The organism is Thioclava sp. F36-7 (assembly GCF_002020075.1).
GTDB classification, from domain to species: Bacteria; Pseudomonadota; Alphaproteobacteria; order Rhodobacterales; family Rhodobacteraceae; genus Thioclava; species Thioclava sediminum.
On the sequence record NZ_MPZR01000011.1, the window covers coordinates 1 to 54,343 of the forward strand.

At 64.8% G+C, this 54,343-nt stretch carries 59 protein-coding genes and 2 tRNA genes (1 of these 61 cut by a window edge); 26 read left to right on the top strand and 35 right to left on the bottom strand.

Annotation, left to right across the window (positions count from 1 at the left end):
• The 3 genes from BMI89_RS17605 (at position 1) to BMI89_RS17615 (ending at position 1,682) form a co-directional block, all read left to right on the top strand.
• A tRNA-Asp gene (locus tag BMI89_RS17605) sits at positions 1 to 77 on the top strand.
• Between the two features lie 82 nt (positions 78 to 159).
• Complete coding sequence (locus tag BMI89_RS17610) at positions 160 to 420, top strand: RND transporter (protein WP_078541348.1); 261 nt, start codon at positions 160 to 162, stop codon at positions 418 to 420.
• Entirely contained in the window at positions 417 to 1,682 is a 1,266-nt protein-coding gene (locus BMI89_RS17615) for a glutamate-5-semialdehyde dehydrogenase (protein ID WP_078572155.1), read from the top strand. Before BMI89_RS17610 ends, BMI89_RS17615 begins: the two co-directional genes overlap by 4 nt.
• Positions 1,683 to 1,706: 24 nt before the next feature.
• Here the strand turns inward: BMI89_RS17615 and BMI89_RS17620 are convergent, their stop codons facing one another.
• Complete coding sequence (locus BMI89_RS17620; RefSeq protein ID WP_078572157.1) at positions 1,707 to 2,321, bottom strand: histidine phosphotransferase family protein; 615 nt, start codon at positions 2,319 to 2,321, stop codon at positions 1,707 to 1,709.
• A 25-nt stretch (positions 2,322 to 2,346) separates the two neighbouring features.
• Between BMI89_RS17620 and BMI89_RS17625 the strand changes: the two genes are divergently transcribed.
• The 3 genes from BMI89_RS17625 to BMI89_RS17635 all read left to right on the top strand — a co-directional run bounded on the left by BMI89_RS17625 (position 2,347) and on the right by BMI89_RS17635 (position 4,292).
• The gene (locus BMI89_RS17625; RefSeq protein ID WP_093477165.1) at positions 2,347 to 2,526 is read left to right on the top strand and encodes a DUF3553 domain-containing protein; all 180 of its coding nucleotides are present in this window, start codon (positions 2,347 to 2,349) and stop codon (positions 2,524 to 2,526) included.
• 165 nt (positions 2,527 to 2,691) lie between these two features.
• Positions 2,692 to 3,468 (top strand): GNAT family N-acyltransferase, encoded by a 777-nt coding sequence (locus tag BMI89_RS17630; protein ID WP_246832062.1) that lies wholly within the window; start codon positions 2,692 to 2,694, stop codon positions 3,466 to 3,468.
• Entirely contained in the window at positions 3,465 to 4,292 is an 828-nt protein-coding gene (locus BMI89_RS17635) for a lysophospholipid acyltransferase family protein (RefSeq protein WP_246832063.1), read from the top strand. The genes BMI89_RS17630 and BMI89_RS17635 overlap by 4 nt, the downstream gene beginning before the upstream one ends.
• Here the strand turns inward: BMI89_RS17635 and BMI89_RS17640 are convergent.
• The 3 genes from BMI89_RS17640 to tyrS form a co-directional block, all read right to left on the bottom strand.
• Positions 4,268 to 4,492 carry a ribbon-helix-helix domain-containing protein gene (locus tag BMI89_RS17640; RefSeq protein WP_078523132.1) on the bottom strand — a complete coding sequence of 75 codons (225 nt, stop codon included), beginning with the start codon at positions 4,490 to 4,492 and terminating at the stop codon, positions 4,268 to 4,270. The two genes, BMI89_RS17635 and BMI89_RS17640, sit on opposite strands and share 25 nt — an antisense overlap.
• Entirely contained in the window at positions 4,489 to 4,671 is a 183-nt protein-coding gene (locus BMI89_RS17645; protein ID WP_078572159.1) for a DUF4169 family protein, read from the bottom strand. Before BMI89_RS17645 ends, BMI89_RS17640 begins: the two co-directional genes overlap by 4 nt.
• Positions 4,672 to 4,745: 74 nt before the next feature.
• Positions 4,746 to 5,996, bottom strand: coding sequence for a tyrosine--tRNA ligase (tyrS, locus tag BMI89_RS17650; protein ID WP_078523134.1), 1,251 nt, complete (start codon positions 5,994 to 5,996; stop codon positions 4,746 to 4,748).
• 59 nt (positions 5,997 to 6,055) lie between these two features.
• Here tyrS and BMI89_RS17655 point away from each other — a divergent pair, with 59 nt between their 5' ends.
• The gene (locus tag BMI89_RS17655; protein ID WP_078572161.1) at positions 6,056 to 7,165 is read left to right on the top strand and encodes an anhydro-N-acetylmuramic acid kinase; all 1,110 of its coding nucleotides are present in this window, start codon (positions 6,056 to 6,058) and stop codon (positions 7,163 to 7,165) included.
• 78 nt (positions 7,166 to 7,243) lie between these two features.
• Entirely contained in the window at positions 7,244 to 7,690 is a 447-nt protein-coding gene (locus tag BMI89_RS17660; RefSeq protein ID WP_078572163.1) for a DUF4405 domain-containing protein, read from the top strand.
• Here BMI89_RS17660 and BMI89_RS17665 read toward each other — a convergent pair whose 3' ends face one another.
• From BMI89_RS17665 to BMI89_RS17695, 7 genes are all read right to left on the bottom strand, one after another.
• A complete protein-coding gene (locus BMI89_RS17665) occupies positions 7,691 to 8,119 on the bottom strand; it encodes a cupin domain-containing protein (RefSeq protein WP_078572165.1) in 429 nt (142 codons plus the stop codon).
• Positions 8,116 to 8,790 (bottom strand): haloacid dehalogenase type II, encoded by a 675-nt coding sequence (locus BMI89_RS17670; protein ID WP_078572167.1) that lies wholly within the window; start codon positions 8,788 to 8,790, stop codon positions 8,116 to 8,118. Before BMI89_RS17670 ends, BMI89_RS17665 begins: the two co-directional genes overlap by 4 nt.
• Before the next feature lie 140 nt (positions 8,791 to 8,930).
• Positions 8,931 to 10,205, bottom strand: a complete 1,275-nt coding sequence (gene eno / locus BMI89_RS17675; protein ID WP_078572169.1) for a phosphopyruvate hydratase — start codon at positions 10,203 to 10,205, stop codon at positions 8,931 to 8,933.
• Between the two features lie 103 nt (positions 10,206 to 10,308).
• Positions 10,309 to 11,205, bottom strand: coding sequence for a DMT family transporter (locus tag BMI89_RS17680; protein WP_078572171.1), 897 nt, complete (start codon positions 11,203 to 11,205; stop codon positions 10,309 to 10,311).
• 64 nt (positions 11,206 to 11,269) lie between these two features.
• Complete coding sequence (locus BMI89_RS17685; protein WP_078523140.1) at positions 11,270 to 11,989, bottom strand: endonuclease/exonuclease/phosphatase family protein; 720 nt, start codon at positions 11,987 to 11,989, stop codon at positions 11,270 to 11,272.
• A gap of 27 nt (positions 11,990 to 12,016) precedes the next feature.
• A complete protein-coding gene (locus BMI89_RS17690) occupies positions 12,017 to 13,447 on the bottom strand; it encodes a protein adenylyltransferase SelO (RefSeq protein WP_078572173.1) in 1,431 nt (476 codons plus the stop codon).
• A 68-nt stretch (positions 13,448 to 13,515) separates the two neighbouring features.
• On the bottom strand, positions 13,516 to 14,616 hold the full coding sequence (locus BMI89_RS17695; protein ID WP_078572276.1) for an AI-2E family transporter: 1,101 nt from the start codon (positions 14,614 to 14,616) through the stop codon (positions 13,516 to 13,518).
• Between the two features lie 179 nt (positions 14,617 to 14,795).
• Between BMI89_RS17695 and BMI89_RS17700 the strand changes: the two genes are divergently transcribed.
• A tRNA-Ser gene (locus BMI89_RS17700) sits at positions 14,796 to 14,885 on the top strand.
• A gap of 123 nt (positions 14,886 to 15,008) precedes the next feature.
• On the opposite strand, the gene BMI89_RS17705 is transcribed toward BMI89_RS17700, so the two are convergent.
• Complete coding sequence (locus tag BMI89_RS17705; protein ID WP_078572175.1) at positions 15,009 to 16,211, bottom strand: M24 family metallopeptidase; 1,203 nt, start codon at positions 16,209 to 16,211, stop codon at positions 15,009 to 15,011.
• 348 nt (positions 16,212 to 16,559) lie between these two features.
• Here BMI89_RS17705 and BMI89_RS17710 point away from each other — a divergent pair, with 348 nt between their 5' ends.
• From BMI89_RS17710 to BMI89_RS17725, 4 genes are all read left to right on the top strand, one after another.
• Positions 16,560 to 18,218, top strand: coding sequence for a BCCT family transporter (locus BMI89_RS17710; protein ID WP_078572177.1), 1,659 nt, complete (start codon positions 16,560 to 16,562; stop codon positions 18,216 to 18,218).
• A gap of 143 nt (positions 18,219 to 18,361) precedes the next feature.
• Positions 18,362 to 19,186 (top strand): glycosyltransferase family 2 protein, encoded by an 825-nt coding sequence (locus BMI89_RS17715; RefSeq protein WP_078572179.1) that lies wholly within the window; start codon positions 18,362 to 18,364, stop codon positions 19,184 to 19,186.
• A 64-nt stretch (positions 19,187 to 19,250) separates the two neighbouring features.
• The gene (gene aroQ, locus BMI89_RS17720) at positions 19,251 to 19,688 is read left to right on the top strand and encodes a type II 3-dehydroquinate dehydratase (protein ID WP_078541320.1); all 438 of its coding nucleotides are present in this window, start codon (positions 19,251 to 19,253) and stop codon (positions 19,686 to 19,688) included.
• A gap of 62 nt (positions 19,689 to 19,750) precedes the next feature.
• Positions 19,751 to 20,449: a DUF2927 domain-containing protein gene (locus BMI89_RS17725; RefSeq protein ID WP_078572180.1), complete on the top strand. Its 699-nt coding sequence runs from the start codon at positions 19,751 to 19,753 to the stop codon at positions 20,447 to 20,449.
• Here the strand turns inward: BMI89_RS17725 and BMI89_RS17730 are convergent, their stop codons facing one another.
• From BMI89_RS17730 to BMI89_RS17740, 3 genes are all read right to left on the bottom strand, one after another.
• Entirely contained in the window at positions 20,450 to 21,187 is a 738-nt protein-coding gene (locus tag BMI89_RS17730) for a sulfite exporter TauE/SafE family protein (RefSeq protein ID WP_078572181.1), read from the bottom strand.
• Between the two features lie 67 nt (positions 21,188 to 21,254).
• A complete protein-coding gene (locus tag BMI89_RS17735; protein ID WP_078572182.1) occupies positions 21,255 to 22,208 on the bottom strand; it encodes an aldo/keto reductase in 954 nt (317 codons plus the stop codon).
• A gap of 19 nt (positions 22,209 to 22,227) precedes the next feature.
• Positions 22,228 to 22,938: an SDR family oxidoreductase gene (locus BMI89_RS17740; protein ID WP_078572183.1), complete on the bottom strand. Its 711-nt coding sequence runs from the start codon at positions 22,936 to 22,938 to the stop codon at positions 22,228 to 22,230.
• A 227-nt stretch (positions 22,939 to 23,165) separates the two neighbouring features.
• Here BMI89_RS17740 and BMI89_RS17745 point away from each other — a divergent pair, with 227 nt between their 5' ends.
• Positions 23,166 to 23,756 (top strand): phosphoribosyltransferase family protein, encoded by a 591-nt coding sequence (locus BMI89_RS17745; RefSeq protein ID WP_078572184.1) that lies wholly within the window; start codon positions 23,166 to 23,168, stop codon positions 23,754 to 23,756.
• Positions 23,757 to 23,850: 94 nt separating this feature from the next.
• On the opposite strand, the gene BMI89_RS17750 is transcribed toward BMI89_RS17745, so the two are convergent.
• From BMI89_RS17750 to BMI89_RS17760, 3 genes are all read right to left on the bottom strand, one after another.
• Positions 23,851 to 24,276, bottom strand: a complete 426-nt coding sequence (locus BMI89_RS17750; RefSeq protein WP_078523151.1) for a DUF2267 domain-containing protein — start codon at positions 24,274 to 24,276, stop codon at positions 23,851 to 23,853.
• Positions 24,277 to 24,314: 38 nt separating this feature from the next.
• Complete coding sequence (locus tag BMI89_RS17755) at positions 24,315 to 24,737, bottom strand: cytochrome c (protein WP_078572185.1); 423 nt, start codon at positions 24,735 to 24,737, stop codon at positions 24,315 to 24,317.
• Positions 24,738 to 24,816: 79 nt separating this feature from the next.
• Positions 24,817 to 25,386 (bottom strand): Hsp20/alpha crystallin family protein, encoded by a 570-nt coding sequence (locus tag BMI89_RS17760; protein ID WP_078572186.1) that lies wholly within the window; start codon positions 25,384 to 25,386, stop codon positions 24,817 to 24,819.
• Between the two features lie 191 nt (positions 25,387 to 25,577).
• On the opposite strand from BMI89_RS17760, the gene BMI89_RS17765 reads away from it, so the two are divergent.
• The 9 genes from BMI89_RS17765 to BMI89_RS17805 all read left to right on the top strand — a co-directional run bounded on the left by BMI89_RS17765 (position 25,578) and on the right by BMI89_RS17805 (position 32,855).
• Complete coding sequence (locus BMI89_RS17765) at positions 25,578 to 26,417, top strand: universal stress protein (RefSeq protein WP_078572187.1); 840 nt, start codon at positions 25,578 to 25,580, stop codon at positions 26,415 to 26,417.
• Positions 26,418 to 26,425: 8 nt separating this feature from the next.
• The gene (locus BMI89_RS17770; RefSeq protein ID WP_078572188.1) at positions 26,426 to 26,860 is read left to right on the top strand and encodes a host attachment protein; all 435 of its coding nucleotides are present in this window, start codon (positions 26,426 to 26,428) and stop codon (positions 26,858 to 26,860) included.
• 108 nt (positions 26,861 to 26,968) lie between these two features.
• Complete coding sequence (locus tag BMI89_RS17775) at positions 26,969 to 27,334, top strand: hypothetical protein (RefSeq protein ID WP_078572189.1); 366 nt, start codon at positions 26,969 to 26,971, stop codon at positions 27,332 to 27,334.
• A 742-nt stretch (positions 27,335 to 28,076) separates the two neighbouring features.
• Positions 28,077 to 28,433 (top strand): hypothetical protein, encoded by a 357-nt coding sequence (locus tag BMI89_RS17780; protein ID WP_078541300.1) that lies wholly within the window; start codon positions 28,077 to 28,079, stop codon positions 28,431 to 28,433.
• Between the two features lie 93 nt (positions 28,434 to 28,526).
• Positions 28,527 to 28,940, top strand: coding sequence for a hypothetical protein (locus tag BMI89_RS17785; RefSeq protein ID WP_078572190.1), 414 nt, complete (start codon positions 28,527 to 28,529; stop codon positions 28,938 to 28,940).
• Between the two features lie 73 nt (positions 28,941 to 29,013).
• The gene (gene csgH, locus BMI89_RS17790) at positions 29,014 to 29,415 is read left to right on the top strand and encodes a curli-like amyloid fiber formation chaperone CsgH (protein ID WP_143593938.1); all 402 of its coding nucleotides are present in this window, start codon (positions 29,014 to 29,016) and stop codon (positions 29,413 to 29,415) included.
• Between the two features lie 238 nt (positions 29,416 to 29,653).
• Positions 29,654 to 30,691 (top strand): helix-turn-helix transcriptional regulator, encoded by a 1,038-nt coding sequence (locus BMI89_RS17795; RefSeq protein WP_143593939.1) that lies wholly within the window; start codon positions 29,654 to 29,656, stop codon positions 30,689 to 30,691.
• A complete protein-coding gene (locus BMI89_RS17800) occupies positions 30,678 to 32,024 on the top strand; it encodes a hypothetical protein (RefSeq protein WP_078572193.1) in 1,347 nt (448 codons plus the stop codon). The genes BMI89_RS17795 and BMI89_RS17800 overlap by 14 nt, the downstream gene beginning before the upstream one ends.
• A 132-nt stretch (positions 32,025 to 32,156) precedes the next feature.
• A complete protein-coding gene (locus tag BMI89_RS17805) occupies positions 32,157 to 32,855 on the top strand; it encodes a response regulator transcription factor (protein WP_078572194.1) in 699 nt (232 codons plus the stop codon).
• Here BMI89_RS17805 and BMI89_RS17810 read toward each other — a convergent pair.
• The 3 genes from BMI89_RS17810 to BMI89_RS17820 form a co-directional block, all read right to left on the bottom strand.
• Positions 32,845 to 34,803: an ATP-binding protein gene (locus BMI89_RS17810; protein ID WP_078572195.1), complete on the bottom strand. Its 1,959-nt coding sequence runs from the start codon at positions 34,801 to 34,803 to the stop codon at positions 32,845 to 32,847. The genes BMI89_RS17805 and BMI89_RS17810 overlap by 11 nt on opposite strands.
• A 159-nt stretch (positions 34,804 to 34,962) precedes the next feature.
• Positions 34,963 to 35,397 (bottom strand): hypothetical protein, encoded by a 435-nt coding sequence (locus BMI89_RS17815; RefSeq protein ID WP_078572196.1) that lies wholly within the window; start codon positions 35,395 to 35,397, stop codon positions 34,963 to 34,965.
• A 132-nt stretch (positions 35,398 to 35,529) separates the two neighbouring features.
• Positions 35,530 to 36,405, bottom strand: coding sequence for a Crp/Fnr family transcriptional regulator (locus BMI89_RS17820; protein ID WP_168176832.1), 876 nt, complete (start codon positions 36,403 to 36,405; stop codon positions 35,530 to 35,532).
• Between the two features lie 649 nt (positions 36,406 to 37,054).
• Here BMI89_RS17820 and BMI89_RS17825 point away from each other — a divergent pair.
• Positions 37,055 to 37,378 carry a hypothetical protein gene (locus tag BMI89_RS17825; protein ID WP_078572198.1) on the top strand — a complete coding sequence of 108 codons (324 nt, stop codon included), beginning with the start codon at positions 37,055 to 37,057 and terminating at the stop codon, positions 37,376 to 37,378.
• A 16-nt stretch (positions 37,379 to 37,394) separates the two neighbouring features.
• Here the strand turns inward: BMI89_RS17825 and speB are convergent, their stop codons facing one another.
• From speB to BMI89_RS17855, 6 genes are read right to left on the bottom strand one after another with little or no spacing between them, the layout of a single operon-like run.
• Positions 37,395 to 38,363 (bottom strand): agmatinase, encoded by a 969-nt coding sequence (speB, locus tag BMI89_RS17830; RefSeq protein ID WP_078572199.1) that lies wholly within the window; start codon positions 38,361 to 38,363, stop codon positions 37,395 to 37,397.
• A gap of 13 nt (positions 38,364 to 38,376) precedes the next feature.
• Positions 38,377 to 39,108, bottom strand: coding sequence for a 3-oxoacyl-ACP reductase family protein (locus BMI89_RS17835; protein ID WP_078572200.1), 732 nt, complete (start codon positions 39,106 to 39,108; stop codon positions 38,377 to 38,379).
• On the bottom strand, positions 39,105 to 39,872 hold the full coding sequence (locus BMI89_RS17840; protein ID WP_210402177.1) for an SDR family oxidoreductase: 768 nt from the start codon (positions 39,870 to 39,872) through the stop codon (positions 39,105 to 39,107). The genes BMI89_RS17835 and BMI89_RS17840 overlap by 4 nt, the downstream gene beginning before the upstream one ends.
• Entirely contained in the window at positions 39,869 to 40,663 is a 795-nt protein-coding gene (locus tag BMI89_RS17845; RefSeq protein ID WP_078572201.1) for an ABC transporter ATP-binding protein, read from the bottom strand. The genes BMI89_RS17840 and BMI89_RS17845 overlap by 4 nt, the downstream gene beginning before the upstream one ends.
• A gap of 2 nt (positions 40,664 to 40,665) precedes the next feature.
• Positions 40,666 to 41,466, bottom strand: coding sequence for an ABC transporter permease (locus tag BMI89_RS17850; protein ID WP_078572202.1), 801 nt, complete (start codon positions 41,464 to 41,466; stop codon positions 40,666 to 40,668).
• 58 nt (positions 41,467 to 41,524) lie between these two features.
• Complete coding sequence (locus BMI89_RS17855; protein ID WP_078572203.1) at positions 41,525 to 42,586, bottom strand: ABC transporter substrate-binding protein; 1,062 nt, start codon at positions 42,584 to 42,586, stop codon at positions 41,525 to 41,527.
• A 138-nt stretch (positions 42,587 to 42,724) separates the two neighbouring features.
• On the opposite strand from BMI89_RS17855, the gene BMI89_RS17860 reads away from it, so the two are divergent.
• Both BMI89_RS17860 and BMI89_RS17865 read left to right on the top strand, forming a co-directional pair.
• Positions 42,725 to 43,357: a TetR/AcrR family transcriptional regulator gene (locus BMI89_RS17860; RefSeq protein ID WP_078523171.1), complete on the top strand. Its 633-nt coding sequence runs from the start codon at positions 42,725 to 42,727 to the stop codon at positions 43,355 to 43,357.
• A 12-nt stretch (positions 43,358 to 43,369) separates the two neighbouring features.
• The gene (locus tag BMI89_RS17865) at positions 43,370 to 44,230 is read left to right on the top strand and encodes a polysaccharide deacetylase (protein ID WP_078572204.1); all 861 of its coding nucleotides are present in this window, start codon (positions 43,370 to 43,372) and stop codon (positions 44,228 to 44,230) included.
• 89 nt (positions 44,231 to 44,319) lie between these two features.
• Here BMI89_RS17865 and BMI89_RS17870 read toward each other — a convergent pair whose 3' ends face one another.
• The 8 genes from BMI89_RS17870 to BMI89_RS17905 all read right to left on the bottom strand — a co-directional run.
• Entirely contained in the window at positions 44,320 to 46,539 is a 2,220-nt protein-coding gene (locus BMI89_RS17870) for a choice-of-anchor F family protein (protein ID WP_078572205.1), read from the bottom strand.
• Between the two features lie 357 nt (positions 46,540 to 46,896).
• A complete protein-coding gene (locus BMI89_RS17875; protein WP_078572278.1) occupies positions 46,897 to 48,711 on the bottom strand; it encodes an ABC transporter ATP-binding protein in 1,815 nt (604 codons plus the stop codon).
• Between the two features lie 5 nt (positions 48,712 to 48,716).
• Entirely contained in the window at positions 48,717 to 49,676 is a 960-nt protein-coding gene (locus tag BMI89_RS17880; protein ID WP_078523181.1) for an acetamidase/formamidase family protein, read from the bottom strand.
• Positions 49,677 to 49,682: 6 nt separating this feature from the next.
• Complete coding sequence (locus tag BMI89_RS17885; protein ID WP_078550731.1) at positions 49,683 to 51,314, bottom strand: ABC transporter substrate-binding protein; 1,632 nt, start codon at positions 51,312 to 51,314, stop codon at positions 49,683 to 49,685.
• 81 nt (positions 51,315 to 51,395) lie between these two features.
• Entirely contained in the window at positions 51,396 to 52,316 is a 921-nt protein-coding gene (locus BMI89_RS17890; protein ID WP_078572206.1) for an ABC transporter permease, read from the bottom strand.
• Positions 52,316 to 53,203, bottom strand: a complete 888-nt coding sequence (locus BMI89_RS17895; RefSeq protein ID WP_078523183.1) for an ABC transporter permease — start codon at positions 53,201 to 53,203, stop codon at positions 52,316 to 52,318. The genes BMI89_RS17890 and BMI89_RS17895 overlap by 1 nt, the downstream gene beginning before the upstream one ends.
• Positions 53,181 to 53,789, bottom strand: coding sequence for an ANTAR domain-containing protein (locus BMI89_RS17900; RefSeq protein WP_078572207.1), 609 nt, complete (start codon positions 53,787 to 53,789; stop codon positions 53,181 to 53,183). Before BMI89_RS17900 ends, BMI89_RS17895 begins: the two co-directional genes overlap by 23 nt.
• Positions 53,786 to 54,343: the 3' portion of a transporter substrate-binding protein gene (locus BMI89_RS17905; protein ID WP_078572208.1), read on the bottom strand. It continues 546 nt past the right edge of the window; only the last 558 of its 1,104 coding nucleotides appear in the window; its start codon lies beyond the right edge, outside the window; its stop codon occupies positions 53,786 to 53,788. The genes BMI89_RS17900 and BMI89_RS17905 overlap by 4 nt, the downstream gene beginning before the upstream one ends.

Consider the following 54,343-nt stretch of genomic DNA (forward strand, 5'->3'; position numbering starts at 1 on the left):
GCGGTTGTAGCTCAGTTGGTTAGAGTACCGGCCTGTCACGCCGGGGGTCGCGGGTTCGAGCCCCGTCAACCGCGCCACTTTCCCCCCTTTTACGGTAAAGTTGCGTTTGTGAAACGCGCATCTGTCGCTTATATCCGGGCGAAGTTTCGGGAGGAGCGCATGCGCTGGATCAAACAGGTTTTCGACCACATCACCCTGCTGCAGGCGGTGCTTTTCGCAGCACTGCTCGGTCTCGCGCCATTCACCCCAGAGCCACATATCTGGGAAAAGCTGAAGATGTTGGTGGCGGGCACGCTGGTGCGTCCGATCGACTGGTTCGATCTGGTGATGCACGGGCTGCCGTGGATCGTGCTGGCGGTGAAGCTGGCGCAATGGGTGAAGACGGGACAGACCGGGAAATCCGGTAGAGGTGCGCAATGAAAGACGACATGGACGCCAAAGGGCTGATCGAGACGATGGGCGCGGCCGCGCGTGCGGCGGCGGCGGAGCTGGCCTTCGCCAGCGCTGAGGTGAAGAAAAAGGCGCTGGAAGCGGCCGCCGATGCGGTGCTCGCGCGCAAGGGCGAGATCATTACCGCCAATGGCGAGGATATGGCCTACGGCGCGGAGAAGGGGCTGAGCCCCGCGATGATGGACCGGCTGATGCTGGACGACGCGCGGATCGAGGCGATCGCCAAGGGTCTGCGGGCGGTGGCGGCTCAGCGCGATCCGGTGGGCGACACGATCGCGGAATGGGACATGCCCTCGGGGCTGCATATCAAGCGCGTGCGTACGCCGCTTGGCGTGATCGGCGTGATCTATGAATCGCGGCCCAATGTGACCGCGGATGCAGGCGCGCTGTGCCTGAAATCGGGCAATGCGGTGATCCTGCGCGGTGGCTCGGAGAGCTTCCATTCCAGCCGTGCGATCCATGCCTGCCTGCTCGAAGGTCTGCGCACCGCGGGCCTGCCCGAAGCGGCTGTCCAGCTTGTACCGACCCGAGACCGCGCCGCCGTGGCCGAGATGCTGCGCGCGACCGAATTCATCGACGTGATCGTGCCGCGCGGGGGCAAGGGGCTCGTCGGGTTGGTGCAGGCGGAGGCGCGCGTGCCGGTCTTCGCGCATCTCGAAGGCATCTGCCATATCTATGCCGACGGGGCTGCCGATCTGGAACAGGCGCGGGCGGTTGTGGTGAACGCCAAGACCCGGCGCACCGGAATTTGCGGTGCGATGGAATGTCTGCTGATCGACCGCGCCTTCTGGGAGAAGCATGGCGGCGTGCTGATCGAAGATTTGCTCAAGGCGGGCGTCGAGGTGCGCGGCACCGGCGATCTGCTGCAAATCGAGGGCGTCACCGAGGCGAGCGCGGAAGATTTCGGGCGCGAATTCCTCGATATGATCTGCGCGGCGAAGATCGTCGATGGCGTGGATGGCGCGATCGAACATATCCGACGCTACGGCAGCCAGCACACGGAATCGATCCTGACCGAGAATGACGCCGCCGCCGACCGCTTCTTCGAGCGGCTCGACAGCGCGATCCTGATGCGCAACGCCTCGACCCAGTTCGCCGATGGCGGCGAGTTCGGGATGGGCGCAGAGATCGGGATCGCGACCGGCAAGATGCATGCGCGTGGCCCGGTGGGCGCCGAGCAACTGACCTCGTTCAAATATCTTGTGACGGGGCATGGCACGGTGCGCCCTTAAGGCGCACCGAACACCCCTGAGACCTCAGAATGCGATCGTGCCGCCGTCGGCGTCTACCGACCAGTCGAGCCTGCGGCCCTGCCGCGCTGCCTCGCGCGGCAGCATCGCGAATTGCACCCGCGCGGGCGTCAGCTCCATCTGGGCGCCGTCGAGCACGGCGAAAACCTCCCGATTAGGCCGCGCTTTCTCGGACCGCGCGGTGATCATCCAGCCATCGCCGCAGGGCAGCGCGCGCAGCGTGCCGCCGAAGGGCAGCGCGGTCTCCAGGCAGAGCATCGCGAGAAACGCCAGCTTCACCTCGGCGCGCGGTGCATCGCCCGGCACTTTCCACTCGTAGTCCAGACGGCTCTGCGCCGATAATTCGCCCAACATTCCGGCGACTTCCGCCTCGCCAAGCTGCTGTTCCGCGCCGGCCCGCCCGAAGGCCACCCGGAAAAACTTGACGCGCGCATTCGCCGCCGCCACGCTTTGGGCGATCAACTCGACCTCGGGCCCGGGCGCATCGCTCGTCATGGTGAGCAATTCGACCCCATTGCCGATTGCCCCGATCGGGCTGATAAGGTCATGACACAGGCGCGAGCCCACAAGGGCGGTCAAATCATCGTCGTCCGTACCGGCATTGGCGGTCTCGAATGGCATTAAACTCTCCAATAGGTGAAATGTGATCTATGAAATTCTCGAACCCGGCATGCTGGTCAGAAACCCGGCCCAGCCCGACTGGGGCACCGGACAGGTTCAATCGCGTATCGGCGAAAAAGTGACGGTAAATTTCGAGCATCAAGGCAAGCTTGTCCTGGACGGGCGGCGGGTCGCGCTGGAATTGGTTTTCTCTGAACAAAGTTGACGAATGGTTAACAGCTTCGTGAGGTCGTGTGGGAAACCTTCAACCTTGGGATGTGGCGATTGAACCCTCCGTGATGCGCCGATGACACGGCGCGCACCGCGCGATATTGCCAATCCGGGCGCGGCTTTCTAAACCGGGCCAGCGAAGATCGGCAGGAGGACGCCCGTGATCGACAGCGCCGCATTCGAAATCAGGCTGGCCCGTGATGCCGCCGATCTCGTGGCGTCGCAGCGGCTCCGTTATCGCGTTTTCGTTGAAGAGCTCGGCGGCGGCGGTGAGACGGTCGATCACGAAAATCGTCTGGAAAGCGACCGGCTGGACCCCGTCTACGATCACCTGCTGCTGGTCGACCCGGCACGCGCGGAAGGCGAGCATGTGGTGGGGGCCTATCGGCTGCTGCCCTCGGATCGGCTGGAGCGCGCAGGGCAGTTTTATTGCGACAGCGAATATGACCTTTCGCCGCTGATCGGCACGGGGCGCAAACTCTTGGAGCTGGGCCGCTCCTGCGTCGATCCGGACTATCGCGGCGGGGCGGCGATGCTGCTTCTGTGGAACGCGCTCGCCGATTACGTGCTGGCCCATGACATCGAGATTCTCTTCGGCGTGGCCTCCTTCCACGGCACCGATGCCGAGATGCTGAAAGCGCCGCTCTCCTGGTTGCATCACCATCATCTTGCGCCCGAACATATGCGCCCGCGCGCACGGCCCGAAGCCTATCAGCCGATGGACCTCGTGCCCGAGGAGGCGCTGGATCGGCGCGCGGCTCTGGCTCAGATGCCCAATCTGATCAAGGCCTATCTGCGGCTTGGCGGCTTCGTGGGCGAGGGTGCCTTCATCGACCGTCCCTTCAACACGACCGATGTCCTTTTGCTGATGGATACCAAGGCGATGAGCGACAAGCATCGCAGCTTCTACACCCGTCGTTTCGAGGGTCGCGCGTGAGCTGGATCGAGGACGAACCCGATCCCAAACCGCTTGGCGCGCTCGACTGGACGCGGGCTGTGTTGCGCGGACTGATCTGGGGGCTGATGCTGCTGATCGGGCTGATCGTGCTGCTGCTGGTGCGGCTGGTGGAGCGCCCGGTTCACGGGCTGGCGCGGCCCTGGACGCCGTGGATCACGCAGGCGGTCTGCCGGATGAGCTTCCCGATCCTCGGGATCTCCTATCGCGTCACCGGACGTCCGATGACCAAGATCGGCGCGGTGGTCGCCAATCATGGGTCATGGCTCGATATCTTCGCGCTCAATGCCTGCCAGCGGGTCTATTTCGTCTCCAAGGCCGAGGTCGCCAAATGGCCCTTCGTCGGCTGGCTCGCACGGGCCACCGGCACCGTCTTCATCAAGCGCGATCCGCGCGAGGCCAAGACCCAGCAGGGGCTGTTCGAGGATCGCATCCGCGCGGGCCATCACCTGCTGTTCTTCCCCGAAGGCACCTCTACCGATGCGCGCCGGGTGCTGCCCTTCAAGCCGACGCTGTTTCAGGCCTTCTACAGCCACGGGCTGGAGCGCGTGATGCAGATCCAGCCGGTCACCGTCGTCTACACGCCCCCCGCGGGCGAGGACGTGCGGTTCTATGGCTGGTGGGGCGATATGGAATTCGGGTCGCATCTGATAAAAGTGCTGGCCCAGAGGCGGCAGGGCGCGGTTGAGGTGGTGTTCCACACGCCGCTCTCCGTCTCCGACTATCGCTCGCGCAAGGAGCTTGCTTGGGCGGCGGAAAGCGCCGTGCGCCGCGGCCTGCCTTACGAGATCGCGCGCGCCCGGTAATAGGCCAGAACGTAGAGGCGGATTGCCGTGGCAAGGCCCGTCTCGGTGCCGCGATCTACATCAATTTCGGCTGCCAACTCATTGAGCCCAAGGTTTTTTTCGGTCGCGATGTCGCGGAAGGCGCGCCAGAATTCATCCTCCAGCGTGACCGAGGTGCGATGCCCGCCCAGCGTCAGGGAGCGTTTCTTCGGTCGGCTCATTCGTCATGCTCGCGCTGATGCCCGTCGAGATCGCGCCGCTCTTTCGTGGCGCGTCTTTCCTGCAGCGTCTTTTCGGCCTTGCTACGTCCGAATTTCTCAGCGTTCACAGAGCCTTGCTCGCGTTTCTTCACGCGGGCCTGCTGTTTGCGAAACTGGTTGAGATTGGTGACCTTGCTCATAAGCAAAGAGTGCCACAGCCGATCGGATCGGGAAAGGGGCTTGGGCGCGCCCGCGTGAGGCGCGCCCGAAAGGTTTACTCGACTTCGACCAGCGCGTGGCGCTTCTTGCCCGCGCTCAGCTTCACCGGGGTCTCCAGATCGGCGGCGGTGAACATCCGGCCCGGATCGGCGCAGGTCTCGTCATCGACCTTGAGCGCGCCTTCCGCGATCAGCCGCTTGCCGTCCTTGCCCGATTTCGCAAGCCCCGAGCGCACCACGAGCTGCGCGAGGCTGATCCCGTCGCCGAGTTCCTCGACCGTCAGCGTGAGCGTCGGCAGGTCGTCGCCCACGCCACCTTTCTCGAAGACCTCGCGCGCGGTCGCCTCGGCGGCATGCGCCGCGTCCCAGCCGTGGCAGAGCGCTGTGACCTCGTTGGCCAGACGCACCTTCGCCGCGTTGATCTCGGAGCCTTCCAGCGCGCCCAGGCGCTCGCATTCTTCGACCGGAAGCTCGGTGTAAAGCTTCAGGAAACGGCCCACATCGGCATCGGTCGTGTTGCGCCAGAACTGCCAGAACTCGTAAGGGCTCAGCATGTCCGAGTTCAGCCAGATCGCGCCGCCCTGGCTCTTGCCCATCTTGCGGCCGTCCGAGGTGGTCAGAAGCGGCGAGGTCAACCCGTAGATCTCGTGATCGAGCACACGGCGCGTCAGGTCGATCCCGTTGACGATATTGCCCCACTGATCCGATCCGCCCATCTGCAGCAGGCAGCCGTAGCGGCGGTTCAGTTCGAGGAAGTCATAGGCCTGCAGGATCATGTAGTTGAATTCGAGGAAGGACAGCGATTGCTCGCGATCCAGCCGCGATTTCACACTCTCGAAGGACAGCATCCGGTTGACCGAGAAATGCCGCCCGATATCGCGTAGGAATTCGAGGTAGTTCAGCCCGTCGAGCCATTCCGCGTTGTTCAGCATGAGCGCATCGGTCGGTCCGTCGCCGTAATCGAGGTATTTCGCGAAGACCTGCTTCATCCCGGCGATGTTTTCGTCGATCGCTTCGGGCGTCAGCAGCGGGCGCTCATCGGAGCGGAACGACGGATCGCCGACCTTCGTGGTGCCGCCGCCCATCAGGGTAATCGGCTTGTGGCCGGTCTTTTGCAGCCAGCGCAGCATCATGATGTTCAGCAGGTGGCCGACATGCAACGACTTCGCCGTCGCATCATAGCCGATATAAGTCGGCACGACCCCCTTCGCCAAAGCCTCGTCCAGCCCCTGATAATCCGTGCAGTCGGCCAGAAAGCCCCGCTCGATCATCACGCGCATGAAGTCTGATTTCGGATGGTAGGTCATCGTGCTTGTTCCTTTCGTCTGAGCGTGCGTATATCGGGGCAGGCGACGAGAGGGAAGCCATGTTGAAATCCGGGCCGGTCTGGGCAGTTGGCGCCATGTCGGGCACGTCCTTGGACGGGGTGGACGCGGCGCTCGTTTTGACCGACGGAACCCGCATCCTCGATTTCGGCCGCAGCGACTACCGCCCCTATACCGAGGCCGAGCGTGCGACGCTCCACGCAGCTCTCGGGCATTGGCCCGGAGAGCCGGGGGTGGAAGACGCCTGCGAGGTGGTCGAGACCGCCCATGCCGAACTGCTCAGCGGATTGGGAGAGGCGCAGCTCGTGGGGTTTCACGGCCAGACGCTCGCCCATGATCCCTACGGGATGCAGGGGCCGCGCCGCACCCATCAGGCAGGCGACGGCTCGGTTCTGGCCGAGGTGCTGTCGCGCCCGGTGGTCTGGGATTTCCGCTCCACCGATGTGGAGATGGGCGGGCAGGGCGCGCCGCTCGCGCCGTTCTTCCATTTCGCCTGCGCGAAATATGCCAAGCTCGACGCGCCGGCGGTGTTTTTGAACCTCGGCGGCGTCGGCAATGTTACTTGGGTCGATCCGCGTCAGCCCTCGGCCGAGGTGCCGGGTGCGGTGCTGGCCTTCGACACCGGCCCCGCCAACGCGCCGATCAACGACCTGATGCGGCTGCGGCGCAAGGCCGAGTTCGATGCGGGGGGCGAATTGGCGTTGGCGGGCCGCGTTGACGAGGCCATGGTCGAGGCCTTCCTGACGCATCCCTATTTCCTGAAAATGCCGCCCAAATCGCTCGACCGGAACGATTTCCACGACATCCTGACCCGTGTCGCGGAGTTGGACGACGCGGATGCGGCAGCGACGCTGACGGCCTGTGCGGCAGCCTCGGTCGCGCGCGCGGGCGAGCATTACCCGACGCCGCCGAAAGCGATCTATGTCTGCGGCGGCGGGCGGCTCAACACCGCGCTGATGGTGGCGTTGCAGCGGCGCATGAACGTGCCGGTGCAGCCGGTCGAGGATATCGGGCTCGATGGCGACATGCTCGAGGCGCAGGCCTTCGCATATCTCGCGGTGCGGGTTGCGCGCGGGATGGCGACCTCGGGGCCGTCCACGACCGGGGTCTCGGCGCTGATCGGCGGCGGCAAGGTCTCGCGGCCCGGCTAAATTCACATCACTTGACGCCGATCATGCCGCGCCGCGGCGGACGGCGCTAGGATTGGCCTCAACGCAGAGGGTAATTCTATGTCTCAAACTCCAACCGATCCCTGTCCCACGCCGCAGGCGCGCAAGCAGGCCCCGTTCTCGAACCGGGCCGCCGCAGTCTTCCTTGCGGGGCTCAGCTTCGTCGTCATGGTCGCCTCCGGCCTCGTCGTCAGCATCGCGCCCTCGGGCCGGGTGGCGCGGGATATCGACTGGTCGCTCCTCGCGCTGAACCGCGCCGACTGGGAGCTTTTGCACCTCGCGATGGGGGTGCTCTTCATCTTCGCCGGGATCTGGCACATCAAGCTGCACTGGCCGGTGATCCGCAACCTGCTGTGGTCGGCGGCGGCGCAGACGCTGTGTCACCGGCGCGAACTGGCGCTGGCGGTCGGGCTGGTGGGTGCGGTGATCGTGCTGACGCTGCTCTGGTGGCCGCCGATCAGCTGGCTCGATCAGCTATCCCGCTGGGCGAGCATCGGGCTCTGGTGATCAGCGAGGGATGTCGAAGCCTCTCGGGGCCAGTTCGAAGCCCTCGAAGCGGAAGCCCGGCGAGACGGTGCAGCTGACAAGGCTCCACGCCCCGGTCGAGCGCGCCGATTGCCACTGGCCCGCGGGCACGATCCCCTGCGGTTGATCGCCGCCAAGCACGTCGGGGCCCACCAGCAATTCCAGCACCGGCCCCGCCTCCTGCGGCGCGATATCGAGCTGCACCGGCGCGCCTGCGTGGAAATGCCAGATCTCGGTCGCATCGACCCGGTGCCAATGGCTGCGCTCGCCCGCCTTGAGTAGGAAATAGATGCAGGTGCCCGAAGGGCGCGCGCCGTCTGCGGCCTCGGCTTCCCAGGTCTGGCGGTAATGCCCGCCCTCGGGATGGGGCGCGAGGCCGAGGGCTTCGATGATCGCGTCAGCCTCACTCATGCGAAAAGCTCCTTCGCCAGCGTCTCGAAATCGGGCGCGATCGCGTCCCAGTCCTCGCTCGGCACAAGGTCCTTGTCCTGAGCGGGCCCGTATTCGGTGGGACGCGGCACGAAAGCGGTCTGCAGTCCCAGCGCCCGCGCCGCTGCGAGGTCGTCGTTATGCGCGGCCACCATCATCACCTCTTCGGGCGGCAGGCGCAGCGCGGCGCATGAGGCCAGATAGACCTCGGGCTTGGGCTTGTAGTCGCGCGCAATATCCGCGCCGAGGATGCAATCCCACGGCAGCCCCGCATGGCGCGCAAGCCGCGTCATCAGCGCGATGGACCCGTTGGAGCAGGGCGCGATGATCGCATGGCGCTTGAGCGCGTGAAGGCCGCCGACCACATCGGGCCAAGGGCTGAGCCGCTCCCAGACATGCGAGAGGCTATCGGGCGCCGAGACCGCAAAGCGTTCGGCCACCCGGTGCAGGTTCTCGCGATGCAGATCGTCGAGCGCCACATAGCCGCGCCCCCCGTCGCGAATGCGCCGCATCGCAGGATCGTATTCGGCGCGCCACGCATCGGCGAAGGCAAGGGAATCGATCCCGGGAAAGGCGATTTCCACCTCATGCGCGACCGAGTTGCGCCAATCGACACAGGTGCCGAACACATCGAAAATCAGAGCCTTGATCATGGCCCGACAGTGACGCGGATTAGGGCGCGGCGCAATCGCCCCTTCGGCTTGGCTCAAATATCCTCGCCGAAGGCGAAACGAAAACCCCCGGCGAAGCGCGTGCTCCGCCGGGGGCTTGGGTGTCTCACGTCGAGGTACGCTTAGCGCAGGATCGAGCGACCCGCATATTCCGCGGTCTCGCCCAGCGATTCCTCGATACGGATCAGCTGGTTGTATTTCGCGAGCCGGTCCGAACGTGCCAGCGAGCCGGTCTTGATCTGACCGCAGTTGGTCGCGACCGCGAGATCGGCGATGGTCGCGTCCTCGGTCTCGCCCGAGCGGTGGCTCATCACGTTGGTGTAGCCCGCGCGATGCGCCATATCGACGGCCTGCAGCGTCTCGGTCAGGGTGCCGATCTGGTTGACCTTCACCAGCATCGAATTCGCGACGCCCTGCTTGATGCCATCGGCCAGACGGGTCGGGTTGGTCACGAAGAGATCATCGCCCACCAGCTGCACCTTGTCGCCCAGGCGCTCGGTCAGGAGCTTCCAGCCCTCCCAGTCGTCTTCGGCCATACCGTCTTCGATCGAGATGATCGGGTAGGCGCCCAGCAGCTTTTCGAGATAGTCGACATTCTCTTCCGAGGTCAGCGAGAGGCCTTCGCCCTTCATCTCGTATTTGCCGTTCTTGTAATATTCGGTCGAGGCGCAATCCATCGCGAGGTAGATGTCCTCGCCCGGCTTGTAGCCCGCTTTTTCGATCGATTTCAGGATGATGTCGAGCGCGGCGGTGGTCGAGCTGAGTTCCGGCGCGAAGCCGCCCTCATCGCCCAGACCCGTCGTCATGCCCGCCGCCGAGAGCTCTTTCTTCAGCGTGTGGAACACTTCCGAACCCATGCGCACCGCGTCGCGGATATTGCCCGCGGAGACCGGCATGATCATGAATTCCTGGATGTCGATCGGGTTGTCGGCATGTTCGCCGCCATTGATGATGTTCATCATCGGCACCGGCAGGATGCGGGCCGAGGTGCCGCCGACATAGCGATAAAGCGGCAGAGTCGAGAAATCGGCAGCCGCTTTCGCGCAGGCGAGCGAGACGCCGAGGATCGCGTTGGCGCCGAGGCGGCCCTTGTTCTCGGTGCCGTCGAGTTCGATCATCGCGCGGTCGATCTCGACCTGCTCGGTGACGTCCTCGCCGACAAGGTTTTCCGCAATTTCACCGTTCACGGCCATCACGGCTTCCAGAACGCCTTTGCCCATGTAGCGGGCCTTGTCGCCGTCGCGGCGCTCGACCGCCTCATGCGCGCCGGTGGAGGCGCCCGACGGCACGGCCGCACGGCCCATCGTGCCGTCTTCGAGGATCACGTCGACTTCGACGGTGGGGTTGCCACGGCTGTCGAGAATCTCGCGGGCGTGGATGTCGATGATGGTGCTCATGGGGCGCTCTCCTCGGGCTCCGGTTGATGCTTGGCTAGGTGCATACACCCGTGCTGCGCCTGCGAAAAGGCCGTAAGGGCGATTTCTGGAAGAAATGTTACCGCTAACGGCGGCCTTCACGACGCAATTTGGCCTGACGCCACAGCGCGTAGAGGCCAGAGCCCACGATCACCGCCCCGCCGATGAGCGTCCAGCGATCCGGCGGCTCGGCGAAAACGACGGTGGAAATCACGACGGCGAAGGCGAGGCGCGAATAGCGAAACGGCATGATGACAGCGATCTCGCCCAGCCGCACCGAGGCGATCAGCGCGTAGTAACCGACCGGCCCGATCGCGAGCGCACCAGCGAGGTAGAGCCAATCCATCGGCTCGGGCGTAACGATCGGCTCGGGTAGGACCGCCAGCAGCACCAACCCCAGCGGCAGCACGCAGAAGAAGCCCAGCGTCGCCACCTGCAGCGAGGTCACATCGCGCGGCACGCGCCGCGTGGTGACGTCGCGCATCGATAGGCCGATGACCGCGCCGACCGCGAGAAGCGAGAGCATCGAGAATTCCTCGGTGCCGGGGCGGATCACGACCAGCACGCCCAGAAAGCCGATCAGAATGGCCGAGAGCCTGCGCCAGCCGACCCGCTCCTTGAGGAAGATCGCCGCGCCAAGCGTGGTCGCAAGCGGCGTCGCCTGATGGATCGCGGTCGCCTGGGCCAGCGGCGTGAAAGCCACGGCGGAGACGAAGAAGCCGGTGCCGACGATCTCGCCCAGATTGCGCAGCCAGAGCGCCGAGGACAGCAGCGAGCGGGTGAAAATGCGCTCGCCCTTCAGCTTGGCGAGCACCGCGAAGATCGTCGCGCCGCCAAGCCCCACGGCGGCGAGAATTTGCCCCACCGGCCAGTCGCCCGCGAGCATCTTGATGAACATATCCTCCAGCGCGAACCCCGCCATCGCGAGGATCATCAGCATCGAGCCGCGCAGGTTATCGTGGTCGGTGGGTTCGGGTGTCATGGGGCGCTCCTGACCGGATGGTCAAGGCCCACCTAGCGCGGGTGTGATCGGCCTTCAAGGCGCGTCACGAACTGGGATGCGCCCGGGTGACGATGCCACCGATATCGGCCCAGATCGGCAGGTGATCCGAGGCCACCCGCGCCAGCGGCGTATCCAGCACGCCCTTGCGCACCACGCGCAGACCCGGCGAGGTCACGATCCGGTCGAGCTGGCCGATCGGCGCGCGCGACGGGTAGGTCGCGCCCGGCGCATGGATGTGAAACCCGGTCAGCGCCTCGAACCCGTGCCGCGCGCGCCATTCGTTGAAGTCGCCGATGGCGAGGGCGGGGTGCGGTTTCACCCCGGCCATGATCTCTGCGATCCGCGCCCATTGCGCACGCCGATCCGTGCGCCGCAGTCCCAGATGCGCCGCGATCAGCAGGAAAGGCGCGCCGCTGTCGGGGGCGATATTCACCGCAATCGCGCCGCGTGGCTCGAGACCGGGTAGGGTGACCGGCTCGACCCCCAGCACCCGCGAGCCGCGCCGCACCAGCACGACCTGCCCATGCCAGCCCAGCGAGGCGGCGGTGGTGCGGGGCATGTCGTGGCGGATGAAATCGGTCTCTTCCTCGATCAGCTTTTGCGGCAGCGCCGCCGGACGCTCGCCCATGCGCTTGTCGACCTCCTGCAAGGCAATCACATCGGCATGCAACGCATTGATGACATTCACGACCCGCGCCGGATCGTGCTTACGGTCGGTCCCCACGCATTTGTGCAGATTGTAGGAAGCGATCCGAAGTGTCATTTTTCTGAGTGCCTTACAGGGTGTTCTTTATGTGCCGCAGAAGGTCCGATACACCCGTTCATCGGATTTCGGCGCAGCTTCATATGCGGCGTAACGCGGGTCCTCCGCATAGGGATCCGCGAGCGCGGCCATGAGGCTATGGAGCGGGCCGTCATCGCCTTCGACCGCCGCCGCGATCATTTCCTCGATCCGGTGATTGCGCGGGATGCGCAGCGGGTTCGCGGCGGCCATGACGGAGTGCGGATCATCCTCGCTGGCGATCCGCTTTTCCCAGCCCTCGCGCCAGAGATCAAAGGCCATCGGCTCGGTGAATTCCTTGCTCGCTGCCTTAGGATCGCGCCGCAACGCACTGAACACGCGCGTGAAATCGGCTTTCTCGGTCGACATGTGGTTCAGCAGATCCTCGATCAGTGGCAGATCGTCCTCGGTCGCTTCCGCGATGCCGATCTTGCGGCCCATCAGTCGCAGCCACTCGCGCTGATAGACGCCGATGAAGCTGTCGACCGCGGCGCTCGCCTGTTCGATGGCGGCATCATCGTCACCGATGAGCGGCATCAGGCAGGTCGCGAATTGCGCGAGGTTCCAGACCGCCACTTGCGGCTGGCGCGCATAGGCATAACGCCCTTGTTGGTCGATGGAAGAGAAGACGCGCCCCGGATGGTAGTGGTCCATGAAAGCGCAGGGGCCATAGTCGATCGTTTCTCCCGACAGCGCCATGTTGTCGGTGTTCATCACCCCGTGGATGAAGCCGATCGCCATCCATTTCGCGACCAGCTCGCCTTGCTTCGCCGCGACCGCGCGCAGCACCTCAAGCGGTGTTTCGCAATCTGGATAGTGGCGTTCTATCAAGGCGTTGAGGAGCGTTCTTAATCCTTCGAGGTCATTGCGCGCCGCGAAATACTGGAAGGTACCGACGCGGATATGGCTGCGTGCGACGCGGGTCAGGATTGCGCCGGGGCGGCCCGAGGCATCGCGCACCACCGTCTCGCCCGTGCGTACTGCGGCCAGCGCGCGCGTCGTTGGCACGCCCAGCTTCGCCATCGCTTCGCTCAGCACATACTCGCGCAGCACCGGGCCGATCCACGCCCGCCCGTCAGAGCGTCCGCGCGAAAACGGCGTGCGCCCCGCGCCTTTCAATTGCAGATCGAAGCGCTTGCCATCCGGCGCCACGATCTCGCCCAGCAGCACCGCGCGCCCGTCGCCCAGACGCGGCACGAAGCCGCCGAACTGGTGGCCCGCATAGGCCTGTGCGATCGGCTCGGCGCCTTCGGGCATCGTATTGCCCGCCAGCATCGCGAGCCCCTCGGGGTTTTCCAGCCAATCGGCATCGAGCCCCAAACGCTCGGCAAGGTCGCGGTTCAGGATCACCAGCTCGGGCGCTTTCACCGGTTGGGGCGGCTGACGCTCGAAGAAGCTGTCGGGCAGGCGGGCATAGCTGTTGTCGAAGGGAATGGTCATAGGGTCTCCTTGCCTCCCTATCTAAGCCTCGTGCCGGTCAATCCAATCCCCGTTTTCGGTCGCGCCGCTTAATGCTCCATATCCGGCAGACCTTCGCGCGACAGCAGCACCGCCAAGGGGCGCAGGCGCGGGCTTTGCGCGCAGATGATCATCAGCGCCACCATGATCGGCACGGCGAGGAACATCCCCGGCAGCCCCCAGACCGCGCCCCAGAAGGCGAGCGAGATGATGATCCCGAAGCTCGACAGCCGCAGTGCATGGCCCATCAGCATCGGGTCGATCACGTTGCCGATCACGAATTGCAGGATGCCGACCGCGACCAGCACCGTGCCCGCGGTATAGGGGTTCTGGGTCAGCACATAGACCGCGAGCGTCGCGATGACGGTTGCGATGATCGAGCCGATCGAAGGGATGAAGTTCAGCGCGAAGGTGATGATCGCGACCGGCAGCGCCAGATCGAACCCGCCCACGGTGAAGACGCCATAGACCGCGACGGCGGTGACCGCGCTGACGATGGCTTTCACGAGAAGGTAGTGGTTCACCCGGCGCATGATCGTGCCGACCATCCGCGCGATCCGCTCGGCGCTCTCGGAATCGCCCATCAGCGAGTTCAGCTTCGCGTCGAACCAGATCCGCTCGGCGAACAGGAAGCCCACGAAGAGAATGATCAGGATCGTGGCCGACAGCAGGTTCGACGCTTGACCCGCCAAGGTGGTCAGATAGCCCGCCACCTGAATACTCTGCATCGATTCCAGAACCGATTGCTCAACCTCGGGACCCATCCAGCCGAAGAGCTGCGCGATCGCCTGTTGCGCGGGGCCCGCATAGTTCAGCACCATCGTCACGACCGTGTTGACCTGAGAGATCAGCACCGCACTCAGCGTCAGCAGCCCGCCCGCGATCAGCGCCAGCGCCACCAGCGAGGCCAGACGCGGCGGAATCGAGACCGGCCCGATGCGCAGCCGCCCGACCGCGTTGATCGCCTCGGAGGTCAGCGAGAACAGGATGATCGCGATGGCCAGAGAAATCAGGATGAATTTCGCCTGCACCATCAGGAACAGCGCCAGCGCGAAGGCGATGATGCCCAGAAGCACATTGGTGAGCGCACGCGGCTCGAACGCGCGCCCATCGATCAGGGCAGGGCGGCCCTCATCGGGAGTGTCCTTCATCTTCATCATCTTCCTGTGCCTGACCCTGACGGGGGCGTAACCTGTTTTTCTTATGCTAGGAGCCGCCGCGCAGGCGCGCAAGCGCCGAACCCGCGTGATTTCAGGGCTTTTTCATGACCTGCGCATTATTCCGGATCGGGTCTTGCATCCCGCCCGGATTTGCGGATAAACCCGCCGGCGGAGCGGTGGCCGAGTGGTCGAAGGCGCACGCCTGGAAAGCGTGTAGGCGGGGAACCGTCTCGAGGGTTCGAATCCCTTCCGCTCCGCCACAATCCCCCAGCATTCACCAATAATACCCGCTTTGCGCAGGCCGCGCGTGATCTCTTTTCGGTCATGTCCGCGCAGTCTCGTAGTCACGCGGGCAGGCGGGCCGCCCGCGTGTTCGGGTCACCTCAGCCGACCACGTTGAACGCGGGCCCGTAGGGATAGCCGGTGATGTCCTCGCCGCCGTCCTCGGTGATCACGAGGATGTCGTGTTCGCGGTAGCCGCCTGCGCCGGGCTGGCCCTCGGGGATCGTCAGCATCGGCTCCATCGAGATCACCATGCCGGGCTCCAGCACCGTGTCGATATCCTCGCGCAGCTCCAGCCCCGCTTCGCGCCCGTAGTAATGCGACAGCACCCCGAAACTGTGGCCATAGCCGAAGGTGCGGTATTGCAGCAGATCGCGATCAGCGAAGAAGGCGTTGATCTTCTCTGTCACGTCGGCGCAGCTCGCGCCCGGCTGCAACAGGCTCATCCCGTATTCATGGGCGGCGACATTCGCCTTCCAGATCGCGCGCGAGGCGTCGTCGACCTCGCCCACAAAAAGCGTCCGCTCCAGCGCCGTGTAATAGCCCGAGATCATCGGGAAGGTGTTGAGCGACAGGATATCGCCGCGCTGCAACACGCGCCCCGTGACCGGGTTATGCGCGCCGTCGGTGTTGATCCCCGACTGGAACCAGACCCAGGTGTCGCGATATTCGGCCTCGGGGAACCGCTTGGCGATCTCCAGCTCCATCGCATCGCGGCCCGCCATCGCGACATCGATCTCGCGCACGCCTTCGCGGATCGCCTCGCGGATCGCATAGCCGCCCACATCGGCGACGGCCGCCCCTTGCCGGATCAACGCGATCTCTGCGGGGGATTTGTGCATCCGTTGCCGCATCGTGGCCGGGGCGATGTCATGCGTCAGCGAGGGCTCGAGGAAATCCTGCAGGAGCGCCGCCTGCGCCAGCGTCAGGTGATCGGATTCGACGCCCAGCACGCGGCGCTTGCCAGTCACCGACGCGATCGCGCGCCAGTAATTGTTCCGCGCCCAGTCGGTATAGGTGATGTTGTCGCCGTGACAGCGCCGCCACGGCTGCGCAGCATCGATCCCCGCCGAGATCGTCACGCTGTCGCTCGGCGTCACCACCAGCGCATAGGGCCGCCCGAAGGCGCAGTACAGAAAGCCCGAGTAATAGGCGATGTTATGCATCGAGGTGAACAGGCAGGCATCAATGCCCGCCTCGGTCATCGCCGCGCGCAGACCCGCGAGCCGTGCGTCGTATTCGGTGGCGGCGAAGGGCAGGATGCGCTCGCCTTGGTGAAAGCGGTAAAAAGCAGGACGGTCCATCGGCACTCTTCCTTATCAGAGGCCGCAACGCGCCGAGGGACGATCTTCCCCCGTCGCGCGCTGCGACAAAGCAAGATCCCGGCGTGCAGGATGGGTGAGACAGGGCGGGCGCAAGCTGCGCCGGCGACGCCATCGCCTTCAGCCCTGAACGGCAGATTGAGCGAAAATCTTCTCGCTGCCAAGTCCCCTCATTCCGTCGCGTGCGATTTGCTTTTTCACAAATCGGCGGAACCCGGCGCACGCATGGAACATTGATCGATCCGAGGGAACCCTGCCGAGACGTGCGGGGATTGGGCGCCCAGTCTCGTCAACCGACGCGATCCGGCGCACCAACAGAAAGGGAGACCAATGCACGATAAGATGCCGCAAGAACGGCTGTTCATATTCCCCAAGGTCCACAAGACGGTGTTCCTCGTCTCTGCGGTCCTCATCATCGGGTTCATCATCTTCGGCGCCATGTTCAGCGATCAGGCCAAGGCGCTCTTCACCGGCTTGCAGGACTGGCTCGCGACCAACCTCGGTTGGGCGCTGATTGTCGAGGTGAACCTATTCCTTGCCGCAACCGTCTTTCTCGCCTTCGGACCTTATGGCGATATCCGACTGGGTCGCATGACCGACAAGCCCGCTTACGGGCTTTTTTCATGGACGGCGATGCTATTCTCGGCCGGGATCGGGATCGGTCTGATCTACTGGGGCGTGGCCGAGCCCCTGTATCACTTCTTCGCCCCGCCCGTCGGCGAGGCGGAAACGCAAGCCTCCGCCCGGCAAGCGATGACCATCGCCTTCATGCACTGGGGCTTCCAGGCCTGGGCGATCTATGCGGTCGTGGCGCTGGCGCTGGCCTATTTCCACTTCCGCAAGGGCCTGCCGCTGACGATCCGCTCGGCGCTCTATCCGCTTCTGGGCGAGAAGATCTACGGGCCGTGGGGCTCTGCGGTCGATATTCTCGCGGTGTTCGGCACCATGTTCGGGATCGTGACCTCGCTGGGCCTCGGCGCGATGCAGATCAATTCGGGCCTCGGCACCGTCTTCGGCATCGACCAATCGCCCTTCGTGCAGATCATCATCATCGCCTGCATCACGGCGGCTGCGACCCTGTCGGTCGTGGCGGGCCTCGATGGTGGGATCAAACGACTGTCGAACCTCAATATCGGCCTGTCGATCGTGTTTCTCGCCTTCATGGTGATCGTCGGCCCGACCATCTTCATCTTCGACCTCTTCGTCCAAAGCTATGGCGACTACATCGCGGAGCTCGTCAGCTGGGGCTCCTGGACCGAGGCGTGGCAGAAGGACGGCTCGTGGCAGAATAGCTGGACCATCTTCTACTGGGCGTGGTGGATCTCCTGGTCGCCCTTCGTGGGCGTCTTCATCGCGCGCATCTCGAAAGGGCGCACGATCCGCGAATTCGTGGTGGGCGTGATGCTGCTGCCGACGACGATCATGTTCTTCTGGTTCTGCGCCTTTGGCGGCACCGCGCTCGACATCTCGCTGGGCGGTGACAGCACCATCGTGGACGCGACGAAGAACGCCTATGGCGACGCGATGTTCGCGCTGCTCGACCATTTCCCGGCGGCGAAGGTGATGTCGGGCTTCACGGTGATCCTGATCGTGATGTGGTTCGTGACCTCCTCGGACTCGGGCTCTTTCGTGATCGATATGCTGACCGCGGGCGGCGACGCCGATCCGCCGAAGGTTCAGCGGATCTTCTGGGCAATCACCGAAGGCGCGGTGGCCTCGGTGCTGCTGCTCGCAGGCGGGCTGAACGCGCTGCAGGCGGCGGCGGTCGTCGCGGGCTTCCCCTTCGCCATCGTGTGCTTCTTCATCCTCGTCGGATTGCTGAAAGCGCTGCGATGGGACCCCTTGATGCTCTATCGCCACAACCAGCGCTACCAGAGCGACGAGGAGGCCGATCACGCGATGCCATCCGAATTGCCGGGCGATCTCTACGGGGCCGATCCGACCCCGCCACCGGCACCGCAAGGGGCGCAGGCCAACCCTGCGGAGTGATCGCAAGACCCATGACGAGAGAAGGCCGGGCCGCAGCGCCCGGCCTTTCCATGCGGCGCGTTGGCGGGGCCAGAGTGGCGTTAGGGATTTCTTAATCGTGTTGACGCAGCGTTAGTGGAGTTCCTAACGGATGGGTAAGGTCGATGAAGATTTCCCTGATTACTGCGGTCTATGACGCTGAGGACACCGTCGGCGACGCCATCGCCTCGGTCGCACGGCAGAGTCACCGCGATCTCGAGCATCTTATCATCGAGGGGCGCTCGCTTGATCGCTCGCTCGCAGAGATCGAGGCTGCGCGCCATTCTCGGATGATAGCTTTTAGCGAGGCCGATGCGGGCCTCTACGATGCGCTCAACAAGGGTATCGTGCGGGCCACGGGCGAGGTCGTGGGCTTCGTTCATGCCGATGATATGCTGGCCCATCGTGATGCGCTGGCCCATGTCGCCGCGGCTTTCGCCGATCCGCGGGTCGAGGCGGTCTTCGCCAATCTCGATTATGTGCTGCGCGGCGATCCGGATACGGTGATCCGTCACTGGGCCAATGGCGGCTTTACCCCGGCCAAGCTGCGCCGGGGATGGGCGCCTGCACACCCAACGCTCTACCTGCGGCGTTCCACCTATGCGCGGCTGGGAGGCTTTAACACCTCTTACCGGATCGCGGCGGATTACGACTTCATGCTGCGTGTCTTCAGCGCGCTCCAAGGTCGCGCGGTCTACCTGCCGGAGCTTCTCTACAAGATGCGGCTGGGCGGCGTCAGCAACCGCTCGCTCGCGCATCTGCGCCGCAAGATGGCCGAGGACTACCGGGCGATCCGTGCCAATCATCTGGGTGGGCCGGTCTCGGCGCTCGGCGTGCTCTCGCGCAAGAACCTCTCCAAGCTGCGCCAATTCGTCGAGCGTGACCAAGGCGCCACCCCGTCCGCCGATCACGCCCTTTTGCTGGACGCGAACCCGCGCAAGGCCCTATAGCTTGGGGAAATGATCCGCGCTGGGGGCAGGGCGCACCCGTCCCACGCGCCATCCGGAGCGCAGAATGTCGAAGACCATCCATATCCTCAACGGCCCGAACCTGAACCTTCTGGGCAAGCGCCAGCCCGAGATTTACGGCTCGGACACGCTCGAGGACGTGGAGCGGATCTGCCGCGAGGAGGCGCAACCCAGGGGCTTCGAGGTCGAGCTATTCCAGTCGAATTTCGAAGGCGAGATCGTCGAACAGATCCACCGCGCGCGCGACGAAGCCTGCGCCATCGTGATCAATGCCGGCGCCTATACCCACACCTCCGTCGCGATCCTCGATGCGCTCAACACCTTCGAGGGCCCGGTCTTCGAAGTGCATATTTCGAATGTTCACAAACGCGAAAGCTTCCGCCATCATTCCTTCATCTCGCAGCGGGCCGAGGGGGTTCTGGCGGGCTTCGGGATCGAGGGTTACGCCCTCGCCACCCGCCGCGCCTGTTCGGTTCTGAGTTAAGAGAGGGCTTTAAGATCGGTTTGCAAGGGACTGAAAAGGTAGCAGGAATTTCGCGCCGGGTGATGTCCGGTGCAGCCAGCATCGCGCTTGCGCTGAGCGTCGCGCTCCCCGCGCAAGCTCGCGACGCCGCCGCCGATCGCAACATTGCCAATTCCGGCAAGATGAGCGATCGCGACTTCTACCGGGCGATGGCCTGCGCCGCGCGACCCGGGGGCGCCTGCACCTTGCCCTATCGCCGATGGGCCGCGAGCAAGTGCAGCGATCTCACGGTGGGCATCGCCTTCCGCTCGAAGCATTTCCCCGCCAAGCGCGCCCATGCCATCGAAGAGGCCGCCCGCGCGGCGATCGACCAGATCAACAAGACCGGCGCCGCGCTGCACCTGAGCTATGCCGGGGCGCGCCCCGCGGATATCAATCTCTATCTGACCGACACGCCCGTTGGCGGCACCGTGCGGGGAACGCCCTCGCACCGCCTCAACGGCAGGCGGCTCGGTCGGGGCACGGTCGCGAAAGTGACCTTCTACTGGCAGACGAATACCGGCCGGATCACCGATGCCGATATCGCCTTCAGCCGGGACATCCAGATGCGCGACATCCGCTCGGTCGTACTCGAGGAAATCGTGCAATCGCTGGGCTTCTCGACCGATCTGGAAGACCCATATTATACGCAAAGCTCGATCTTCTCGGAGAACGGGAATTCGGTTACGCGGTTGATCGGGCAGGACGCGATGACCCTGCGCAGCCATTACCCGCCGCGCTGATCACATCACCTGCATCCCGCCGCGGATCAGCAGCAGAACCGACAGCAGCGCCAGCATGATCTGGATGACCCGCATATAGAGCTGCTGCGACAGCCGCGCGGTCAGCCAGCGCCCCGCAACAGTGCCCGCGATGCCTGCCACCGCAAGCCCCGCGACCAGCGACCAGTTCATCCCGTCGAGCTGACCGATCACCCAATAGGCAGGCAGTTTCACGATATTGCCGATCGCGAAAGCAATGGCGATGGTGCCCGCGAATTCCAGTTTCGGAAGCTTCTGCGGCAGGAGGAAAGCCTGCACGGGCGGCGCACCGGAATGGGTGATGAAGCTCGCGATCCCGGTCAGCGTGCCCCAGAACAGCCCCGGTACGATACGGGCCTCGGGTTGGCTCTCGTCATGGCGTTTCAGCCAGGCGCGCGCGACATGCCAGATCCCGATCAACCCGGTGAAGATCAGCAGCGCCCATTCGGGTGTGTAGGGCGTGATGAGGGTGGCGATGGCGATGCCCGCGAGGATCGCAGGCACGAGGATGAAAAGGTTCCGCTTCGAGAAATGGTGGCGGTAGAGCCAGACGCCCACCCAATCGGTCACGATATAGACCGGCAGCAGAGTCGCCGCCGCTTTCACGGGGTTCATGAACAGCGCGAGCATCGGCACCGCAATGGCCGCGGCGGTCGAAAGCCCACCTTTCGACATCCCGACGATCAGAGCCGCCACGATCAGCAAAACGATTTCATACATGTAAACGGGGTCCGGTCGGGAGGAGAGGATCGGGTGGCCCGGCGGGCCACCCGGGAGTTAGGAGATATTAAGCGCCCGCGTCGGTCAGGCGGCGCATCTCTTCGTCAGTCAGGCTCATCTCCACGGCTTTCGCGAAGCTCTCCACCTGCGAGAGGCTGGTGGCGCTGGCGATGGGGGCGCTGACGCCCTCGCGGTTGATCAACCATGCCGTCGCGACCTCGGCCGGTTTCGCGCTTTTCTGGCTGGCGACGTCTTCGAGAACGTCGAGGATCGCCATGCCGCGATCGGTCAGGTATTTCTCGACCATCCCGCCGCGCTTGCGGCCCTCCAGATCGGCTTTCGAGCGGTATTTGCCCGACAGGAACCCGGCGGCGAGCGAGAAATAGGTGACCACGCCGATATTCTCGCGCAGGCAGAGATCGCGCAGCGGCCCGTCGAAGCCGTCACGGTCATAAAGGTTATATTCCGGCTGGATCACCTGATAGCGCGGCAGACCTTCTGCATCGGCGGTTTCCAGCGCCGCCGTCAGCAGTTCGGCATCGTAATTCGACGCGCCGATCGCGCGAACCTTGCCTGCCTTGAGAAGTTTGTCATAGGCGCCCAGCGTCTCGGCATGGCTGACGCTGTCATCGGGCCAATGCGAGAAATAGAGATCGACGTGATCGGTCTTGAGCCGCTCCAGTGAGCGGTCGATGGCTTTGGCAATCCACTCCGCACCGAGGCCTTTCTCGCCCGGTCCGCCCATATCCGAGCCGACCTTGGTGAACAGCTTCACCTTCTCGCGCATGCCCGGACGCGCTTCGAACCAGCGGCCCAGAACGGTCTCGGACTCGCCGCCCGAATTGCCCTCGGCCCATTTCGAATAGACGTCGGCGGTGTCGATCGCGTCGAACCCGTGGTCGATGAAGGCGTCGAGGATGCGAAAGCTCTCGGCCTCGTCCAGCGTCCAGCCGAACACGTTGCCGCCGAAGATGATGGGGGCGATCTCGAAGCCTGTCGTGCCGAGGAGTGTGCGTTTCATGGGAGGTCCTTTCGCTTGCTCAGACCAGCAACCCGCCGCCTTCGACAAAGACGGTGGAGCCGGTCATGTAAGGGTTGTCCATCAGGGCGAGCGCCTGAATGGCGATATGTTCGGGCAGGCCGACCTGGCCCACGGGCAGACGCTCGGCCGCATTGTCGAACATCGCGCGGCGTCCATCGCCCTCAAGGCTCTCGTACATCTCGGTTTTCACCAGCCCGGGGGAGATGCAGTTAACCCGCACCGGCGCGAATTCCAGCGCGAGGCCACGGGTCAGCCCTTCGAGCCCTGCGTTGATCGCGCCCTGGATCGCCGCGCCGGATTTGGGCCGTTGCGACAGAAAACCCGAGGTGAAGGTGAGCGATCCGCCTTCCGCGATCTTGGCCGCACGGGCGAGGCGGTAAGCGCCCCAGAATTTCGACTCGAAAGAGGCTTGGGCGTCTTCCAGCGGCAAATCCTTGAGCGCGGCGACCTTGGTGCTGGCCGCCGAGCAATAGATGTGGTGCCACTCGGGGCGCGCGTCGAAGAATGCCTCCAGTGCGGCGGCGTCGCCGGTGTCGAGCGTCACGCCCTCGACCGCGCCACCAAGCCGCGCGCAGGCCTCGTCTACTTTCTGCGCCGAGCGGGAGGCGATGGTGACCCGTGCGCCGCGGTCCAACGCCGCCTGCGCCACGCCGAAACCGATCCCGGACGAGCCGCCCACAACGAGAATGCGGTTATCTTTCAAACTCATGGCGCTGATCTCCTGCTCTCGGGCTGTCGCGCTCTGCCATGCGGCGACCACTCAAAATCGACATAGGGCCGCGGGTGCGGCGGTCCCGAATTTCTTTTCACTTTGTGCGGAGCACGGCGCGGTTACACGGCGATTGCGTCGATGTCCCGTTGTTGAAGATCAATGCCGCGCCCTCGATGGCACGGCACGCTGGCTTCCGACTGCACCCATGGGCAGGGGAGGCCCGCATGAGTCATCTCGAAGGCTATACCGACCGGACCGAGGCGGGGATCATCCTCGCGCGTCAGCTTGAGGCCTATCGCGGGCGCGACGCGGTGGTGCTTGCGCTGCCGCGTGGCGGGGTTCCGGTCGCTTGGGAGGTGGCCGAGCGCCTCGATCTGCCGCTGGATCTTGTCTTCGTGCGCAAGCTCGGCGCGCCCAGCAATCCCGAAGTGGCGCTTGCGGCGATCGCGGGGCTGCGTGGCGAGGTGCTGGTGCGCAACGCCGATGTGATCCGCGCCAGCGGCTGCGATGAGGCGACTTTAGAGGGCCTCGCCGCCCGCGAGCGCGAGGTGATCGCGGACCGGATCAAGCGCTACGGCGCGCCGGGTCTGCCGCTGGCCGGGCGGGTCGCGATTATCGTGGATGACGGGGTGGCGACGGGGGCCACGATGCGCGCGGCATTGCGGGCGGTTCGGGCCGCCGGTCCCGAAGAGCTGGTCTGCGCGATCCCGGTCGCATCAGAGGACGCTCTGGAGGCGATCCGCACCGAGGCCGACCGCGTGATCTGCCCGCTGGTGCCGTCGTTCTTCGGGGCGGTCGGGGCCTATTACACCTAATTCGGGCAGGTTCCCGATGCGGAGGTCGCGCAAATCCTCGCCACGGCGCAGGCGCGACCGTTGGGCAAGGATCGGGCCTAGCAGTCCCTCTCGGTCAAGCGAGCAGGCTGCGCAGCGAGTGGCGCATCGCTTGCGTCACCTGCCGGTATTCGCCTTCGGAAATCCGTTCATGCAGCAGATCGAACACCGCCGCGACTTCCGCTTCTGGATCGTCGAGCGGGCGGTCGGCAAACGCCTCCGCCACCCGGCCGACAAAGGCGTCGCGATTGCGCGGATGCGCGGGTTGGCGCGAGGGCACGAAGCCGTCGTAGTAAATCCCGCGCAGCAGCACCGGAAGTTGCGCCCCGAGATCGGCAGCTTCTGCAGTGGTCAGGAAATCGCGGATCGCGTGCAAGGTCGTGCGCAGCAGCAGATAGGCGTGGCTGCGGTCCTTGTTGTCCAAGCGATATTCGAGATCGTTGAGCCATTCCGCCACGATCTGCGGGGCGTGGTCGATGGCACTCAGGCCAGTCACTTTCATCGGTCAAACCTCCCGGTTGGAGTGCTGAGGACGCTGCCTCAGCCTTGAATGCTTGCGAGATATTCCGCGATTAGCAGGATTTGCCCGCGCGTGTAGATCTCCGCGTTGAGCGCGCCGACCGTGCCTGCGGTCTCTTCCATCATCGTCGGGCCGAAGCTGGGCATCGCGCCCCGGTGGAAGGGCATCTGCTGGCCGCCGTCGATCAGATGCACGACCCGCGCGAGCGGGAATTCCCCATTATTATTCGCCGAAAGCTGGGTGAGCGCCGGCACCTGCGTGGTGAAATATTCGCTGAGCGGCCCGTCGCCGGCCGCGCTCTTGCCGTGGCAGGTGGCACAGTAATTTTGGTAAAGATCGGCCCCCATCTGCGCCGCGGTCATCGGGCTGCTGGAGGCCTCTTCCGCACTGGCGGGAAGGGCCCATGCGAGGGCTGCGAGGGTTGCAAGAATGGCTCTGGTCATCGGACTGTCCTTCCGGTTCAGGGGGCGGCACGTCGCGCTGACAGTTCGGGGCGCGAAGGGCCGCCCGGGTGATGCGCGCTCATCGCGCCTTGACGTCGATGCGGCGATCTTTCTCGCGCGCTTCGGCGGCTTTCGGCAGGGTCACGGTCAGGACCCCGTCGCTCAGAACCGCCTCGATGCGGTCCGGGTCGACCCCGCGCGGCAGAGCAATCATGCGTTCGAGCCTGCCGGAACTCCGCTCCTGCAGGACGTAGTCGCCCTCATGCGCCTCGCGCTCGCTGGTGCGTTCGCCGTGGATCTTGAGCCGCCCGTCTTCGAGCTTGAGCTCGATCTCCTCGGGCTTGAGACCAGGCAGGTCGACGCGCAGCTCGTAGCTTCCGTCATTCGCGACGAAATCCATCGCCGGGGCGGAGAGAGCGCCAAAGCCCGCTGGCAGGCTCAGAGCGCGGGACCAATCGCGTCCGGAATGTGTGAAATCGTCGAAAAGGCGATCGATCTCCGCGCGCAACATCCCGAACACATCGCGCCCGCGCGCAGGCGCAGAGGCGCTGGTGGCGGCGCCTTTCGCGGGTGTTTCGGCACTCGGGGTCTTGTTGGTCGGCGGGGTGTTCTCGTGTTTGATGCCAATCTCTTTGGCTTGAGGTGTCATGCTGGATCTCCCGTGCGAAGAATCTCAATGATGGAACGGCATCAAGCTTTGATGACCAGCGCGGCACCCGCATTGACGGCGCGCATAGCGGCGCGCGGCCACGCGAAAGGATACGACGTTGCGCACGATCAATGCCGTTTCGCGCTCAGCGCCGTAGGTTCGGGCCGTTGTGACCACTCAGGAGCCCCAAGATGATTCCGCGAACCATTGCCGCTGCCTTTCTAGAGACCGACGAAGCCCGCTGGCTCGCTCCGATGGCGGCCTCGCTGTGTCGCCGCTTCGAGGCGCATCTGATCGGGGCGCATGGCGTGGAGCCGCTGCCGCTGTTGGGCGGCGATCTTGCGAGCGATCCGATCGTCTATCCCGAATTCGTCGACTGGCAGCGCAAGGAGGCGGCCGCGATCCGCGAGACGTTTGAGCATGCGCTCAAGGCCGAGGATGTGCAGGGCGAATTTCGTAGCCCGAGCGGTGCGCGTGACGCGCTGATCGATTTTCTCGTCGATAGCTGCCGCGCCGCCGACCTCGTCCTGTCCGCGCAGGTGCCGGCCCATTCCGGGCGCGCGGGCGACGTGCGTATGCAAGAGCAACTGATCCGCCAGGCCGGGCGTCCGGTTCTGGTGGTGAGCGAGGCTGCGCAGCTCGATAAGCCCGCGCAACATATCCTCGTCGGGGTTTCGTGCAGCCGCGAGGCGATGCGGGCGGTGCATGACATGCTCTACCTTGCGGCGCATGGTGCGCGGATCGATCTGCTTTCCGTGTCGCCGTCGGAAGGCGAGCGGGAGGCCGTGGACGATTTGCGCGACGACCTCGCGGCGGCGCTGGACCGGCGCGGCTTCGACGTGACGCTTCTGGATCGGATGAAGACGACCTCGGAAGCGGGCGATGCGTTGCTCCATACCGCGCGCGAACGCGGGGCCGAGATGATCGCCGTCGGCGCTTACGGCCATTCGCGGCTCTATGACTTCGTGATCGGCGCGGTGACCACGCGCCTGTTGGAAAAATCCCACCTGCCGGTGCTGTTCTCAAAATAGGTGAGCCGATGCGACAGCCGAAAAAAACCGAATGGATCGTTGTGATGAACGCCGCCAGCGCGCATGTGCTGGCCGATGCCGAGGGAAGCAAGGCGGTCTTCGAGCTGGAAGCGCCGCATGAGAGCCCGCGCGATAAGGCGGGTCGCAGCTTCTCGAGCGGGTCGCCCGGGCGGCGGGCCACGATGGCGCCGCATGGCGATCCGGACCACGCGCCGGAGATCGCTTTCGCGCATCAGCTGTGTGAACGTCTCGAAGAGCGCCTCGGGCGAGAGCAATTCGACACGCTGGTCCTCGTCGCGCCGCCGCGGATGCTGGGCGCGATGCGGGATGCCATGTCCGCGGCTCTGGCGGCGCGGGTGAGCCGGGAAATCCACTCCAACCTCGCGAGCCTCTCGCCGCGCCATTTCCGCGAAAAGCTGCAAGAGGCACTCAAGGTCACGTGAGCCGCGCGTTTGCATTTTGCAGTGACGGCGATCAATGCGCGACGTCTTGCGGCTTTGCATCCTGCCTACCTGTCGCACGGTTCAAAACCGGATCAGAGGAGAAACGCTATGGCCAAGACTTCCAGCGACGCTGCACACGAACGCGCCGATATCGAGGACCACGAACGCCATGCGGTCGAGGCGATCCGCTCCGATCTGGAAGAGCTGCGCGACGATGTGACGGAGTTGGCGCAGGCGTTGCGACGTCATGGTCGGCTGCGGGCCAGCGATCTTGGCGCGGAGGCGACGCGGCGGGGTCACGATCTCGCGGAGGATACCCGCGACGCGGTTCTCGAAATGCGCCACTCGCTGGCAGAGGCGCAGCATGATTTGCGTCGAAGCGTGCGCAGCCATCCCGTGCCCTGGGCCGGAGTGCTTCTTGGTATGGTGGGAACCGGCCTGCTGGTCGCGCTGCTGATTGAGCGTCGCAATTGAGGGGAACTGGCATGTGTGTGGGGGCAGGCCGCACGGGCGGTAGGGGTCGATAAAGAGACACCGCTCGCAGTGTCTGTCAGGGGGGAGTGGCGCGCGTTTCCGTATCGGGAGCGCGCGCTGCGCATTTCGGGGCGCGTCGCCGCGTGGTCCGTGTCGGTCTTCCCCAGTTCCCTCCGGCCTGAGTCGCGCGGCTCTCTCCATAAGCACGGCCAGAGCCGCCGGTATCATCCGAACAGCTCCGAGATATTCGCAATTTCCGCCCTCGCGTAGTTTCAAGCGGTGGGCTTTTCCAACCGTGTATTGTCGCGCGTCAATGCGCTGACATGCGGAGCCATCGGCGCCGCCGATCTCCCTCGGGTTGGCGGCCTGCGTCTCACGCAGATGGCCTTTCGTCATTGCGCGGGCGCAAGCGAGACTACCATCGCCCGCACCCCATCCGCTGCAACGCTCCGCACGCCTGCGTCACGCGCTGGCCCGTTCGGGGCAGCTGCGCGGCCATATGCGCGCAGTGGGCAAGGATATCGCGTCTGGCGCACCACTTGCGCCGGTGGGTGAACTATCGCGGGCGGTCCGCGGTCGGGCGGTGCCGAAGGGGCAGCGTTCAGGCCGAAGCGCATGGCGATCGGGGCGTCTTCGATGATGTTTGCGTCCCCGATCCCGGCGCAGCTCCGGCGTAGCGTGGAGGAACGATCGGGACGCGGATCCGGATCGATCAACATTCTTTAGTCTGGAGACCATCACCATGAAACATCTGCTTCTCGCCACCGCTGTCGTTCTCTCCGGCGCCGGAGCCGCCCTCGCAGGCGGTAACGTGTCGCTCACCGACCAGATGGGTTGGTTCAATGGGTCGAGCACGACGCAGCTTGGCATGAACAACTCGGCCATCACCGTGCAGCGCGACTACGGCAACACCAGCACCACGGTGCAACGTGGGATCGCCAACTTCTCGGGCACCGGTCAGACCGGCGCGTTCAACAACTCGATCACCGATCAGCTGGGCCTCGGGAACTACTCGTCCACCATTCAGGGCAATGTCGGCAACTCGTCGGCCACGGTCCAGACCGGTGTCGGCAACGTGTCGAGCACCGTTCAGAACTGACGTCCCATGGTTGATCGGGCGGGCTGCGATCCGCCCGATCAACGTCTTGAAGGCGGCTGCTGTGCCGTCGCGACAGCAACAAGGAGAAAGGTTATGAGTTTCGCAACACAGATGAGAGCCCCCACGGCGCCCCCCGCGATCCTCGCGACCGGGCTTTTGGCCGCTCTGGCATTGGGCGTTTTCGCGAAGGAAGCTGCGGCGCAGAGCCGGCCTTTCTATGATCCGAGCAGCGCCCCCATCGCATCCATCGCCCCGCAACCTTCACGCGGCAATGTGGCCGTCACGCAGCAGCAGGGCAGCTTTAATGACGCCTCAACCACGCAGAGCGGGCACAACAATGTCGCGGGGACCGTCCAATCGGGCTCTGGTTTCGGCAGTTCGATCTCTCAGCTCGGCAACTACCAGACGGAGACCCATTTCCAGGGTGAGACCCGGCTGGGTGTGACCCGCAGCGGGAGCAGCGTTGGCGGAAACGGCTCGATCGGCATTCAGTTCGAGCTGAAATGAAACCGATAGCCGTCCGTTCAGCCCCGCCCGTTGCAACGCGTGCGGGGCAGGGGGACGAGAAAGGAGGCACACCATGCCTCGGAACCTGCAAATGCTCGACTACCTGCGTCGCGGAGGTCTGCTTGTCCTCATCGGAGGGATGCCATTCGGAATGGCGCTCGCGATGAGCGCGCAAACCTCACAAGGCGCAGCCCCTCTCAGCTGCGAGATCGCGGAGCGCCCCGCAGCTCCGCATCTCGAGCTGACCGCGCGGGTGCAATCGGCGCGCGCAATGCGCGGGCGCTACTCCTTCACCGTGATCTCGAGCGGTGCGGGCGGCACCTCCAGCACCACGCAGGGCGGCGCTTTCGCCACCCGCGCGGACGAGGCGCAGACGCTGTCCAAGGTCTATGTCTCCGCCGGTCCACATGCCGTCGTCTCGGCGCGACTGGACGTCGAAGGCGAGGGTGGCGTGACCTGCAGTGCAAAAAAGTGATCGTCGGGACCCGCTGATTCCGCCTCTGTCCGCGCCGCACATTGTCGGCGCGCATAGGCAGGCTTGATGGCTGTCATTGTCGAAATTTCTCCGTGGCGGAGGATTCCCCTAATCAGAGGGTTAAGGGGATTTCGCCATGTCTTTGAGCATGCACGCTGAGAACGGCGCAGCGGTCGATCAAATTTTCACATCTGCCATCGAAGGGGATCTATTTCGGTCCGTGCTCGCGGTCGCTGCGATGAATTTTCCCGAAGCGACGCCGATGATTGTCGGGCTGGAACGGATGCAGGGCGCAGGGAACTTCCTGCTTCTCGATACGCCGAACCCGGAATTGCGCCGGGCCTTTGCCGAGGAGATGCGCGCCCCCGACGGCTGGGCGCACAGTCTGCACGGGCAGGAGATCGGCCGGGTCTATGACGACGGCGATCTCGGTGCGGAGACGGTGAATGGCGGGCCGATGGGGCAGGTGCTGCGCCGGACGAGCCCGCCCAAAACCTGTCTCGCCGGTGTCCTGTTCGAGCGCGGCGAGCGTCATCTGTTGGGGATCGAACTGCGCTACCCGCGCCATCTGGAGGCGGAGCTGCGGCGGCCTTTGAAGGACTTCCTGACCCGGCTCGCCCGGCAGCTCGATGTGGCGACGCGGATCATGGAGGTGCGCCAACGGCTCGACGCGGCCGAACGGCTCAGCGGAAACCTTCTGGAAATCCTGCCCTTCTCGGTGGTGCTGTGCAACGAGCGGCGCAACGTCTCGCGGATGAACGGGCGGGCGCGGGCAATCCTGCGTAATGGCCGCGCGCTGCAGGTCTCGCCCGACGGGACGTTGCGGCTGTGCGATCCCATCGTGGATGACGAATTCGCGACGCAGATCCAATCGCTGCAAGGCAGCCTGCGCCAGCGCGTCGCGGTCATGTCCGTGCCGCGAAATCGCGGTGAGCCGCGCGAGATCCTGACAATCATCCGGCTGGCCGCGGGCGAGGCGGTTGGTCTGCCGGGCGCCGGGCCGAATTTCGCGGTGATCTACGAAGACCTCGATATGCCGCTCGAACTGGATCAGGATTTTCTCTGGCGGCTCTTTGGCATGAACGCGAAGGAGGCCGATCTCGCCTTGGCGCTGCTGGCGGGGGAGTCGATCGGCGAGCTGGCCTCGCGCCGGCGGATGTCGAAGGAAACCTTGCGCAATCAACTCGCGGCGGTGATGCGCAAGACCGAAACGTCGCGCCAACAGGAGCTGGTGGCCCTTCTGAGCCGCCTTGCTACGATCAATGCGACGGCGTGAGCGCATATTCCACCCCATCGGCTGCGCCCTTGGCGGGCTGGTCGCGCTCGCCACGCTGACGCCCCCGGTTCAGGCGCAGCCGTCCTCGATGTGGCAAGGCTGGTCGCTCGCGCCGCCCCAACGCGGACCGTTCGTGCCGGGGCTGGGCTCTCAGATCACCGGAGAGGAGGGGCGCGGCGTGGAGTTCGGGCTGCAAGACCCCGTGCGCCCTCTGCAAATCCTTCCGCAGGCGGGCTGGACCCCGGATTTCTCGACCCGGCCTCAGCTCGGTCTGACTTTCGGGCGCGGCTCCGGTTTCGCGCAGGCGCAAGCTGTCTCGGGTCTGCCGAGTTCCGGTACGCTCCTTCTGACAGGGCCGCGCACGGGGCAGGGCAATATCGCGATCGATCTGAACCCGATGCTTGGCGCGGGGGGCACGCTGTCGGGGGCAAATGCGACAGCCTCGCTGTCCCTTCCCGACGGGCATGGCGGCACCGTTCATATCGAGCAACAGTCCTTCTCGCCCGCAGTCACTGGCAATCGCATCGAGACCTACGCGTTTTCGCCCGGCGCAGGCGGGGGCGGATTCGCGGCGCTCAGCCTCGACGGGGCGACCGGAAAGGCGACGGCGCTGGCGGCGGTATTCGATCCGGGCGGGTTTTCCGTTATCGGTCTCGGTGCGCCGGACAGCGTGAAGGTCGCGCAACGGGTCAGCGCGCATAGCCGGGTGCGCGAGCTGGGCGGCGTGATCGCGAGCCCGCTGGGTCACAGCCGCGACTGGAGCTGGGGCCCGCGTCTCGGCTTCGGGGATCTGTCGCGCCACACGGGCGAGACCTACACGACGACGGCCTCCCTCACGGCGAGCCGGGCCATCCCGGCCATCGAGAGCGCCCGCCGCACGCGCCTGCACGAGCGCAGCCAGAGCCTCACCTTGGGGCTGGGCGGGCGGCGTCTCGTGACCAGCGACCTGTCCTTCGGCCTCTATCTCGATCTCGGCGCGAAAGCGGTGTCGGCAAACGGTCGCAGTGAGGAAACCCTCTCGATCCCGGGGCTCGCCTCGGCCAGCAACGCGCCCGAGCGGTCCCGATATTCCCGTGTGGAACCGATCCTGCGGGCGGGCATGGTCTTCGAGCAGCAAATCGGCCGGAACAGCGCCTTCGCCGTCTCTCTGGGGGTGCAGGAGACGGGGCAGGCGTCGCTCATTTCGCGCTCTTCGGGGACGACGACGGTGGGCTCCGGCTCTGTCTCGGCGGCGGCGCTCTCGACTGCGGGCGAGACCATCCGGCACGACGAAATCCGGTGGCGGCACGGGTTTGAGGGAACGATCACGTTTAATTTCCTGTACCGTTTCTGACACTTGATCACCATCAAAGACAGGGCGGACAGGGGGCGCCGATCATGACATAATTCGGGACAGGGGTTTGCGGTGCCATGAAAAGCGCCGCGGCGCTCCCGATAGGTGCGGAGGGGATAGGAGGTCGCGCCTGTGGAACAGCAGACAATTCTCGTCGTCGAAGATGATCCTTCCGTGCGCGGCGCGCTGCGGGACTGCCTTGAGGCGGAAGGCTGGGCGGTGCGCGAGGCATCGGACGCCACTGGCATGATGCAAGAGATCGAAGCGGGCGACGTCGATCTCGTGACACTCGATCTGGGGCTGGGCGCGGATGACGGGCTCGCACTCGCGCGTGTCCTGCGCGGGCGCAGCAATATTCCCGTCATCTTCATCACCGGGCAAGGGCAACCGCTCGACCGGGTACGCGGTCTGGAGGCGGGGGCGGATGACTACATCGTCAAACCCTTCGCCGCGCGCGAGGTCGCGATCCGCATCCGCAGGGTGCTCGATGGCTATCGGACCCGCAACGTGCCGCGCGAGCGGCTGCGCATCGATCACAGCAGTATCGACCTGCGTCACGGCGTGATCGAGCATAATGACGGTCGCCGCGAGGATCTGACCGGAACGGAGGCGAAACTGCTCGAGTTGTTCCTCAGCCGCCCGGAGCAGGTGCTCTCGCGCGACGACATCAACCGGGTGCTCCACGGGCGCGACTGGTCGCCCTATGACCGGACCATCGATACCCATATTGCCCGGCTTCGGCGCAAGATCGAACCGGCGGATGATGCCAATCGGATGATCCGATCCGTGCGCGGCGTGGGCTATGTCTTCACCGGCCAGATCATGGGGTAGGTCCCTCCGGCTTGAGCGCACGCGCGACCGCCGCACTCAACGTCGAGAGAGAATAAGGCTTCGTGAGCAATTCCACCTCGCGTTCGGCTTCGGGGCGCCCGGAGAAATGCTCGGACGTATGGCCAGAGGTCAGGAGGACGGGCAATGCGGGATCGCGGGCGCGGGCGCGATCGACAAGGTCGAAGCCCGAAAAGGTTCCGGGCAAGACAACGTCGGAAAACAGCAGCTCGACCGGCTCGCCCGCCTCGATCTGTTCCAGCGCCTCGGACGCGTTCGCGGCCTCGATCACCGCGTAGCCCAGAGCCTCCAGCCGGTCGAGAACAGCCTCGCGCACGAGCGGATCGTCCTCGACTACCAGCACCAGCTGACCATCGCCCATTCGCAGCGCGTCGTGATGGTCGGCAGGCGCGGGCGTGGGCTCCCCCTCGGTCTCGGGCAGATAGAGCGTGATCGTGGTGCCTTTGTCGGGTGCCGTGTCGATATGCAGGAAGCCGCCCGCTCGCGCGACCGAACTCGCCACGCTGGTCAGGCCGAGCCCGTTCCCGACATGCGCATCCTTGGTGGTGAAAAACGGATCGAGAGCCTGCCTGCGCACGTCCGGGGTCATGCCTTGCCCGGTATCGGTCACGCTCACCGTGAGGAAGCAGCCCGGCCGCGCGCCGTCGATCTCGGCGGCCTGATGCGCGTCAAACCGCGCGCAGCCGGTCTGAATGGTGATCGTGCCGGAGGCCGTCATCGCGTCGCGCGCATTGATGACTAGATTGAGCAGTGCGCCGTCCAACTCCCCGCGATCCATGTAGATCTGGCCATGATCGGCGCCAGGCAGGAGACGCAGATGCACCTGTTCGCCCAGCACACGCTCCAGCAGCGTCCATGTCTCGGCGAGTTGCGCATCGAGGTCGAAGCACACCGGTTTCGGCGTCCGCGCTCCGGCAAGCGCCAGAAGCCGCTGATTGAACCCAGCGCCGATCTGCGTCGCGTCGATCGCGCGTTCCAGATGGTCACGCGCGATCTCGGCCATCTCGGCGCGCGAGGCAAGCTCCAGATTGGACAGGATGACGGTCAGCAAATTGTTGAAATCATGCGCAATCAGGCCCGCCATTCGGCCCACGGTTTCCAGCCGCTGCGCCTGTACCAGCGCCTCCGATATCCGCGCGCGCTCCGTGCGATCGAGGATCGCGCCGACGGCGCCCAACGGACGGGGCGGATCGCAGGTCTCATCAAACCGGATATTGCCGCGCAACTCGATCACTTTGGGCTCGGCGCTATGGGCCAGCTTGAACTCGATCGAGAACTTCCGACTGCCCGTGGGGTCCAGCGCCGCGCGATAGACCGCGTCGAACTGCGCACGATTCTCCGGCGCGGCGAGGGCGAGCCATTTCTCGTAGCTGTCGGGCACCTCCTGCGTCTCCAGAAGCTGCCGGGCGGATCCGGTCGCGAGGAATGCATCACGGTCGAAATCCACCTCGAACAGGGCGATCCCGGCGGCATCCATCGCCTCGGCGATCCGTTCCGCGCGCAGGGCGGTCGGCGGCTGCGAGCCCTTCCCGGCGCTGATATCCTCGATGATGAGGATAATCCCCGCGACGCCGCCGTCGCGGTGGATCGGTGCGGTAATCCAGCGGTTCCGGATCACACGCCCATCGGGGAGCGTCGTCCAGGTCTCGTCGCATTGCACGACTTCTCCGGCGAGCGCTTTATCGCGGGCGACGGGGTAGCCCTCCGGTAGCCACGGTAGCAGGTCGCCGTCACCCGGTTCGCTCGCGCCTGAGATAGCGACGCCGTAGCTCTCCTGAAACGCCGCCGAGATCGCAACCAGACGCGTCGCGGTGTCGAACACTGCGACCGGGATCGGCATCAGCGAGATCATGTCTCCCACACCATCGGCAAGCGCCGCGCGCGAGGCACGCGTCTTCGGTCCGGTGTCTTCGCGTTTGGAATTTACCACTGGCGCCACCTCATTTCGCGCTTGGCACCACGCCCTGATCACTCATGAAATCATACTCGGTCTCGTGTCCCGCCGTGGAGGAAAGACGAAAAATCGCACAAAACTATACCTGCCGGGCCCGCCGCTGAGAGGTAGATCCGGCCTTCCCATTGCGGTCGCTCAGACCGGGGTCGCGTGGCGGTGCTCGCCGAAACCCGCGCCTTGCAGGGAGGTCATGAACAGGTCCTGCACCTGCTTCTGGCTGTCGAACACCGCCTCCGTCATCTCCTCGGCATATTGCCCCCAGAGGCGGCGATAGAGCGCGGAATAATCGTCGATCGCGCCGGAGTAGAACTCCGACCAGGCGGAGGCAATTGCGGCGGGATCGCCGGGATTGGACAGGCTGGCAAGCAGGGCGCGGTCGCAGGTGATCCGATCGGTGGTGAAGCGCAGCCATTCCTGATTGAGCTGCAACAGTCGATCGGCCGCCTGAGTTTGCATCGCGACGATCGGGCCAAGCAGTGCCGGGTCCGGCCCGTCTGGCGGTAGCAGGCGTTTCACGAGCTCAGCATAGCCCGCGCTGGTGCGGGCGGTCGCGTCGGATTTGCGTGGCATAGGGGCCTCCCGGGATGTGATCTGACACATCGCGAGCTTTGCCGCGCGTGAGGCCGCGCGCATTGACCACGATCAATGCAGGTTGCGCGATGTGTGATCCACCGAGACATTCCGGGCCGGCGCGTCCTCGTTCTATCGCTGCCCTCCGCGTGTGGCAAAGTCCGGTGTGCGCCCGGGCGCATGTCCCTCGGACCCGAGTTTTGAGACGGGTGCTTTTCCGCCCCTGGACCATGTCTCGCGTTGAGACAGGCGCGGTGCGGAATCGGGCTCGGCAAGGGCCGCGCCGATCCGCTCATTCTGGTATTTCGCAAGCCGACGCAGTCGTCCGAGATCCCTGACTTCGAGATGGTCGGGCGCAAGCAGGCGGATCGCGCCGCGCTCTTCGATCTGGTGCAGCGCCCGGCACAGGGTCTCCACCGTCATGTCCAACAGCGACGCCAGATCGCGCCGGGTCAGCACGATGCGAATTTGCGGTGTGCTTCCGTCGGGCGCACCGGGGAGTTGTTCGATCAGCCAAAGCGCGAGCCGCTGCACGGTGCTGCGCCCGCGCATTTTCACGACGCTCAACTGCAGCTCCTCGAACTGCCGGTTCAGCGCCGAGAGACAGCCGCGGAAGATCTGCGGATGCGCTTGCAGGAAATTGTGCCATGTCTGGCGTGGCATCCAGCAGATCGCGGTATCGGTGGCGGCCTCGCTGGAAAACCCGTTCACCTCGCGGTCCGGATCCCCGATCAGGTGCCCCGCGCGCAGGATTTGCAGAACGTATTCGTCCCCGCCTTCGGTCAGAACGACGACCTTCACCAGCCCGGAGGCGACGATACCGACCCGTTCCGCCACTTCGCCCTGAGCCGCGATCTCGGCGCCCTGGTGATAGGTTTCACGATAGCTGCGATGAGCAAAATCGAGGAGCGCCTCGCTATCGAAGGCGCTACAAAGTCCTGTCTGGCGCGCGATGCAGTCCTCGCATTTCGCGTCGACTTGCGGCCGTATGGCCTGAGTGTTGAACATATTCCCCCCCTTTATGCCCCCCGATCGATGGCAGTGGTCGGGCAACACGCGTCTTTTGTGACTGCAGGAATCTTGCCGCCTCAGGGGCCATCTGTCAGGCGCGAAATTGTAGAGAAATGTAAAATACGGAAATATGAGAGGCATTTCGCGCAATAATATTACGTATCGTGGCGCGCTGACTGACCTGCGGTGCGCCATCGGCGGAGTTTTGAAACGCGCATGAAAACGGCCCCGCCGGCCGAGCCTTGGGGACAGACGCGCGGTGGCCGGCGGGTTTCGCGAAAGGCTCTTCGAGCGGACTCGAACGGGTGAGGTAGCCCCAACCCTCCGCGAATATCCAAGTATACGCCCGCGCGGCGCGCGTGGCATTATTGGGCGTCAATCGCTACCACGACCGCGCAGGCTGCGGCCCTTCGTCAGGTTGCGCATCAACGCTCGGGTTTCGGTCCGCGCTCCGACCCAATCCAGTGCCGGAACAGTGAAAAGACGTGTTGCCCCTCCGGGCGCCCTGCGTGGATTGGCAAAACCCCGCCCAGAGAGCGCACCGAACCGGGTCTGCGCGGTTCGCATTGACGGCGGTCAATGGCGCGGCGGGCACGATGCGGTTTAGCTGAACGGGCCTCATAGCCAAGCTCGAAGGAGTGTGCGGATGTTTCGTTGGATCACCCCAGAAAACAGCCCTGACCTTCTACCGCTGCCGCGTAAGCCACGGCAGGACAGCCGCGCGACGAAGACCATTCCCTGGCCTTTGTCGGGCGCGCGCGCTGAGAAAACGGGACCGGATCGCGCGCTGGAAGTCTCGGCGCTGAGCGATCTCGGGCTCTCGACGCAGGAAATCGCGCGCTATCTCGGCCTCGCCCTGCAGGAGGTCGCCCGGCTGCAAGAGTCGGATCTCGACCTCGGCGCAAGCCTCGACAACAACATGACCCCGGTCTATCGCACCCACGCGAAAGATATGCGCCGCGTGGGCTGAGCGGGCGGCGCGGCGATCACCCGCGGGTCATGCGCACCGCCATCTGGCAGAGGATCTCGAACATCACCGAGACGCCGAGGAAAGCGGTCGCGCCGGACGGGTCGAAGGGCGGGGAGACCTCGACCAGATCGGCGCCGACGATGTTGACCCCGTCGAGCAGGCGGATAACCTGCAGCGCCTGATAGGAATTGGGGCCGCCGACTTCGGGTGTGCCGGTGCCGGGGGCGAAGGCCGGGTCGATGAAGTCGATATCGTAGGAGAGATAGGTGGGCTTGGTGCCGACGATCTCGCGCGCTTCCGCCATCACATCCTCGACGCCGCGGGCATGGAATTCCTCGATCGGGATCACGCGCACGCCGACGCTATCGGCGAAATCGCGGTCCTCGCTGTCATAGGTCGAGCCGCGAATGCCGATCTGCACCACGCGTTTCGGGTCCAGGAGACCCTCTTCGATGGCGCGGCGGAACGGCGTGCCGTGGGTGTACATGTTGCCGCCGAAATAGCTGTGGAACAGGTCGGTATGGCTGTCGAAATGTACCATGCCGAGCGGCTCGGGCGTGCCCAGCGCGCGCAGGATCGGCAGCGAATTGAGGTGGTCGCCGCCCGCCGTGATCGGGCGGATGCCATGCGCGCGGACGGTCTCGAAGAACCGGGTGATCCGGTCCATCGCATCCTGAATGTCGGCGGGGTTGGGGGCGACGTCGCCGAGATCGGCGCAGTTGACCATCTCGAAGGGGCGCACGCCGGTCGCACCGTTCTGCGCCCGGATCATCGTCGAGAGATCGCGCAGCTGGCGCGGCCCGTGGCGCGGGCCGGGACGGTTGGTGGTGCCGGAATCCCAGGGGCTGCCGATGAACCCGACCTGCACATCCTTCAGGCGCGGGTCGTCGAGTTCGACATGCGGCAGGCGCATGAAGGTCGGCACGCCCGCGAAGCGCGGCAGATCGAAGCCGGAAACCGGGTGGAAAAGGGGATCGCTGGACATGGGGTCGCTCCTGTCAGGTCATGACACTGCCACCGTTCACGCCGAAGCATTGACCGGTGATGAAATTGCTCTGCGGGCCCGCGAGGTAGCAGGCCATCGCGGCGATGTCCTCGGGCTGGCCGAACCGGGCGAGCGGCGTCGCCATGTCGATTGCCAGCTGTTCGGGGCTCATCGAGGCGGGGCTCGTCATATCGGTCTCGATCGAGCCCGGCGCGATGGCGTTGACGAGAATCTTCGGCGCAAGCTCGCGCGCCAGCGTCCGGGTCAGCGCGATGATCGCGCCTTTCGAGGCGGTATAGGCGGACATTTCCTCGCGCCCGAGAAAGCCCAGATCGCTCGCGATATTGATGATCCGGCCTTCCTCGGTGCGACGCACGAAGGCGCGCGACGCAAGGAAAGTGCCGCGCAGGTTCACCGCGATCACCCGGTCGAATTCGTCGATCTTCGTCTCGGCAATTGGGCTTTCGCGCAGGATGCCCGCGTTGTTCACGAGAATGTCGATCCGCCCGAACCGGGACATGACGGCGTCGAACATCCCCTCGACCTGTGCCTCGTCGGAGACATCGGCGGGCAGGGATTCCGCCTCGGTCAGCTTTTGAAGCTCGGCCAGCGTGTCGTGCGCCTGCGCGTCGTCGGGATGACAGAAGGCGACTTTCGCGCCCTGTTCGGCCAGCGCCAGCGCGATGGCGCGCCCGATCCCGCGCGAGCCGCCAGTGACCAGCGCGACTTTTCCCTGAAGGCTCATGACATTACCTCGCCGCGGTCGACGTTGAGCGCCTGACCGGTGATATTCGCGCCCGCCTCGGACGCGAGAAACATGTAAGGATCGGCCATATCGGCGGGCACCATCAGCCCGTCGATCGCTTGTGCGGCCATGATTTCGGCTTCGACCTCGGCCTCGCTGCGACCGCTGGATTGCGCCAGTTCCCGCAGCGAATTGGCCGCCGGTCCGGTCTTCACCCAGCCGGGGCAGATCGCGTTGACGCGGATGCCGCGGGGGCCCAGTTCCTGCGCCCATGTACGGGTCAGGCCCAGAAGCGCGTGTTTGCTCGCGACATAGGCCGAGAAGCCCGGCACGGCGGTGCGCGCCCAGATCGAGGCGGTGTTCAGGATGCGCCCGCCTTCGGGGATGCGCGAGATCAGCGCGTCGGTCACGTTCTGGGTGCCGGTGATGTTAATCGCCACGATCCGCTCGAAGGTCGCGTTGCCCAACGGGTTCGCACCGTTGAGCGGAGTGGGGCGTTCGAGCCCTGCATTGTTCACCAGCACATCGACACGTTCGATATCGGCCAGCGCCTCGGTCACCATCGCGGCGTCGGCGATATCGCAGCGGATCGCGCGGACCTTGCCGGGCAGGCTTTCGGCAGCGTCATAGATAGTCTTGGTTTCGGACAGGATGATCAGATCGGCGCCCGCGCGCGCGAAGCCTTCAGCAATGCCATAGCCGATCCCGCTCGAAGCGCCGGTCACCAGAACGGTCTTGCCGGTGAAGTCGAATGTCACGCTCATTCCTTGCCGCGTCCTTCCTCTCGCATCAGCCGCATCAGATGGGCCTCCAGATCGGAGTAGCCGTCGAGTTTCACGGCCCTTTCCTTGTCGGCGATGCGGGTGCCTTTCTTGAATTCCGGCACGATCACCTCTTTCACGCGGCCCGGATGGCTCGAGAGAAAGACGATCTTGTCGGCGAGGAAGATCGCTTCCTCGAGATCGTGGGTGACGATCACCATCGTCGTGTTGGTCTTCTCGGCGACGTCGATCATCAGCTCCTGCATCAGCCAGCGGGTCTCGGCATCGAGCGCACCGAAGGGCTCGTCCATCAGCAAGACCTCGGGGTCGTTGGCCAGCGTGCGCGCAATGGCGACGCGCTGACGCATCCCGCCCGAGAGCTGCGACGGGTAGGCCTCGGCGAATTTCCCGAGCCCCACGAGATTGATGAAGCGTTCCGCGCGTTCGCGGCGCTCGGCGGCCGGGACGCCGTTGATCTGCATCCCGAACTCGACATTCTTGCGCACCGTCAGCCAGTCGAAGGAGGTATAGGCCTGAAAGACCATGCCCCGGTCGCGGCCCGGTCCCTCGACGCGGCGTCCGCCGATGATGATCTCGCCGCCGCTCGGGGTCTCGAGCCCTGCGATCATGCGCAGGATCGTCGATTTTCCGCAGCCCGACGGGCCGAGCAGGACACAGATGGAGTTGCGTTCGACGGTGAAGCCCGCGCCCTCGACGGCGACCAGCTTGCGCCCGCCCGAGAGCTCGAATTCCTTCGAGATTTCGCGGATTTGCAATGCGGTTTCGGCACTCATGGTCACGCCTTTCTCAGATAGGGGAAGGCCCAGCGGTGCAGGGCGGAGAAAGTGAGGTCGAAGAGCAGCCCCAGCACCCCGATCACGACGATCCCCGACAGGATCTCATCGGTGTTCAGGAAGCGCCGCGCGCGCATCATCATCGCGCCGATACCGGTGGTGGAGGCGACGATCTCGGCGATCACCAGATAGGTCCAAGTCATCGCCAGCATCTGGCGCATCGCGGTCACGATATCGGGCAGCACGGCGGGGAAGATTACCCGGGCCACGACCTTATGGCGCGGTGCGCCCAGCGTCAGGGCGGTCTCGACCAATTCCTCGCGCACATTCTTGGTGTGATCCATGATTAGGGTGATCAGGAAGAAGATCACGCCGAGGAACAGCAACGCCAGTTTCGGCGCCTCGCCGGTCCCGAACCACATCAGTAGGATCGGGATGAAGGACGGCGCGGGGAGGTAGCGCCAGGCCGAGACGAAGGGGGCGAAGAAGGCCTCGATCGCGGGGAAGGACCCCATCATCACACCCAGCGGCACCGCGACCGCACTGGCAAGCGCGAAGGCGATCAGCACGCGGCTGATGGAGATCAGGACGTCGCTGCCGAACCCGCGGCTGAAGAACAGATCGAAAGTGGTCGCGAAGACCTGTTGCGGGGCAGGGACGAGAAGCGGGTTCACCAGACCGCTGGCCGAGGCGACGATCCAGATGCCGAAGAACAGCACCCAGATGGCGAGCGCGGAAAGCAGCTTCTGACGGCGGCTCACGGGCTTGCGCAGCTGGAGAAAGGGAGTGGGTCGGGCGCTCAAGGTAGATGCTCCGGCTTGGGGGAAGGGAAGCGCCGGGGATCGGCGCTTCCCGAGGGGGTCAGTGTGCGGTCAGGCTCTGGCGGTAGCCGGACTTGACCAGATCGCCCATCAGCGAGCAGTCGATGCCTTTCGACGCGTCGATCTTGTTTTCCATCAGACCGAGCTTGATCCACCAGTCATTGGTCATCGCGATCGAGTCGACCATCGAGCCGTTGGCCATGCCGAGCGGGCCTTCGCCGTCGAGCACGCCGCACAGGCGGGCGGATTCGTCAAAGTCCATCATGTAGATGCCGCCCTCGAAGGACTTGCCGTTGGTCCCGATGACGTAGCCGATATCTTCCTCGGGCCACTGCAGGAACGACGCGAGCATCTTGTTGGTCTCTTCGGTGTGCTGGTTCCAGTAGGCCAGCCCTTCCCAACGCGCTTTCAGCACGGCCAGCGCCGCCTCGCGGTCGTTGGCGATGAAGTTCTTGTTCATATACAGAGCGTCCATGAAGATCCCGGTCTTCAGCATCTCCGGATCGGCGGTGTTCACGATGGACCGCGCGCCGGGTTTTGCCTCGAGAACCTTGGAGATCCACGGCTCGTACATGTAGGCAGCCGACAGATCGCCCGACATCATCGGACCGACGGCTTCATCGGCATTCAGGTTCACCCACTCGACCTGATCGGGGGTGATGCCCTCGGAATCGAGCCAGATCCCCATCAGCAGCTGACCGATATAGGCCTGCGGGGCCGAGACCTTCTTGCCGGGCAGGTCGGCGGGCTCGGTCTCGGGCGCGAGGATGACGTGATCGACCCCGTAGGAGGGGTTGAGCTGGGCCACGTTCACCACATCGGTGCCGCGGTCCACGACCAGCGGCGTGTAATCGGCGGTGCAGCCATAGACGTCGAGCTGACCCGCGGCGAGGGCGGCATGACCGCCCAGCGGATCTTCGAAGATCGTGATGTTCAGATCGTAATCGGGGATCAGGTTCTTTTCCTTGGCGACTTCGAGCATGGCATAGCCCGGCCAGGAGACGCAGACCCCGACATTGACGGTTTCAGCGGCGGCAGCGGAGAGGCTGCCCGCGGAGAGGGCGACCGCGGAGGCGGCGGCGAGTTTGAGTACGGAGCGCATAAGCGGACCTCGCTGTTGGTATGGATTCTTGATCTTGTACAAAAACTTTATTCGATAAAAACTTTTATGCAATAAAAAATTTGTCTTGACCAAAGATGGGCAATTGCCGAAAACTGTTCGCAACCCTAGGAGGACTTAGTGAGCAATCTGCGCGCCCAACAAAAACAAGACCGTCGCAACCGCATCGTCACATCGGCCAAAGAGCTTTTTCGCGAGAAGGGCTATGACAAGACGACGATCGAGGCGATTGCGGTGGCGGCCGGCGTCTCGGGCGTGACGGTCCATAACTACTACGGAACCAAGGCCGGGGTGCTGCTCGCGCTGGTGATCGAAAGCGACAAGCAACTGCTGGAACGGCTCGATTCGACGCTGCCCGGGCCGGAGGCCGAGCTCGTCGAGCTGACGGTGGCTTTCGCGCACGAGATCATGGTTCACGCGATGCAGACGCTGGAGAAAGACATCTGGCGTCAGGTCATCGCGGCGGTGACGATCGAGGCGGGGACGCAGCTCTCCAAGGCCTATTTCAAGCTCGACGAACAGCTTGCCTCGGTGCTGGTGCGCCGGATCGAGGCGATGCAGCGGGACGGGCGGCTCAGCGCTGATCTGAACCCGCTCCATCTGGGCCGGGCGCTGTTCCAGCTGCAAAACGCCCGTTTCATCCAATTCATTTCCACCGACGCCGCGCGCCGGGACGAGATCGAGACCTGGCTGCGCAACGATCTCGTGGCGCTGTTCTCGGTGACGCTCCCGGTGCCTGCCGATCCTTCCTGAGCGGAGAGTGACATGTTTCTCAACCCGATCACCTGGCCCGAGGGCAAGCGCAGCGCCGCCTGCGTAACCTTCGATATCGACGCGGATTCGCTGATCCGCACCGCGCGCCCTGAGGATGCCGAGCTGCGCCTGCAGCCGATCTCGATGGGCCGCTACGGGCCGACGGTCGCCGTGCCGCGCATCCTCGAGACCTATCGCCGTCTGGGCTTGACCCAGACCTTCTTCATGCCCGCCTGGGTGATGCAGAATTACCCCGAGACGGTCGAGGCGATCCTGAAAGCAGGGCACGAGATCGGGCATCATTCGTGGATGCACGAAGACCCGATGGAGCATTCCGACGAACGCGAGGCGGAGCTGTTCGAACGCGCGCTGGAGGTTCATGTCACGATGACGGGCCGCGAGCCGCGCGGCTATCGCGCCCCGGTCTATTCCTTCACGCCCGCGATGCTCAATCGCTTGATCGAGCACGGGTTTCTCTATGACAGCTCGATGATGGCTGACGAGTTGCCCTATCTGGTCGAGACGCCGAAAGGCAGCCTGATTGAGGTCCCGCCGCATTGGGGCACCGACGACTGGCCGCCCTTCGCGCATTTCGGCGAGATCGACTACCTGATGCCGATCCGCGCGCCCTCCGATGGCATCCGTGCCTTCGCAGAGGAATTCGACGCGATGCACGAGGCGGGCGGGTTCTGGATGCCGGTTCTGCACCCGTTCCTGACGGGCCGTCTGGCGCGCTGGCGCGAGATGGAGCGTCTGCTGGAGCGCGCCGTGGAGGCGGGCGACGTCTGGTTCGCGCCGATGGAAGAGATCGCCAGCCATGCGAAATCCGGGGCGTCGACGCTGCGCCGGGAACGGATCGGAATGGAGGCGTAGCGCCCTCTGCGAACGCGACTAACCTGCGAAAAGAAATGCACCGCGACGCTGAAAAGCGCCGCGGTGTCTTCGTTTAGGCCTGTGAGCGCTCAGAACTTCGCGTTGAAGGAAAGCTGCACCGCGTGGCTCTCATAGTCGCTCGAGAAGGTCCCCGAGATCCCGGCATGCAGGCTGGAGGAGAACGTCCCGGTCTGGCCGAGCGGCACGTCGATCCCGACATCCGCCGTCACCCAGTTCATGTCGAAGCCATCGACCGGGGTTGCGCTGGAGGGCAGCCCGACGAAGGCGGTCTGAACGAGCTGATCGTCGCCGCTGACCTTGTTGTACTTGATCGCACCGGACAGGGTCGGGGCCTGTGCGCTCGAAGACAGCGCATATTGGCCACGCATCCCGGCGGAGGCGACGGTCACGGTGCCGGATTGATCCCCGACGGACAGGTTCCACGCGCCCGCGCCGGTCTCGTCGAAGCCGTCCACCGAGAGGTGATACATTTCGAGTGAACCCGTCGGGCCGAAGCGAAGACGATCTTGCCCGAACATGTACTCGGCATCGATCGCGCCGAAGACCTGATGGCCATCCGTGCTCGCCCGTGCGGTCGATCCCATGACATTGCGGCTCATGTCGTAGGAAAGGTCCTGATAGCCGATCATGAACTGCGCCGCGCCGCCATTGCCGAAGGCCGTCCGCACGAAGCCACCGACGAAGCCGCCGGAGCCATCGATGCTGCCACGGCTCTGATCGGCATCGGAGGTGCCGTCCGAGTAGCCGCCGAAGAGGCCGGCCGAGACTTGATTGCCGATGAATTTCTCGCCGCCCAGCATCATGTAATGCGATTTGACGTCGTAGCCGATCGCATTGGTGGTGCGGTCGTAATTGGCTTTCTGCGCCCCCGCCGAGACGAAGGCATAGGTGTCGTCGCCGATCTTCCACGAGGTCGGCCCGCCCATCGTCGAAAGCGTGACCGATCCGTTCTGCGTCTGCGCAACCGGACGACCGATCCCTTTCGTGATGTTCTGCCCGAACTCGAAGCCGACAGCGCCAAAGGCGGGCAGGAAGCTGTAGCCCGTCGTCTCAAGCATGTCGTTGCGCGCGACCGGATCCGTGATCGCCATGATGTCGCTGATCGCGCTCTGATAGGTCCCTGCGTTCCCGATATCCAGATAGGGGATATTGGCGGCCGCATCTAGACGCCCGGCGGTCGCGAACTGGTAGGGGGTCGCCGTTTGCTCCACGATCGGCGCGAAGATCGGCGCGATGCGCATCGTGACGTTGCTGCCTGCGACATCGCCGAGATCGATGATGTAGTTCAGGTTCAGGTTGCGAAGATCCTCGACCACGTCCTGCGTGTAGAGGCCATTGGCCTGCATCGCCGCGACGATATCGGCAGGCACGGCGCCGCCGCCGGTATAGCCGAGATCCGCGACCGTCACGCCCAGCGAGTCGGCCATCGCCTGCAGCTTGCTGTCCAGATAGGTCGAGCTGTCGACGCCCAGATTGCCGTACTGCCACTGGCCGGCGCTCAGGTTGTACCACGCGATGAGCTGGGCCTCGTCCGAGGCGACGGCCGTGCCGGTCGCGTCCCAGAAGATCGCTTTCGGCAGCATGCTGTTGTCGATCAGCGAGTTGCCGAAATAGGTGGCCAGAACGCTATTCGACAGGTTCGTCGCGTCGAGCGTGTTGGCGTTGTTCGCAATGGTCATCTCGGCGGAGGTGCTGTCGAAGAAGCCGATGCCTGCCTCTTCCTGACCGCCATCGCCGAAGAGCCCGTCGGGCAGGTTGAACTTCGAGATGTAATCGGGATCGAAGAGTGCCGCGGTCTGGGGGTCGCTCGGGTCGAAGGGGGTGAAGCTGTCACCCGAGCCGGTGCCGAGCTGCACCTTGAAGGCGATAATGCGGGCGCCGGTGAGGTTCGAGGTCTTGCCGTAGGTATAGTATTCCGTGATGCCGCCGCTCGATTGCGTCGAGAGCATGATATCCATCGGCGTCGGGCCGGTCAGCTGCGTCTTCACCCGTTTGCCCGAGCCGGGAGGGGCCGTGCAAGTGAAATCCGGCGTGTTCGCCATCAGGCAGTTGGTGATGTCCTTCGGATTGTTCGTGTTGGGAAAGTCGGCGTTGACTTCCCCCGTCACGGCCTTGAGGCCGGGCGGCTGCACGCCTTCCGCCGGATCGGAGAAGATAAGACCATCGCCGGTCACGCTGATGACGGGTGCGTCATCAAAGGTGCCCGACCAGGCCGGAGTCCCGAGGCACAGCAGCAAAGCGGCGGGCGCTACGGTGCGTTTCAAATTGGTGAGTAGTGTATTCGACATTCTTTGTCCCCATTCCCCAAGGCAAACGCTACGACAAGAAATCGTACGTCAATCGAGCCACTCTTTACGTAATTGAACTGACAACCTGTCCGTGCGTTTGCCTCGGCGCGTTTCAGAAGTTCCCTCGCACGGACTTCAGTCACCGCGCTAAGCTTCCGCCCGGAAGCTTTCTTTGATTTGTATCAATGATTTGGTGGGGTGTTCGGGGTGTTGCGGAAAAGAGACGGGGTGGATGTCGGTTTTGCTTTGCCGCCTATGAATGGCCTTGAGAAGGGGCTGAGGTTTGCAGCCCGAAAACGGCCTTGAAAGCACAGGGCGGCGCGGAGATTGGCCGCCCGCCCTGTGCGCGATTTCGTGCTATTCCGCCGCCGTCTCGGTCGGCATCGCGGGCAGGTCACTATCTGCCACGAGATGCCCGTCTCCGAGATTGCGCAGCATCAGGCGCTGCGGTCCGGTGCCCAGCTTGTAGACCGGGCTCGGGACCTCGCCGGACAGGCGCGGGGTGGGTTCGCGGACCTTGTCGGGATCGGGGATCGGCACGGCCGCCATCAGGCGCTTCGTGTAGGGGTGCTGCGGCGATCCGAAAATCTGCGCGCGCGTGCCCATCTCCACGATCTGGCCCATATACATCACCGCGATCCGGTCAGAGATATTCTCGACCACCGCCATGTCGTGGCTGATGAAGAGATAGGCGATGCCGAATTCGCGTTTCAGCGCCTCGAGCAGGTCCAGCACCCGCGCCTGCACCGACACATCCAGCGCAGAGACGCTTTCATCCGCGATGATCAGTTTCGGTTGCAGCGCCAGCGCACGGGCGATGCAGATCCGCTGACGCTGACCGCCCGAGAACTCGTGGGGATAGCGATCGAGCTGATCGCGGGTGAGGCCGACGCGCTCGAAGAGGCCCGCGACTTTCTCACGCTGCTCCTCGGGGGAGCCGATCCCGTGAATCACCAGCGGCTCGGCCACCAGTTCGCCCACGCGCATCCGCGGATCGAGCGCCGCCATCGGGTCCTGGAACACGATCTGCACGTCGCGGCGCATCTCTTTCATCTTCGCGCCGCTCAGCCCGCCCATCGTGTGGCCCGCGACCTCGATGCGGCCCTGATGCGGTACGAGGCCGGTCAGCGCCTTCGCGATGGTGGATTTGCCGCAGCCGCTTTCACCGACGAGCGAGAAGGTCTCGCCCTCCATGATATCGAAGCTGACGCCCTCGACGGCATGAACCCGGTGCGTGACCTGCGACAGGATCCCGCCGCGAATGTCGAAATGCACCTTCACGTCGCGCAGCCGCGCCACGGGTTTCGCATCCGGGGATGCGCCGGCAGCACCGCTGCCATCGCCCATGCGCGGCACGGCGGCCAGAAGGTCCTGCGTATAGGCCTCGCGCGGGGCGGTGAAAATCTGCGAGACAGCGCCCGTCTCGACCGCCTGACCCTGTTTCATGACGATGACCCGCTCGGCCATCTCGGCCACGACGCCCATGTCATGGGTGATCAGGATAATTGCGGTGCCCATCTCGCTTTGCAGATCGCGCAGCAGGTCGAGCACCTCGCGCTGCACGGTCACATCGAGCGCGGTGGTCGGCTCGTCCGCGATCAGCACGTCGGGGCGCAGGGCCAGCGCCATTGCGATCATCACGCGCTGCCGCATGCCGCCCGACAACTCATGCGGATATTGGGTCATCCGGCGCTCGGGTTCGGAGATACGCACGCGGCGCAGCGCCTCGAGCGCGCGGGCGCGGGCCTCGCGTTTCGAGACCGGCTCATGCGCGCGGATCGCCTCGGAAAGTTGCAGGCCGATGCTCAGCACCGGGTTGAGCGACGTCATCGGCTCTTGGAAGATCATCGCGATCCGGTTGCCGCGCATCGCGCGCATCCGGCTTTCGGGCAGGCGCGTGAGGTCTTCGCCCTGGAAGCGGATCGCGCCGGAGCTGACCCGCAGGGCAGGGGGCGGCAACAGCCCCATGATCGCCAGAGAAGTGAGCGATTTGCCCGAGCCGCTCTCGCCCGCGATGGCGATGGTCTCGCCGCGCGCGAGCGTGAAGCTCAGATCGCTGACCAGCGCCCGCTCGTGCCCCTCGGAGCGCACGGAGATCGTGAGACCTTCGACGGAGAGCACCGGCTGGGCGGGCTCCGGGGCCGTGACAGCCCCGGCTTGCGTTTGTTTCATTTCGATCATTCGAACACGTTTCTCGGGAAATAGAAGCTGACAACCCAGTTGGGCATATCGACGATCTCGGAAATGCGCAGATCGCCACAGGTCGAGACCAGCATATAGGCGTCGACCGCCGACATGCCGCGCTGCGCGCACAGAAGGTCGATCATGCCGGAGACCGCATCGCGCGCGCCCGACATCAGGTCGGGGCCGATGCCCGTCGTGACCTCGTAGCCCGCCGTGTCGAGGTGGCGCGTGACCGGCCCTGGCGTGGTGAAGCGCGGAAATTTCAGCGTCTCGTTCTTGATGAGATCGAAGCTGAGCACGCAGTTCATCGGGCTCTCGATCGCGGTGCCGCAGACCTCGCCATCGCCTTGGGCGGCATGGGTGTCACCCACGGAGAACAGCGCGCCATCGACCTCGACCGGCAGATAGAGCGTGGTGCCCGCCGCCAGATCGCGAATGTCGAGATTGCCGCCCACGCGGCGCGGGGGCACGATGGAATGCAGGCCTTTTTCGGCCGGGGCGACGCCGATGGTGCCGCAGAACGGCTTGAGGCCGACCTTGCCCTCGCTGCCCCAAAGCGCTTTGTCGGGCGAGGCAGCGTCGTATTTCCAGATCGTCAGCGCCGGATCTTCGAACTGATCCGCCAGCAGGCCGAAGCCCGGGATGTTCGCGGTCCAGCCCCAAGCGGAGCCTTCCTGCTCGCGCGGGGTGAAGCTGTCGATGGTGACCTTGAGCACGTCACCGGGTTTCGCCCCTTCGACATAGATCGGCCCGGAGACCGGGTTGATCTTGCCGAAATCGAGGGTCTTCACGTCTTCCACCGTCGAGGACGGCCCGAGCTGTCCGGCCGAGCTGTCGTGGCAGTGGAATTCGATGGTCGATCCCGGGGCCACCGTCTCGGCCGGGACAAACGAGTTGTCCCAGCCGAAATGGTGCTGTGCGCCATGGATCGTATAGTCACAGGCTTTGCACATGCGCGCTTACTCCGTCACGTACACGTAGTCGTAGTTGACCGGGATCGAGACCGGGTCGACATAGAGCGCATCCGCGCCACCCATGCGGCCCGACTTCATGGTGTAGCGGTTCTCGTTGAAGACCGGGACCCACGGGGCGTCTTCCATGACCTTCATGTAGACGTCGGACCATTTCTGCAGGCGCTCGTCCTGCTTGGCCGGGTCGGTGATCGAGTCCGCCTCGGTGGCCATCGCGTCGAGTTCCTCGTTGCAATACCACGACCAGTTCCAGCCGCCTTCGACCGCGCCCGCGCAGCCCAGGATCGGACCGTAGAAGTTGGACGGATCGGGGAAGTCGGCGATCCACGCCATGCCGCCCGACCAGATCATCGGCGCGGTCTTCGGCGTGCCGCCCGCCTCGATGACATTGGCCTGCGCCAGCGCCTTGATGTCGACCTTCACGCCGATCTGCGACAGGTCCTGCTGGATCGCCTGCGCGATACGCGGATTCGGGTCGGTGTTCATGACGTAGAGCTCGGTCTCGAACCCGTCGGGATAGCCCGCATCCGCGAGCATCTGCTTGGCCTTTTCCTGATCGAAGGGATAGCCCTCGTAATCCTTGGTATAGCCCGGCATCGACGGCGGCAGCGGCTGGTTGGCGGGCGTGGCGCGGCCGTTGATCATCTGAACGATGCGGTCCTTGTTGATCGCCATGTTCATCGCCTGACGCACCTCGACCTTGTCGAAGGGCTCCATCTGGACGTTGAGCGTGATGTAGCCGGTATGCAGCTGGCCACCCACGACGACCCGCTTGGCCTCGTCGGGATTGTCCATCACCTCGTTGAACTTCGCCGGCGGGATGCCGTCGCCGGGCACGTCCACCTCACCCTGCTGCAGCCGCAGCAGCGCCACGATCGGCTCCTGACCGACCTCAAAAGTGATGCTATCGAGATAGGGCACGCCCTCGCGCCAGTAATCGGCGTTCTTCTCGAACACGAGCTGCTGACCGATGGTCCAGTCAGACAGCTTGAACGCGCCGGTGCCGACGGGATGCTTGCCGAAATCGGTGCCGTATTCGTCGACCGCTTCCTTCGGCACGACCGAGGCGAAGTTCAGCGCCATCACGTGCAGGAAGGTCGCGTCGGGGCGCGAAAGCTCGATCTTGACGGTGTAGGGATCGACGACGGTCACGCCTTCGAGGCTGGTGGCGGAGCCGTCCGCCATCGCGTCATAGCCCTTGATCGAGCCGAAGAAGCCGGCGCCCGGCGACTGGGTCGCGGGGGTGGTGACGCGGTCGAGCGAGTATTTCACGTCTTCGGCCGTCATCTCGCGACCGTTGTGGAATTTCACGCCCTCGCGCAGCTTGAAGGTGAAGGTCGTGCCGTCGTCGGAAATCTCGTAGCTCTCAGCAAGACCCGGGCGCAGCTCGGTGGTGCCGGGGACGTAATCCATCAGACCGTCGAAGACGGATTTGATCATCGACCAGTTCTGCCAGTCATAGCCGATTGCCGGGTCGAGCGTGGCCACATCGTCCTTGTAGGTCACGATGATATTGCCGCCGGGCTTGGCGTTCGGATCGGGCTGGTAGTCCTGCGCCGAGGCGAAGCTGGCAAGACCCAGCGAGAGCGACAGCGCGCTTGTGGCAAGGATGTTTTTCATCAGGCTCATTTGAGGTGTTCTCCGTCAGTTGGACTTTTCTTTTGGTTCGCTCCCCGGTTGGCCCGGGGTATCTGATTGCGATCAGCGCAGCTTGATGCGCGGATCGATGAAAGGTGTGATCAGGTCGGCCAGCAGGTTGCCCAGCACGATGGCGCAGGCGGACACGAGCGTGACGCCCATGATGATCGGAATGTCGACGCGCTGGATCGCCTGCCAGGCGAGTTGCCCGATGCCCGGCCAGCCGAAGACGCTTTCCACCACGACGATGCCGGACATGAAGATGCCGATATCGATCCCGATCATCGCGATGATCGGCAGGATGGCGTTGGGCATCGCGTGCAGCGCCAGCACCCGGAAGCGGCGCAGCCCCTTGGCGCGCGCGGTGCGGATATAATCCGAGCGCAGCACGTCGATCATGCTCGAGCGCATCATCCGGCTATACCAGCCCGAGCCCATGATCCCGAGCGTCAGCGCAGGCAGCACGAGGTTCGAGAAGCTGCCGTAGCCGCCAATCGGGAACCAGCTCAGCTTGACCGCGAAGACATAGAGCAGGAGCAGACCGACCACGAATTGCGGGGCAGAAACCGCGACGAAAGAGGTGATCATCAGCGACTGATCGAGCGCGCCTCCGCGCCGGATCGCGGCCACGATCCCCAGCGTGAGCCCCATGATCAGCTCGGCCACGATCGCGCCCAGCATCAGAAGAAGCGTCGCGGGCAGACGCGCGGCAATTAGGGTCGCGACTTCGGTCTTCTGCAGATAGCTGCGCCCCATATCGCCTTGGATCAGCCCGGTCAGGTAGTGCCAGTATTGCACGATGAAGGGCTGATCGAGGCCCAGCTGGTGACGGATATTGGCAACCGTCTCGGGCGTGGCCGAGCGGCCCGCAATCTGGCGCACCGGGTCGGCGGGCAGCACGAAGAGCAGGAAGAAGGTGATGAAGGACACGCCCAGCAGGATCAGGGCGGCCTGGATCAGGCGGCGGATCAGATAGGCCAGCATCACTCACGCCCTCTCTGCGTCGGGTCGAGCACGTCGCGCAGCGCGTCGCCCACGAGGTTGAAGGACAGCGCCAGCAGCAGGATCGCGGCGCCCGGGATGAAGACGAGCCACGGGGCCGCCTGGAAATAGGTCTGGTTCTCGAAGATGATGTTGCCCCAGCTCGGCGTCGGCGGCTGAACGCCCACGCCGAGATAACTCAGCGTCGCCTCCAGCAGCACGGTGGTCGAAATCCCCAGCGTGCCCCAGACGATGATCATCGGCACCAGATGCGGCAGGATATGGCGGAACAGGATGCGCAGCGTGCCTGCGCCCAGCGTGCGCTCGGCGGCGACGAATTCGCGCTCGGCCAGCGCGGAGGTCTCGGTGAAGACCACGCGGGCCGTCTGCACCCAGTTCACCAGCGCGATCACCATCGCGACGATCCACAGCGACGGTGTGAAGATCGCGGCCAGGCAGATCGCGAGCAGCAGAGCCGGGAAGGCCATCATCAGATCGGTGAAGCGCATCAGCACCGCGCCGATCCAGCCGCGGAAATAGCCCGCGGTGACGCCGATCAGCGTGCCGATGATCAGCGCGAGACCATTCGCGACGACGCCGATGATCAGCGAGGTCCGCGCGCCATAGAGGATGCGCGAGAACAGGTCGCGGCCCAGCAGATCGGTGCCGAGCCAGAACTTCTCGCCCGGCGGCATGGGCGAGCCTTCCAGCGTCAGCCCGTCGAACATCTGCTCCTGCGGCTCGAATGGCGCGATCCACGGCGCGAAGATCGCACCGAGCGTCACGATCGCGATGATCGCAAAGCCCAGCAGCGCGAGCTTGCGGCGCATCAGGCGGCGCAAGGCGCTTTGCGGTCGGGCCGGTCCCTCAGCCAAGGTCGCGTCGGTCATCACTCTTCCTTTGTTCGTCAAGGTTGGCGACGATGCGGCGCGCGGCATCTTCGAACGTCACGCGCCAAGCCATCGCCATCTGGCGCAGCTGGTCGTAGGCCTCGGCCTCGCTCTTGCCGCGCGCGGCGAGCAGCGTGACCGCCCGCACCACCGTCTGGCGCTCATCGAGCCTGCGACGCAGATCCGCGATCTCGCCCGAGAGCTGCGCCCGCGCCTCGAAGGCGAGCTGCGCGATCAGCAGCGCCGAATAGACCCCGCCATCGCCGACGGGTTTGAGGATCTGCGCATGCGCGCCGGCCTCCAGCGACCATTCGATCCGGCCGGGCGCTTCGGTGCCGATCAAGGCGATCATCGGCATCGGGCTTTCGCCCGTCTTCCACGGAAATTGCTCGTCATAGCCCTGATCGGCATCAAAGAAGACGAAATCGCCCGACAGGGCCTCGGCGGGCAGTTCGGGCCAGCAATGGACGACCGTCAGGCCGATTGCGCGCAATTGCCGCTCGAGCGCCTGCACGGTCGCGTGGGGGCGGTGCAGGATATAGGCGCGTGCGCCGCCGAGATCTGGGATGCGGATCTTGCGCTTCATGAGACCACCTTCAGCCGGGGCGCTCCGGGGGCGATCGGGGTGCGGCCGCGTGCGAGATAGGGATCGCCCGCGACGGCCTCGAACCGTTCTCGGACCGCGAAGGCGCCGTTCTCGACCTGCGCGATCAGGACGGGCAGGGCGGTGTGATGGGTCGACAGGTCGATCCCCTCCGAGCCCTGCGGCGCATCGTGCAACAGCTGTGCGAGGCTCTGCTCGGCGGCGTCGTCATGCCCCGAGAGCAAAATCGCGAGGCGATAGACCGACGACCATGCGGCCGCTTCATGTGAGGAGCCAAAATTGCGCTGCGCCTGCGGCCAGCCGGTCACGCCCCGGAAATAGGGCCCTGCGGCGACCAGCCCTTCGACCGCGTCCGGGTGAATGGCGGGCAGCTCGCATTCGGTCAGATTGCACGACAGGATCGGGCAGGTCTCGGGGCGGAAATGCGCGTCTTCCTGACCGAGCTTGTGATAGGCCTCGAGGAAGGCGTATTGCGACGGGCCGATCAGGTTGTTGAGGATGAAGTCGGGCCGCGTCGCGCGGATCTCATTGATCAT

What these genes read in the sequence shown, in the direction of transcription:
- BMI89_RS17670 (WP_078572167.1), bottom strand. Translation starts at nt 8,790, where the DNA reads ATGATCAAGGCTCTGATTTTCGATGTGTTCGGCACCTGTGTCGATTGG.
- BMI89_RS17725 (WP_078572180.1), top strand. Translation starts at nt 19,751, where the DNA reads ATGTCCGGTGCAGCCAGCATCGCGCTTGCGCTGAGCGTCGCGCTCCCC.
- BMI89_RS17730 (WP_078572181.1), bottom strand. Translation starts at nt 21,187, where the DNA reads ATGTATGAAATCGTTTTGCTGATCGTGGCGGCTCTGATCGTCGGGATG.
- BMI89_RS17785 (WP_078572190.1), top strand. Translation starts at nt 28,527, where the DNA reads ATGAGTTTCGCAACACAGATGAGAGCCCCCACGGCGCCCCCCGCGATC.
- BMI89_RS17870 (WP_078572205.1), bottom strand. Translation starts at nt 46,539, where the DNA reads ATGTCGAATACACTACTCACCAATTTGAAACGCACCGTAGCGCCCGCC.
- BMI89_RS17695 (WP_078572276.1), bottom strand. Translation starts at nt 14,616, where the DNA reads ATGAAGGACACTCCCGATGAGGGCCGCCCTGCCCTGATCGATGGGCGC.
- BMI89_RS17890 (WP_078572206.1), bottom strand. Translation starts at nt 52,316, where the DNA reads ATGCTGGCCTATCTGATCCGCCGCCTGATCCAGGCCGCCCTGATCCTG.
- BMI89_RS17640 (WP_078523132.1), bottom strand. Translation starts at nt 4,492, where the DNA reads ATGAGCCGACCGAAGAAACGCTCCCTGACGCTGGGCGGGCATCGCACC.
- BMI89_RS17610 (WP_078541348.1), top strand. Translation starts at nt 160, where the DNA reads ATGCGCTGGATCAAACAGGTTTTCGACCACATCACCCTGCTGCAGGCG.
- BMI89_RS17750 (WP_078523151.1), bottom strand. Translation starts at nt 24,276, where the DNA reads ATGAAAGTGACTGGCCTGAGTGCCATCGACCACGCCCCGCAGATCGTG.
- BMI89_RS17655 (WP_078572161.1), top strand. Translation starts at nt 6,056, where the DNA reads ATGTTGAAATCCGGGCCGGTCTGGGCAGTTGGCGCCATGTCGGGCACG.
- BMI89_RS17645 (WP_078572159.1), bottom strand. Translation starts at nt 4,671, where the DNA reads ATGAGCAAGGTCACCAATCTCAACCAGTTTCGCAAACAGCAGGCCCGC.
- BMI89_RS17660 (WP_078572163.1), top strand. Translation starts at nt 7,244, where the DNA reads ATGTCTCAAACTCCAACCGATCCCTGTCCCACGCCGCAGGCGCGCAAG.
- BMI89_RS17900 (WP_078572207.1), bottom strand. Translation starts at nt 53,789, where the DNA reads ATGAAGCGCAAGATCCGCATCCCAGATCTCGGCGGCGCACGCGCCTAT.
- BMI89_RS17710 (WP_078572177.1), top strand. Translation starts at nt 16,560, where the DNA reads ATGCACGATAAGATGCCGCAAGAACGGCTGTTCATATTCCCCAAGGTC.
- BMI89_RS17865 (WP_078572204.1), top strand. Translation starts at nt 43,370, where the DNA reads ATGTTTCTCAACCCGATCACCTGGCCCGAGGGCAAGCGCAGCGCCGCC.
- BMI89_RS17875 (WP_078572278.1), bottom strand. Translation starts at nt 48,711, where the DNA reads ATGAAACAAACGCAAGCCGGGGCTGTCACGGCCCCGGAGCCCGCCCAG.
- BMI89_RS17690 (WP_078572173.1), bottom strand. Translation starts at nt 13,447, where the DNA reads ATGACCATTCCCTTCGACAACAGCTATGCCCGCCTGCCCGACAGCTTC.
- BMI89_RS17775 (WP_078572189.1), top strand. Translation starts at nt 26,969, where the DNA reads ATGGCCAAGACTTCCAGCGACGCTGCACACGAACGCGCCGATATCGAG.
- BMI89_RS17855 (WP_078572203.1), bottom strand. Translation starts at nt 42,586, where the DNA reads ATGCGCTCCGTACTCAAACTCGCCGCCGCCTCCGCGGTCGCCCTCTCC.
- BMI89_RS17780 (WP_078541300.1), top strand. Translation starts at nt 28,077, where the DNA reads ATGAAACATCTGCTTCTCGCCACCGCTGTCGTTCTCTCCGGCGCCGGA.
- BMI89_RS17835 (WP_078572200.1), bottom strand. Translation starts at nt 39,108, where the DNA reads ATGAGCCTTCAGGGAAAAGTCGCGCTGGTCACTGGCGGCTCGCGCGGG.
- BMI89_RS17765 (WP_078572187.1), top strand. Translation starts at nt 25,578, where the DNA reads ATGATTCCGCGAACCATTGCCGCTGCCTTTCTAGAGACCGACGAAGCC.
- BMI89_RS17665 (WP_078572165.1), bottom strand. Translation starts at nt 8,119, where the DNA reads ATGAGTGAGGCTGACGCGATCATCGAAGCCCTCGGCCTCGCGCCCCAT.
- BMI89_RS17685 (WP_078523140.1), bottom strand. Translation starts at nt 11,989, where the DNA reads ATGACACTTCGGATCGCTTCCTACAATCTGCACAAATGCGTGGGGACC.
- speB (WP_078572199.1), bottom strand. Translation starts at nt 38,363, where the DNA reads ATGTCCAGCGATCCCCTTTTCCACCCGGTTTCCGGCTTCGATCTGCCG.
- BMI89_RS17680 (WP_078572171.1), bottom strand. Translation starts at nt 11,205, where the DNA reads ATGACACCCGAACCCACCGACCACGATAACCTGCGCGGCTCGATGCTG.
- BMI89_RS17845 (WP_078572201.1), bottom strand. Translation starts at nt 40,663, where the DNA reads ATGAGTGCCGAAACCGCATTGCAAATCCGCGAAATCTCGAAGGAATTC.
- BMI89_RS17740 (WP_078572183.1), bottom strand. Translation starts at nt 22,938, where the DNA reads ATGAGTTTGAAAGATAACCGCATTCTCGTTGTGGGCGGCTCGTCCGGG.
- BMI89_RS17705 (WP_078572175.1), bottom strand. Translation starts at nt 16,211, where the DNA reads ATGGACCGTCCTGCTTTTTACCGCTTTCACCAAGGCGAGCGCATCCTG.
- BMI89_RS17885 (WP_078550731.1), bottom strand. Translation starts at nt 51,314, where the DNA reads ATGAAAAACATCCTTGCCACAAGCGCGCTGTCGCTCTCGCTGGGTCTT.
- csgH (WP_143593938.1), top strand. Translation starts at nt 29,014, where the DNA reads ATGCCTCGGAACCTGCAAATGCTCGACTACCTGCGTCGCGGAGGTCTG.
- BMI89_RS17615 (WP_078572155.1), top strand. Translation starts at nt 417, where the DNA reads ATGAAAGACGACATGGACGCCAAAGGGCTGATCGAGACGATGGGCGCG.
- aroQ (WP_078541320.1), top strand. Translation starts at nt 19,251, where the DNA reads ATGTCGAAGACCATCCATATCCTCAACGGCCCGAACCTGAACCTTCTG.
- BMI89_RS17715 (WP_078572179.1), top strand. Translation starts at nt 18,362, where the DNA reads ATGAAGATTTCCCTGATTACTGCGGTCTATGACGCTGAGGACACCGTC.
- BMI89_RS17815 (WP_078572196.1), bottom strand. Translation starts at nt 35,397, where the DNA reads ATGCCACGCAAATCCGACGCGACCGCCCGCACCAGCGCGGGCTATGCT.
- BMI89_RS17820 (WP_168176832.1), bottom strand. Translation starts at nt 36,405, where the DNA reads ATGTTCAACACTCAGGCCATACGGCCGCAAGTCGACGCGAAATGCGAG.
- BMI89_RS17745 (WP_078572184.1), top strand. Translation starts at nt 23,166, where the DNA reads ATGAGTCATCTCGAAGGCTATACCGACCGGACCGAGGCGGGGATCATC.
- BMI89_RS17825 (WP_078572198.1), top strand. Translation starts at nt 37,055, where the DNA reads ATGTTTCGTTGGATCACCCCAGAAAACAGCCCTGACCTTCTACCGCTG.
- BMI89_RS17755 (WP_078572185.1), bottom strand. Translation starts at nt 24,737, where the DNA reads ATGACCAGAGCCATTCTTGCAACCCTCGCAGCCCTCGCATGGGCCCTT.
- BMI89_RS17795 (WP_143593939.1), top strand. Translation starts at nt 29,654, where the DNA reads ATGAATTTTCCCGAAGCGACGCCGATGATTGTCGGGCTGGAACGGATG.
- BMI89_RS17895 (WP_078523183.1), bottom strand. Translation starts at nt 53,203, where the DNA reads ATGACCGACGCGACCTTGGCTGAGGGACCGGCCCGACCGCAAAGCGCC.
- BMI89_RS17770 (WP_078572188.1), top strand. Translation starts at nt 26,426, where the DNA reads ATGCGACAGCCGAAAAAAACCGAATGGATCGTTGTGATGAACGCCGCC.
- BMI89_RS17620 (WP_078572157.1), bottom strand. Translation starts at nt 2,321, where the DNA reads ATGCCATTCGAGACCGCCAATGCCGGTACGGACGACGATGATTTGACC.
- BMI89_RS17800 (WP_078572193.1), top strand. Translation starts at nt 30,678, where the DNA reads ATGCGACGGCGTGAGCGCATATTCCACCCCATCGGCTGCGCCCTTGGC.
- BMI89_RS17880 (WP_078523181.1), bottom strand. Translation starts at nt 49,676, where the DNA reads ATGTGCAAAGCCTGTGACTATACGATCCATGGCGCACAGCACCATTTC.
- BMI89_RS17840 (WP_210402177.1), bottom strand. Translation starts at nt 39,872, where the DNA reads ATGAGCGTGACATTCGACTTCACCGGCAAGACCGTTCTGGTGACCGGC.
- BMI89_RS17735 (WP_078572182.1), bottom strand. Translation starts at nt 22,208, where the DNA reads ATGAAACGCACACTCCTCGGCACGACAGGCTTCGAGATCGCCCCCATC.
- eno (WP_078572169.1), bottom strand. Translation starts at nt 10,205, where the DNA reads ATGAGCACCATCATCGACATCCACGCCCGCGAGATTCTCGACAGCCGT.
- tyrS (WP_078523134.1), bottom strand. Translation starts at nt 5,996, where the DNA reads ATGACCTACCATCCGAAATCAGACTTCATGCGCGTGATGATCGAGCGG.
- BMI89_RS17760 (WP_078572186.1), bottom strand. Translation starts at nt 25,386, where the DNA reads ATGACACCTCAAGCCAAAGAGATTGGCATCAAACACGAGAACACCCCG.